The organism is Enterobacter sp. 6722112 (assembly GCF_058661685.1).
This window is the reverse complement of record NZ_JBZWGR010000007.1, coordinates 112,443-169,554: the sequence shown is the minus strand read 5'-3', so window position 1 is coordinate 169,554 and position 57,112 is coordinate 112,443. Positions and strand designations below refer to the sequence as shown.

The 57,112-nt window shown below is 56.1% G+C and carries 53 protein-coding genes, 3 rRNA genes and 3 pseudogenes (2 of these 59 only partly in view); 45 read left to right on the top strand and 14 right to left on the bottom strand.

What is annotated here, in order from left to right:
- The 8 genes from AC4OVU_RS02315 to AC4OVU_RS02280 all read left to right on the top strand — a co-directional run.
- Positions 1–239, top strand: the 3' portion of a protein-coding gene (locus AC4OVU_RS02315; RefSeq protein WP_000811693.1) for a JAB domain-containing protein. The gene continues 238 nt to the left of window position 1, outside the view; only the last 239 of its 477 coding nucleotides appear in the window; its start codon lies off the left edge, out of view; its stop codon occupies positions 237–239.
- Between the two features lie 8 nt (positions 240–247).
- On the top strand, positions 248–469 hold the full coding sequence (locus AC4OVU_RS02310) for a DUF987 domain-containing protein (protein ID WP_000691994.1): 222 nt from the start codon (positions 248–250) through the stop codon (positions 467–469).
- Positions 470–487: 18 nt separating this feature from the next.
- Positions 488–814: a type IV toxin-antitoxin system antitoxin YafW gene (yafW, locus tag AC4OVU_RS02305; protein WP_001548930.1), complete on the top strand. Its 327-nt coding sequence runs from the start codon at positions 488–490 to the stop codon at positions 812–814.
- A gap of 89 nt (positions 815–903) precedes the next feature.
- Entirely contained in the window at positions 904–1,281 is a 378-nt protein-coding gene (locus AC4OVU_RS02300; protein WP_000854726.1) for a TA system toxin CbtA family protein, read from the top strand.
- On the top strand, positions 1,278–1,766 hold the full coding sequence (locus AC4OVU_RS02295; protein ID WP_001547769.1) for a DUF5983 family protein: 489 nt from the start codon (positions 1,278–1,280) through the stop codon (positions 1,764–1,766). The genes AC4OVU_RS02300 and AC4OVU_RS02295 overlap by 4 nt, the downstream gene beginning before the upstream one ends.
- An 11-nt stretch (positions 1,767–1,777) precedes the next feature.
- The gene (locus AC4OVU_RS02290) at positions 1,778–1,975 is read left to right on the top strand and encodes a DUF957 domain-containing protein (RefSeq protein WP_000839269.1); all 198 of its coding nucleotides are present in this window, start codon (positions 1,778–1,780) and stop codon (positions 1,973–1,975) included.
- An 84-nt stretch (positions 1,976–2,059) separates the two neighbouring features.
- A complete protein-coding gene (locus tag AC4OVU_RS02285) occupies positions 2,060–2,902 on the top strand; it encodes a DUF4942 domain-containing protein (RefSeq protein ID WP_001548928.1) in 843 nt (280 codons plus the stop codon).
- A gap of 245 nt (positions 2,903–3,147) precedes the next feature.
- On the top strand, positions 3,148–3,765 hold the full coding sequence (locus AC4OVU_RS02280) for a DUF2238 domain-containing protein (protein ID WP_032671538.1): 618 nt from the start codon (positions 3,148–3,150) through the stop codon (positions 3,763–3,765).
- Positions 3,766–3,872: 107 nt separating this feature from the next.
- Here the strand turns inward: AC4OVU_RS02280 and rrf are convergent.
- The 3 genes from rrf to AC4OVU_RS02265 form a co-directional block, all read right to left on the bottom strand.
- Positions 3,873–3,988: ribosomal RNA gene (rrf, locus tag AC4OVU_RS02275) — 5S ribosomal RNA — on the bottom strand.
- A gap of 72 nt (positions 3,989–4,060) precedes the next feature.
- Positions 4,061–6,966, bottom strand: a 23S ribosomal RNA gene (locus tag AC4OVU_RS02270).
- Positions 6,967–7,164: 198 nt separating this feature from the next.
- A 16S ribosomal RNA gene (locus AC4OVU_RS02265) occupies positions 7,165–8,706 on the bottom strand.
- Together the 16S, 23S and 5S rRNA genes form the textbook arrangement of a ribosomal RNA operon.
- A 484-nt stretch (positions 8,707–9,190) precedes the next feature.
- Between AC4OVU_RS02265 and AC4OVU_RS02260 the strand changes: the two genes are divergently transcribed.
- Positions 9,191–10,144: a nickel/cobalt transporter gene (locus AC4OVU_RS02260; protein WP_491928618.1), complete on the top strand. Its 954-nt coding sequence runs from the start codon at positions 9,191–9,193 to the stop codon at positions 10,142–10,144.
- Between the two features lie 33 nt (positions 10,145–10,177).
- On the opposite strand, the gene proP is transcribed toward AC4OVU_RS02260, so the two are convergent.
- On the bottom strand, positions 10,178–11,680 hold the full coding sequence (gene proP, locus AC4OVU_RS02255) for a glycine betaine/L-proline transporter ProP (protein ID WP_015570231.1): 1,503 nt from the start codon (positions 11,678–11,680) through the stop codon (positions 10,178–10,180).
- A 646-nt stretch (positions 11,681–12,326) separates the two neighbouring features.
- Here proP and kdgT point away from each other — a divergent pair.
- Positions 12,327–13,319 carry a 2-keto-3-deoxygluconate transporter gene (gene kdgT, locus AC4OVU_RS02250; protein WP_017694692.1) on the top strand — a complete coding sequence of 331 codons (993 nt, stop codon included), beginning with the start codon at positions 12,327–12,329 and terminating at the stop codon, positions 13,317–13,319.
- Positions 13,320–13,352: 33 nt separating this feature from the next.
- Here the strand turns inward: kdgT and AC4OVU_RS02245 are convergent, their stop codons facing one another.
- A complete protein-coding gene (locus AC4OVU_RS02245; RefSeq protein ID WP_023295782.1) occupies positions 13,353–14,231 on the bottom strand; it encodes a diguanylate cyclase regulator RdcB family protein in 879 nt (292 codons plus the stop codon).
- Positions 14,228–16,399 (bottom strand): annotated as a pseudogene (gene crfC / locus AC4OVU_RS02240) (clamp-binding protein CrfC); the annotation flags it as partial. The gene AC4OVU_RS02245 and the pseudogene crfC, both read right to left, overlap by 4 nt.
- A gap of 54 nt (positions 16,400–16,453) precedes the next feature.
- On the opposite strand from crfC, the gene AC4OVU_RS02235 reads away from it, so the two are divergent.
- Positions 16,454–17,151, top strand: a protein-coding gene (locus AC4OVU_RS02235) for an IS1-like element IS1A family transposase (RefSeq protein WP_223195251.1) whose coding sequence is annotated in 2 segments (ribosomal slippage) — positions 16,454–16,703 and positions 16,703–17,151 — 699 coding nt in all. Because the reading frame shifts where the segments join, the coding sequence is not laid out codon by codon here.
- A gap of 16 nt (positions 17,152–17,167) precedes the next feature.
- Here the strand turns inward: AC4OVU_RS02235 and AC4OVU_RS02230 are convergent.
- Positions 17,168–17,359: pseudogene (locus AC4OVU_RS02230) on the bottom strand (hypothetical protein); the annotation flags it as partial.
- 591 nt (positions 17,360–17,950) lie between these two features.
- Here AC4OVU_RS02230 and AC4OVU_RS02225 point away from each other — a divergent pair.
- From AC4OVU_RS02225 to phnP, 16 genes are all read left to right on the top strand, one after another.
- Positions 17,951–18,286 (top strand): zinc ribbon domain-containing protein YjdM, encoded by a 336-nt coding sequence (locus AC4OVU_RS02225; protein ID WP_003860206.1) that lies wholly within the window; start codon positions 17,951–17,953, stop codon positions 18,284–18,286.
- Positions 18,287–18,366: 80 nt separating this feature from the next.
- The gene (yjdN, locus tag AC4OVU_RS02220) at positions 18,367–18,804 is read left to right on the top strand and encodes a VOC family metalloprotein YjdN (protein WP_032104775.1); all 438 of its coding nucleotides are present in this window, start codon (positions 18,367–18,369) and stop codon (positions 18,802–18,804) included.
- Between the two features lie 136 nt (positions 18,805–18,940).
- The gene (gene phnC, locus AC4OVU_RS02215; RefSeq protein WP_032104776.1) at positions 18,941–19,729 is read left to right on the top strand and encodes a phosphonate ABC transporter ATP-binding protein; all 789 of its coding nucleotides are present in this window, start codon (positions 18,941–18,943) and stop codon (positions 19,727–19,729) included.
- A gap of 23 nt (positions 19,730–19,752) precedes the next feature.
- Positions 19,753–20,769: a phosphonate ABC transporter substrate-binding protein gene (phnD, locus tag AC4OVU_RS02210; protein WP_491928617.1), complete on the top strand. Its 1,017-nt coding sequence runs from the start codon at positions 19,753–19,755 to the stop codon at positions 20,767–20,769.
- A gap of 158 nt (positions 20,770–20,927) precedes the next feature.
- Positions 20,928–21,695 (top strand): phosphonate ABC transporter, permease protein PhnE, encoded by a 768-nt coding sequence (gene phnE, locus AC4OVU_RS02205; RefSeq protein ID WP_491928616.1) that lies wholly within the window; start codon positions 20,928–20,930, stop codon positions 21,693–21,695.
- 20 nt (positions 21,696–21,715) lie between these two features.
- Positions 21,716–22,441, top strand: a complete 726-nt coding sequence (gene phnF, locus AC4OVU_RS02200) for a phosphonate metabolism transcriptional regulator PhnF (protein ID WP_006810434.1) — start codon at positions 21,716–21,718, stop codon at positions 22,439–22,441.
- Positions 22,442–22,894: a phosphonate C-P lyase system protein PhnG gene (gene phnG / locus AC4OVU_RS02195; RefSeq protein WP_017694700.1), complete on the top strand. Its 453-nt coding sequence runs from the start codon at positions 22,442–22,444 to the stop codon at positions 22,892–22,894.
- Complete coding sequence (gene phnH / locus AC4OVU_RS02190) at positions 22,891–23,475, top strand: phosphonate C-P lyase system protein PhnH (protein ID WP_003860219.1); 585 nt, start codon at positions 22,891–22,893, stop codon at positions 23,473–23,475. The genes phnG and phnH overlap by 4 nt, the downstream gene beginning before the upstream one ends.
- The gene (locus AC4OVU_RS02185; RefSeq protein ID WP_047726068.1) at positions 23,475–24,539 is read left to right on the top strand and encodes a carbon-phosphorus lyase complex subunit; all 1,065 of its coding nucleotides are present in this window, start codon (positions 23,475–23,477) and stop codon (positions 24,537–24,539) included. Before phnH ends, AC4OVU_RS02185 begins: the two co-directional genes overlap by 1 nt.
- Positions 24,532–25,377 (top strand): alpha-D-ribose 1-methylphosphonate 5-phosphate C-P-lyase PhnJ, encoded by an 846-nt coding sequence (phnJ, locus tag AC4OVU_RS02180; protein ID WP_110292833.1) that lies wholly within the window; start codon positions 24,532–24,534, stop codon positions 25,375–25,377. Before AC4OVU_RS02185 ends, phnJ begins: the two co-directional genes overlap by 8 nt.
- Complete coding sequence (gene phnK / locus AC4OVU_RS02175) at positions 25,374–26,129, top strand: phosphonate C-P lyase system protein PhnK (RefSeq protein ID WP_015570221.1); 756 nt, start codon at positions 25,374–25,376, stop codon at positions 26,127–26,129. The genes phnJ and phnK overlap by 4 nt, the downstream gene beginning before the upstream one ends.
- A 207-nt stretch (positions 26,130–26,336) precedes the next feature.
- Entirely contained in the window at positions 26,337–27,017 is a 681-nt protein-coding gene (phnL, locus tag AC4OVU_RS02170; RefSeq protein ID WP_017382651.1) for a phosphonate C-P lyase system protein PhnL, read from the top strand.
- The gene (phnM, locus tag AC4OVU_RS02165; protein WP_110292851.1) at positions 27,014–28,150 is read left to right on the top strand and encodes an alpha-D-ribose 1-methylphosphonate 5-triphosphate diphosphatase; all 1,137 of its coding nucleotides are present in this window, start codon (positions 27,014–27,016) and stop codon (positions 28,148–28,150) included. Before phnL ends, phnM begins: the two co-directional genes overlap by 4 nt.
- Positions 28,147–28,698, top strand: coding sequence for a ribose 1,5-bisphosphokinase (phnN, locus tag AC4OVU_RS02160; RefSeq protein ID WP_026080559.1), 552 nt, complete (start codon positions 28,147–28,149; stop codon positions 28,696–28,698). The genes phnM and phnN overlap by 4 nt, the downstream gene beginning before the upstream one ends.
- A complete protein-coding gene (gene phnO, locus AC4OVU_RS02155; RefSeq protein WP_110292852.1) occupies positions 28,691–29,125 on the top strand; it encodes an aminoalkylphosphonate N-acetyltransferase in 435 nt (144 codons plus the stop codon). Before phnN ends, phnO begins: the two co-directional genes overlap by 8 nt.
- 9 nt (positions 29,126–29,134) lie before the next feature.
- A complete protein-coding gene (gene phnP / locus AC4OVU_RS02150) occupies positions 29,135–29,893 on the top strand; it encodes a phosphonate metabolism protein PhnP (RefSeq protein WP_063158426.1) in 759 nt (252 codons plus the stop codon).
- Between the two features lie 54 nt (positions 29,894–29,947).
- On the opposite strand, the gene yjdP is transcribed toward phnP, so the two are convergent.
- A complete protein-coding gene (yjdP, locus tag AC4OVU_RS02145) occupies positions 29,948–30,271 on the bottom strand; it encodes a DDRRRQL repeat protein YjdP (protein ID WP_017382647.1) in 324 nt (107 codons plus the stop codon).
- A 69-nt stretch (positions 30,272–30,340) separates the two neighbouring features.
- Positions 30,341–30,790 carry a bifunctional allose-6-phosphate isomerase/ribose-5-phosphate isomerase RpiB gene (rpiB, locus tag AC4OVU_RS02140; RefSeq protein WP_110292853.1) on the bottom strand — a complete coding sequence of 150 codons (450 nt, stop codon included), beginning with the start codon at positions 30,788–30,790 and terminating at the stop codon, positions 30,341–30,343.
- Positions 30,791–31,141: 351 nt separating this feature from the next.
- Between rpiB and AC4OVU_RS02135 the strand changes: the two genes are divergently transcribed.
- From AC4OVU_RS02135 to alsK, 6 genes are all read left to right on the top strand, one after another.
- A complete protein-coding gene (locus AC4OVU_RS02135; protein ID WP_110292854.1) occupies positions 31,142–32,032 on the top strand; it encodes a MurR/RpiR family transcriptional regulator in 891 nt (296 codons plus the stop codon).
- Between the two features lie 64 nt (positions 32,033–32,096).
- Entirely contained in the window at positions 32,097–33,032 is a 936-nt protein-coding gene (alsB, locus tag AC4OVU_RS02130; protein WP_015570212.1) for a D-allose transporter substrate-binding protein, read from the top strand.
- Positions 33,033–33,108: 76 nt separating this feature from the next.
- Positions 33,109–34,641, top strand: coding sequence for a D-allose ABC transporter ATP-binding protein AlsA (gene alsA / locus AC4OVU_RS02125; RefSeq protein WP_032620755.1), 1,533 nt, complete (start codon positions 33,109–33,111; stop codon positions 34,639–34,641).
- Positions 34,620–35,600 carry a D-allose ABC transporter permease gene (alsC, locus tag AC4OVU_RS02120; RefSeq protein ID WP_017382644.1) on the top strand — a complete coding sequence of 327 codons (981 nt, stop codon included), beginning with the start codon at positions 34,620–34,622 and terminating at the stop codon, positions 35,598–35,600. The genes alsA and alsC overlap by 22 nt, the downstream gene beginning before the upstream one ends.
- 10 nt (positions 35,601–35,610) lie before the next feature.
- Positions 35,611–36,306, top strand: a complete 696-nt coding sequence (alsE, locus tag AC4OVU_RS02115) for a D-allulose 6-phosphate 3-epimerase (RefSeq protein WP_015570210.1) — start codon at positions 35,611–35,613, stop codon at positions 36,304–36,306.
- The gene (gene alsK / locus AC4OVU_RS02110; RefSeq protein WP_026094412.1) at positions 36,290–37,234 is read left to right on the top strand and encodes an allose kinase; all 945 of its coding nucleotides are present in this window, start codon (positions 36,290–36,292) and stop codon (positions 37,232–37,234) included. Before alsE ends, alsK begins: the two co-directional genes overlap by 17 nt.
- On the opposite strand, the gene AC4OVU_RS02105 is transcribed toward alsK, so the two are convergent.
- Positions 37,167–39,464, bottom strand: a complete 2,298-nt coding sequence (locus tag AC4OVU_RS02105; protein ID WP_110292855.1) for a hybrid sensor histidine kinase/response regulator — start codon at positions 39,462–39,464, stop codon at positions 37,167–37,169. The two genes, alsK and AC4OVU_RS02105, sit on opposite strands and share 68 nt — an antisense overlap.
- 181 nt (positions 39,465–39,645) lie before the next feature.
- On the opposite strand from AC4OVU_RS02105, the gene AC4OVU_RS02100 reads away from it, so the two are divergent.
- The 6 genes and pseudogenes from AC4OVU_RS02100 to AC4OVU_RS02075 all read left to right on the top strand — a co-directional run bounded on the left by AC4OVU_RS02100 (position 39,646) and on the right by AC4OVU_RS02075 (position 45,826).
- The gene (locus AC4OVU_RS02100) at positions 39,646–41,160 is read left to right on the top strand and encodes a sugar ABC transporter ATP-binding protein (protein WP_017382641.1); all 1,515 of its coding nucleotides are present in this window, start codon (positions 39,646–39,648) and stop codon (positions 41,158–41,160) included.
- A gap of 2 nt (positions 41,161–41,162) precedes the next feature.
- A complete protein-coding gene (locus tag AC4OVU_RS02095) occupies positions 41,163–42,158 on the top strand; it encodes an ABC transporter permease subunit (protein ID WP_003860239.1) in 996 nt (331 codons plus the stop codon).
- A 28-nt stretch (positions 42,159–42,186) separates the two neighbouring features.
- A complete protein-coding gene (locus AC4OVU_RS02090; protein ID WP_003860240.1) occupies positions 42,187–43,128 on the top strand; it encodes an ABC transporter substrate-binding protein in 942 nt (313 codons plus the stop codon).
- A 121-nt stretch (positions 43,129–43,249) separates the two neighbouring features.
- Positions 43,250–43,930 (top strand): annotated as a pseudogene (locus AC4OVU_RS02085) (D-lyxose/D-mannose isomerase); the annotation flags it as partial.
- Positions 43,931–43,946: 16 nt separating this feature from the next.
- Positions 43,947–44,807, top strand: a complete 861-nt coding sequence (locus AC4OVU_RS02080) for a ketose 1,6-bisphosphate aldolase (RefSeq protein ID WP_110292856.1) — start codon at positions 43,947–43,949, stop codon at positions 44,805–44,807.
- A complete protein-coding gene (locus AC4OVU_RS02075) occupies positions 44,807–45,826 on the top strand; it encodes a carbohydrate kinase family protein (protein WP_023295771.1) in 1,020 nt (339 codons plus the stop codon). Before AC4OVU_RS02080 ends, AC4OVU_RS02075 begins: the two co-directional genes overlap by 1 nt.
- Here AC4OVU_RS02075 and AC4OVU_RS02070 read toward each other — a convergent pair.
- Positions 45,808–46,539: a response regulator gene (locus tag AC4OVU_RS02070; RefSeq protein ID WP_015570202.1), complete on the bottom strand. Its 732-nt coding sequence runs from the start codon at positions 46,537–46,539 to the stop codon at positions 45,808–45,810. The two genes, AC4OVU_RS02075 and AC4OVU_RS02070, sit on opposite strands and share 19 nt — an antisense overlap.
- 256 nt (positions 46,540–46,795) lie before the next feature.
- On the opposite strand from AC4OVU_RS02070, the gene fdhF reads away from it, so the two are divergent.
- The 3 genes from fdhF (at position 46,796) to AC4OVU_RS02055 (ending at position 50,213) form a co-directional block, all read left to right on the top strand.
- Positions 46,796–48,943, top strand: a complete 2,148-nt coding sequence (gene fdhF / locus AC4OVU_RS02065; RefSeq protein ID WP_080024796.1) for a formate dehydrogenase subunit alpha — start codon at positions 46,796–46,798, stop codon at positions 48,941–48,943.
- Positions 48,944–49,264: 321 nt separating this feature from the next.
- The gene (locus AC4OVU_RS02060; protein ID WP_023295770.1) at positions 49,265–49,417 is read left to right on the top strand and encodes a Hok/Gef family protein; all 153 of its coding nucleotides are present in this window, start codon (positions 49,265–49,267) and stop codon (positions 49,415–49,417) included.
- Between the two features lie 121 nt (positions 49,418–49,538).
- Entirely contained in the window at positions 49,539–50,213 is a 675-nt protein-coding gene (locus AC4OVU_RS02055) for a tetratricopeptide repeat protein (protein WP_047716142.1), read from the top strand.
- Positions 50,214–50,293: 80 nt separating this feature from the next.
- On the opposite strand, the gene gltP is transcribed toward AC4OVU_RS02055, so the two are convergent.
- Entirely contained in the window at positions 50,294–51,607 is a 1,314-nt protein-coding gene (gltP, locus tag AC4OVU_RS02050) for a glutamate/aspartate:proton symporter GltP (RefSeq protein WP_110292857.1), read from the bottom strand.
- 423 nt (positions 51,608–52,030) lie between these two features.
- On the opposite strand from gltP, the gene acs reads away from it, so the two are divergent.
- From acs to actP, 3 genes are all read left to right on the top strand, one after another.
- Positions 52,031–53,989: an acetate--CoA ligase gene (acs, locus tag AC4OVU_RS02045; protein WP_015570198.1), complete on the top strand. Its 1,959-nt coding sequence runs from the start codon at positions 52,031–52,033 to the stop codon at positions 53,987–53,989.
- Between the two features lie 128 nt (positions 53,990–54,117).
- Positions 54,118–54,432: a DUF485 domain-containing protein gene (locus tag AC4OVU_RS02040; protein WP_017382635.1), complete on the top strand. Its 315-nt coding sequence runs from the start codon at positions 54,118–54,120 to the stop codon at positions 54,430–54,432.
- Positions 54,429–56,078, top strand: a complete 1,650-nt coding sequence (gene actP / locus AC4OVU_RS02035) for a cation/acetate symporter ActP (protein ID WP_017382634.1) — start codon at positions 54,429–54,431, stop codon at positions 56,076–56,078. The genes AC4OVU_RS02040 and actP overlap by 4 nt, the downstream gene beginning before the upstream one ends.
- Before the next feature lie 33 nt (positions 56,079–56,111).
- On the opposite strand, the gene AC4OVU_RS02030 is transcribed toward actP, so the two are convergent.
- Positions 56,112–56,801 carry an LrgB family protein gene (locus tag AC4OVU_RS02030; RefSeq protein WP_015570195.1) on the bottom strand — a complete coding sequence of 230 codons (690 nt, stop codon included), beginning with the start codon at positions 56,799–56,801 and terminating at the stop codon, positions 56,112–56,114.
- Positions 56,794–57,112: the 3' portion of a CidA/LrgA family protein gene (locus AC4OVU_RS02025; RefSeq protein WP_023302931.1), read on the bottom strand. It continues 92 nt past the right edge of the window; 319 of the gene's 411 nt are visible here — the last part of the coding sequence; its start codon lies beyond the right edge, outside the window; its stop codon occupies positions 56,794–56,796. The genes AC4OVU_RS02030 and AC4OVU_RS02025 overlap by 8 nt, the downstream gene beginning before the upstream one ends.

Below are 57,112 nucleotides of genomic sequence, written 5' to 3'. Positions count from 1 at the left end.
CGATTAATCGCACCGAGGTGCATCCCCGGGAGGTGGTCAAACGTGCTCTGCACTTCAACGCGGCGGCGGTGATACTCGCGCATAACCATCCTTCCGGCGAGACGACACCTAGCCAGGCCGACAAAACCCTCACGCAGCGACTGGTTCAGGTACTTCAGCTGGTGGATATCCGTGTCCCTGACCATCTGATTGTTGGTGGCAGGCAAATCTATTCGTTCGCAGAACACGGTCTGCTTTGAGGTATTACATGAAAATTATCAGTAAACGCAGGGCAATGACGATATACCGCCAGCATCCTGAGTCCCGAATCTTTCGCTACTGCACCGGCAAATACCAGTGGCACGGTAGCGTCTGTCATTACACCGGCAGGGACGTTCCGGATATCGCCGGAGTCCTCGCGGTATACGCCGAACGCCGCCAGGACCGCAATGGGCCCTATACCTGCCTGATGAGCATCACCCTGAACTGACAATAGTGGAGAACTGTAATGAGCAACCCTACCAGGGGCCTGCAGCGGGAGATTACACTGCGCCTGGGAGCCCGTCTGGTGCAGGAAGGCAACCGACTGCATTATCTGGCTGACCGGGCCAGCATCACCGGCAAGTTCAGTGACATCGAATGCCGGAAGCTGGATGAAACATTCCCGCACTTTATCCGCCAGATGGAATCGATGCTGACCACCGGTGAACTCAGCCCCCACCATGCCCACTGCGTTACCCTGTACCACAACGATTTAACCTGCGAAGCCGACACCTTCGGCTCCTGTGGTTACGTTTATCTGGCTGTTTATCCGACGCCCGAAACGAAAAAGTAAATCATCAGAATAATCTTCTGCTCCGGCCTGGTGTTTTCACCACGCCACTTTTCCATTTTTCATCTCTGCATATCAGGAAAATCTTCAGTATGAAAACATTACCCGACACACACGTACGGGAGGCATCGCGCTGCCCGTCTCCCGTCACCATCTGGCAGACACTGCTGTCCCGGTTGCTGGACCAGCATTACGGCCTTACGCTGAATGACACACCGTTCGCCGATGAACGTGTGATTGAGCAGCATATTGAAGCTGGCATTTCACTGTGTGATGCGGTGAACTTTCTCGTTGAAAAATACGCACTGGTACGTACCGACCAGCCGGGATTCAGCGCCTGTACCCGCTCTCAGTTAATAAACAGTATTGATATTCTCCGGGCTCGCAGGGCAACCGGCCTGATGACCCGCGATAACTACAGAACGGTAAATAACATTACCCAGGGGAAGCATCCGGAGGCGAAACAATGAAACTGGCCCTGACGTTGGAAGCCGACAGCATTAATGTGCAGGCACTGAACATGGGGCGAATTGTCGTTGATGTCGATGGTGTTAATCTCACTGAACTGATTAACAAGGTCGCTGAAAACGGTTATTCACTCCGCGTGGTGGAGGAATCCGACCAACAGTCAACCTGCACACTACCACCGTTTGCAACCCTTGCCGGCATACGCTGCAGTACCGCACATATCACGGAAAAGGATAACGCCTGGCTGTACTCGCTGTCACACCAGACCAGTGACTTCGGTGAATCAGAATGGATTCATTTCACAGGTAGCGGATATCTGTTACGTACCGATGCGTGGTCATATCCGGTTCTGCGGCTTAAACGCCTGGGGTTGTCAAAAACGTTCCGTCGTCTGGTTGTCACACTCATCCAACGTTATGGCGTCAGTCTCATTCATCTGGATGCCAGCGCTGAATGTCTGCCGGACCAGCCCACTTTCGATTGGTAACCAGGAACAACATGAAATCATTAACCACGGAAACCGCACTGGATATTCTGATTGCGTGGCTACAGGACAATATCGACTGCGAATCGGGAATTATCTTTGACAACGATGAGGATAGAACGGATTCAGCAGCACTGTTGCCCTGCATCGAACAGGCCCGGAAGGATGTCCGTGCTCTTCGTCATCTGCAGCTTCTGCACCAGAACCGGTGAATATCACTCACCATACTTCATTCCCCTGACGCCAGCCTGAATACAGCTGGCGTTTTCGTTTATAAACCAAAAGGAAAACCGATAATGTCAGACATCACAATCTCCCGTCCGGAAGTGGTCACCGGGCATACGGACGTTATCTGCTCCACCAGTATCCAACACGTTGTGACGGTACGGAATGCAGCACTGCAACAAACCGAAACGCTTATCCGGCAACTGGCAGAAATCTCAGTGCTGACAGCAGGCATTGGCGGCAAAACCGCCCTGGACTGGGCGATGAAACAGAATTTTCGCTGTGGCTGCTGGCTGATGGAAAAACCGGAAGCAGCAATGAAAGCCATCACCCGCAATCTCGATCGAGAAATCTGGCGTGACCTGATGCAACGTTCCGGGATGCTGAGTCTGATGGATGCGCAGGCCCGGGACACATGGTACCGATCACTGGAATATGATAATTTTCCGGAAATCAGTGAAGCGAATATCCTGAGTACATTCGAACAACTGCACCAGAATAAGGATGAGGTGTTTGAGCGAGGGGTGATCAACGTCTTCAGGGGACTGAGCTGGGATTACAAAACCAACTCACCCTGTAAATTTGGCAGTAAAATTATCGTCAACAATCTGGTGAGGTGGGACCGGTGGGGGCTTCATCTGAACAGCGGGCAACAGGCCGATCGACTTGCCGATCTGGAAAGAATGCTACACCTGTTCAGCGGCAAACCGATCCCCGACAACCGGGAAAACATCACTATTCGTCTGGATGGTCACATCCAGTCCGTTCAGGGTAAAGAGCGCTATGAAGACGAGATGTTCATCATTAAATACTTTAAGAAGGGATCTGCACACATCACTTTCAAAAGGCTGGAACTGATTGACAGAATTAACGATATAATAGCCAGGTACTTTCCTTCTGTGCTCTCAGCCTGATCCCGAGTGTGATTCCCTTTCGATATCAAAAGGGACTGCGGGTATAATTGAGGGTACATTTTTAATCAAACCAAATAAATTATATTAATATCAATATGATAAAAGAAATTTTCGATTCCGAGTCCGGCACCACTATTTAAAGAACCCAGCCTATGGCTGGGTTTTTGCTTTTCTGTATCCGCTACGCATTGAATTTTCCCTTCTGTCAGGTAATAGTGATTTTTTTCCCTGACAATGAAAATGATATGACCTTATCTGCTTTAAAAGTCGGGTCACTGCTCCTGCTGATGATCCTGTTTTATACCGGCCTGTTCACGAGCGATCGTGTCACCTGGCTGATGGAGGTGACGCCCGTCATTATCATCATCCCACTTCTGCTTGCCACGCACCGGCGATACCCCCTCACTCCCCTTCTCTATACCCTGGTTTTCTTCCACGCCATCATTCTGATGGTTGGTGGTATGTACACCTATGCAAAGGTTCCGGTTGGTTTTGAGGTTCAGGAGATGCTCGGGCTTAGCCGAAATCCGTATGACAAGCTCGGTCACTTCTTCCAGGGGCTGGTTCCCGCCCTGGCAGCGCGAGAAATTCTGCTGCGCGGTGGGTATGTTCGTGGACATAAGATGACGGGATTTCTGGTGTGCTGTGTTGCTCTGGCCATTAGCGCCACCTATGAACTCATTGAGTGGTGGGCAGCTTTGGCTATGGGACAGGGTGCGGATGATTTTCTGGGGACGCAGGGCGATCCATGGGATACCCAGTCTGATATGTTTTGCGCGCTGCTTGGTGCGTTAACGACGGTGCTGATCCTTGGGCGTTTCCATCAGCGGCAATTGCTTCGTTTTAATGTTTGTCAGGGATAGTACGCTCTGAGTTGCCGGGTGGCGGCTTCGCCTTACCCGGCCTGCCGTTTTTCAGTAAACAAACGCAAAAAGGCCATCCTTCCGGATGGCCTCTTCACTTGTTTGATGCCTGGCAGTTCCCTACTCTCACATGGGGAGACCCCACACTACCATCGGCGCTACGGCGTTTCACTTCTGAGTTCGGCATGGGGTCAGGTGGGACCACCGCGCTAAAGCCGCCAGGCAAATTCTGTTAATCTGTATCAAAGCTGAAATTTGATTGTCTGTCTCTTCGCCAAAACACCTTCGGCGTTGTAAGGTTAAGCCTCACGGTTCATTAGTATCGGTTAGCTCAACGCATCGCTGCGCTTACACACCCGACCTATCAACGTCATCGTCTTTAACGTTCCTTCAGGAGACTCAAGGTCTCAGGGAGAACTCATCTCGGGGCAAGTTTCGTGCTTAGATGCTTTCAGCACTTATCTCTTCCGCATTTAGCTACCGGGCAGTGCCATTGGCATGACAACCCGAACACCAGTGATGCGTCCACTCCGGTCCTCTCGTACTAGGAGCAGCCCCCCTCAATTCTCCAGCGCCCACGGCAGATAGGGACCGAACTGTCTCACGACGTTCTAAACCCAGCTCGCGTACCACTTTAAATGGCGAACAGCCATACCCTTGGGACCTACTTCAGCCCCAGGATGTGATGAGCCGACATCGAGGTGCCAAACACCGCCGTCGATATGAACTCTTGGGCGGTATCAGCCTGTTATCCCCGGAGTACCTTTTATCCGTTGAGCGATGGCCCTTCCATTCAGAACCACCGGATCACTATGACCTGCTTTCGCACCTGCTCGCGCCGTCACGCTCGCAGTCAAGCTGGCTTATGCCATTGCACTAACCTCCTGATGTCCGACCAGGATTAGCCAACCTTCGTGCTCCTCCGTTACTCTTTGGGAGGAGACCGCCCCAGTCAAACTACCCACCAGACACTGTCCGCAACCCGGATTACGGGTCTACGTTAGAACACCAGCCATTAAAGGGTGGTATTTCAAGGTTGGCTCCACGCAGACTGGCGTCCACGCTTCAAAGCCTCCCACCTATCCTACACATCAAGGACCAGTGTTCAGTGTCAAGCTATAGTAAAGGTTCACGGGGTCTTTCCGTCTTGCCGCGGGTACACTGCATCTTCACAGCGAGTTCAATTTCACTGAGTCTCGGGTGGAGACAGCCTGGCCATCATTACGCCATTCGTGCAGGTCGGAACTTACCCGACAAGGAATTTCGCTACCTTAGGACCGTTATAGTTACGGCCGCCGTTTACCGGGGCTTCGATCAAGAGCTTCGCGTTGCCGCTAACCCCATCAATTAACCTTCCGGCACCGGGCAGGCGTCACACCGTATACGTCCACTTTCGTGTTTGCACAGTGCTGTGTTTTTAATAAACAGTTGCAGCCAGCTGGTATCTTCGACTGATTTCAGCTCCACCCGCAGGGGCTTCACCTACACATCAGCGTGCCTTCTCCCGAAGTTACGGCACCATTTTGCCTAGTTCCTTCACCCGAGTTCTCTCAAGCGCCTTGGTATTCTCTACCTGACCACCTGTGTCGGTTTGGGGTACGATTTCGTGTTACCTGATGCTTAGAGGCTTTTCCTGGAAGCAGGGCATTTATCACTTCAGCACCGTAGTGCCTCGTCATCACACCTCAGCGTTAATAAGGTACCGGATTTACCTGGAACCTCCGCCTACATGCTTAAACCGGGACAACCGTCGCCCGGCTGACATAGCCTTCTCCGTCCCCCCTTCGCAGTAACACCAAGTACAGGAATATTAACCTGTTTCCCATCGACTACGCCTTTCGGCCTCGCCTTAGGGGTCGACTCACCCTGCCCCGATTAACGTTGGACAGGAACCCTTGGTCTTCCGGCGAGCGGGCTTTTCACCCGCTTTATCGTTACTTATGTCAGCATTCGCACTTCTGATACCTCCAGCATGCCTCACAGCACACCTTCAACGGCTTACAGAACGCTCCCCTACCCAACAACACATAAGTGTCGCTGCCGCAGCTTCGGTGCATGGTTTAGCCCCGTTACATCTTCCGCGCAGGCCGACTCGACCAGTGAGCTATTACGCTTTCTTTAAATGATGGCTGCTTCTAAGCCAACATCCTGGCTGTCTGTGCCTTCCCACATCGTTTCCCACTTAACCATGACTTTGGGACCTTAGCTGGCGGTCTGGGTTGTTTCCCTCTTCACGACGGACGTTAGCACCCGCCGTGTGTCTCCCGTGATAACATTCTTCGGTATTCGTAGTTTGCATCGGGTTGGTAAGCCGGGATGGCCCCCTAGCCGAAACAGTGCTCTACCCCCGAAGATGAGTTCACGAGGCGCTACCTAAATAGCTTTCGGGGAGAACCAGCTATCTCCCGGTTTGATTGGCCTTTCACCCCCAGCCACAGGTCATCCGCTAATTTTTCAACATTAGTCGGTTCGGTCCTCCAGTTAGTGTTACCCAACCTTCAACCTGCCCATGGCTAGATCACCGGGTTTCGGGTCTATACCCTGCAACTTAACGCCCAGTTAAGACTCGGTTTCCCTTCGGCTCCCCTATACGGTTAACCTTGCTACAGAATATAAGTCGCTGACCCATTATACAAAAGGTACGCAGTCACCCCATAAAGAGGCTCCCACTGCTTGTACGTACACGGTTTCAGGTTCTTTTTCACTCCCCTCGCCGGGGTTCTTTTCGCCTTTCCCTCACGGTACTGGTTCACTATCGGTCAGTCAGGAGTATTTAGCCTTGGAGGATGGTCCCCCCATATTCAGACAGGATACCACGTGTCCCGCCCTACTCTTCGAGTTCACAGCATGTGCATTTTCGTGTACGGGACTATCACCCTGTACCGTCGGACTTTCCAGACCGTTCCACTAACACACAAGCTGATTCAGACTCCGGGCTGCTCCCCGTTCGCTCGCCGCTACTGGGGGAATCTCGGTTGATTTCTTTTCCTCGGGGTACTTAGATGTTTCAGTTCCCCCGGTTCGCCTCGTTAACCTATGTATTCAGCTAACGATAGTGCAACGGATTGCACTGGGTTTCCCCATTCGGACATCGCCGGGTCAAGGGTTCATATCACCTCGCCGGCGCTTTTCGCAGATTAGCACGTCCTTCATCGCCTCTGACTGCCAGGGCATCCACCGTGTACGCTTAGTCGCTTAACCTCACAACCCGAAGATGTTTCACTTCTGATTGCGAAAATTTGAGAGACTCGAACACACATGAGCTGTGTGTCGTTTCAATTTTCAGCTTGATCCAGATTTTTAAAGAGCAAAACTTCTTAATGCACTCAAAAGTACATTCAGAAGTTCATCATTCATCAGACAATCTGTGTGAGCACTGCAAAGGCAGGTTCTTTAAGGTAAGGAGGTGATCCAACCGCAGGTTCCCCTACGGTTACCTTGTTACGACTTCACCCCAGTCATGAATCACAAAGTGGTAAGCGCCCTCCCGAAGGTTAAGCTACCTACTTCTTTTGCAACCCACTCCCATGGTGTGACGGGCGGTGTGTACAAGGCCCGGGAACGTATTCACCGTGGCATTCTGATCCACGATTACTAGCGATTCCGACTTCATGGAGTCGAGTTGCAGACTCCAATCCGGACTACGACGCACTTTATGAGGTCCGCTTGCTCTCGCGAGGTCGCTTCTCTTTGTATGCGCCATTGTAGCACGTGTGTAGCCCTACTCGTAAGGGCCATGATGACTTGACGTCATCCCCACCTTCCTCCAGTTTATCACTGGCAGTCTCCTTTGAGTTCCCGGCCTAACCGCTGGCAACAAAGGATAAGGGTTGCGCTCGTTGCGGGACTTAACCCAACATTTCACAACACGAGCTGACGACAGCCATGCAGCACCTGTCTCAGAGTTCCCGAAGGCACCAATCCATCTCTGGAAAGTTCTCTGGATGTCAAGAGTAGGTAAGGTTCTTCGCGTTGCATCGAATTAAACCACATGCTCCACCGCTTGTGCGGGCCCCCGTCAATTCATTTGAGTTTTAACCTTGCGGCCGTACTCCCCAGGCGGTCGACTTAACGCGTTAGCTCCGGAAGCCACGCCTCAAGGGCACAACCTCCAAGTCGACATCGTTTACGGCGTGGACTACCAGGGTATCTAATCCTGTTTGCTCCCCACGCTTTCGCACCTGAGCGTCAGTCTTTGTCCAGGGGGCCGCCTTCGCCACCGGTATTCCTCCAGATCTCTACGCATTTCACCGCTACACCTGGAATTCTACCCCCCTCTACAAGACTCTAGCCTGCCAGTTTCGAATGCAGTTCCCAGGTTGAGCCCGGGGATTTCACATCCGACTTGACAGACCGCCTGCGTGCGCTTTACGCCCAGTAATTCCGATTAACGCTTGCACCCTCCGTATTACCGCGGCTGCTGGCACGGAGTTAGCCGGTGCTTCTTCTGCGGGTAACGTCAATCGACAAGGTTATTAACCTTATCGCCTTCCTCCCCGCTGAAAGTACTTTACAACCCGAAGGCCTTCTTCATACACGCGGCATGGCTGCATCAGGCTTGCGCCCATTGTGCAATATTCCCCACTGCTGCCTCCCGTAGGAGTCTGGACCGTGTCTCAGTTCCAGTGTGGCTGGTCATCCTCTCAGACCAGCTAGGGATCGTCGCCTAGGTGAGCCGTTACCCCACCTACTAGCTAATCCCATCTGGGCACATCCGATGGCAAGAGGCCCGAAGGTCCCCCTCTTTGGTCTTGCGACGTTATGCGGTATTAGCTACCGTTTCCAGTAGTTATCCCCCTCCACCAGGCAGTTTCCCAGACATTACTCACCCGTCCGCCACTCGTCAGCGAAGCAGCAAGCTGCTTCCTGTTACCGTTCGACTTGCATGTGTTAGGCCTGCCGCCAGCGTTCAATCTGAGCCATGATCAAACTCTTCAATTTAAAAGTTTGATGCTCAATGAATTAAACTTCGTAATGAATTACGTGTTCACTCGTTGAGACTTGGTATTCATTTAGTGTCCGAGGACATTAAGAATCCATGTCACTTTGAGTGCCCACACAGATTGTCTGATAAATTGTTAAAGAGCAGTTGCGACGCGCTTCAGCGCTCTGTCGCGAGGTGGCGTATATTACGCTTTCCTCTTTCAGAGTCAACCCTGATTTTCAGGATTTTTCTCTTCAACCGACCGGGTTGTCTGTGAAGTGATTCACATCCGCCGTGTCGATGGAGGCGCATTATAGGGAGTTCCCGAGCGACCGCAACAGAAAAGTTGCAAAAAAATGACTGACTGCTGTATTCCCCAGCAAAACCCCGCCTTATACCTTTTTACGCACAGACTTATCCACAATCTATTGACGATCCCGGTGTGATCCAGCGATTTGAACACTATACTAGCGGCAAATATTTCTCTCGCGGGCCAACCTCATGACGACACAACGACTTCAACGTGACTGGCGTATCCCAACCGCCGGGCTCGCCGTGCTGGTGTTATTTATGGCAGGTTTTGCACTGCATACGCACTGGAATGCTTTTATTCAGTGGTGCCTCGCCACCCAGATCACCCTGCACCGATATCTGGTGATGTATCTGCTGCAACTTAATAATCATCAGTACAGCGGTGGGCTATGGTTGTTAACCGGTGCGTTTCTTTATGGTGTACTCCATGCCGTTGGACCTGGGCACGGCAAATTTATCGTCACCACGTATCTCACCACCAATAAAGAGAGCCAGCTCGCGGCGCGCGTCGTACCGTTTATCGGTAGCATGATGCAGGGCGTCAGCGCGATCGTCTTTGTCTTTATCCTGGCGGTTGGATTGAACCTCGCGTCAGGAGATATCAGCACCAGCCGTTGGTACGTCGAGAAAATCAGCGCCGTGCTGATTGCCGTCTTCGGCGCGTTTATCATTTATCAGGCGCTCAGCAGCCTGCGTCCGCGCAAAATGGCGATTAGCGCCATCAAGCCGCTTCACCAGCATAATGAACGCTGTGGCTGCGGCCATCACGGCGTAGGGGTGGATCTGACTAAAAGCGACTGGAAAACCCGTCTGGGCGTGGTGCTGGCCATTGGCGCACGCCCGTGCAGCGGGGCAATTATGATCCTGATGTTCTCGAATGCGCTCGGTATTATTAGCTGGGGGATTGCTGCTGTGATGACAATGTCGCTGGGCACGGCGCTGTCGATTATGGGGCTGTCGCTGGCAGTACGTTACGCGCGTGAACGCACAGTAACCTGGTTTGGCGGCGGCACGTCCCTGAACTGGGTAATGCCGATGGTCAAAATTGCCGGAGGGGTTGTTCTGATACTGTTCGCGACGATCCTGTTCCTGACGGTGATCCCCGTCAGCGCCGGCGGCGACTATATTGCCGCAGGATGCTAATAAAAGAAAACCCGCCAGCGGCGGGTTTTTTTATCACTCGTTAATTCGAGGATGCTGATCGACAAGGCGAGAGCGTTTTGTCTGGAGCGCCTCAATCTCTGCGTCAATATCTTCAATCTTCTGCTCTACATTATCGTAGTGCTCACGCAGGATCTCTTTCGCTTCCTGAATATCAGACGCCGCAGGCGTTGCCCCTTTCAACGGACGATTCGCCGTCTCCTTCATGGTAATACCGGTAATCAGGCCGATCACCGCAATGACCATCAGATAGTAAGCAGGCATCATCAGGTTCTGCGTGCTCTCCACCAGTGAAGCAGCAAGCGTCGGCGTCAGGCCCGCAATCAGAACGGAGATATTAAAGGCTGCCGCCAGCGCACTGTAGCGAATATGCGTCGGGAACATTGCCGGCAGCGTAGAAGCCATCACCCCGATGAAGCAGTTGAGGATCACCGCCAGCATCAGCAGACCGGCGAAAATCAGCCCCAGCACATTGCTGTTAATCAGAATAAAGGCCGGGATTGCCAGTGCGAACAGGGCTACGCTGCCGAGAATAATGAATGGCTTACGGCCAAAGCGGTCGCTCAGCAGACCCATAATCGGCTGCACAAACAGCATACCCACCATGATGGCGATAATAATCAGCACACCGTGGTCTTCCGAGTAGTGCAGGTTATGCGACAGGTAGCTCGGCATGTAGGTCAACAGCATGTAATAGGTGACGTTGGTGGAAATCACCAGACCAATACAGGTCAGCAGGCTGCGCCAGTGTTTGGTCGCAATCTCCTTGAACGACACTTTCGGGCCATCCTGTAACCCTTCACGGTCACCCTGCTCCAGCTTTTCAACGTGCTGCTGGAACGCAGGCGTCTCTTCCAGGGCGTGACGCAGATAAAGCCCAATGATGCCCAGCGGCAGCGCCAGGAAGAACGGAATACGCCAGCCCCAGTCAAGGAAGTTCTCTTCACCCACTACGGTTGAGATCAGAACCACAACCCCCGCGCCCATGACAAAACCGGCAATCGAACCAAAGTCCAGCCAGCTGCCCATAAAGCCACGTTTACGGTCCGGAGAATATTCAGCGACAAAAATCGATGCACCGGTATATTCGCCGCCAACGGAGAAGCCCTGCGCCATCTTACAGATCAACAGCAGAATCGGCGCCCATATACCAATAGTTGCATACGACGGAATAAGGCCGATACAGAATGTACTTATCGACATGATGACAATGGTAATAGCCAGGATCTTCTGGCGACCATATTTATCACCCAGCATGCCGAAGAAAAGGCCACCGAGAGGACGAATCAGGAAGGGAACGGAGAACGTACCCAGCGCAGCAATCATCTGCAAGCTGGGATCGGCACCAGGGAAGAACACTTTACCAAGTGCATAGGCCACAAAGCCGTAAACACCAAAATCGAACCACTCCATCGCATTACCGAGCGAGGCCGCTGTAATCGCTTTGCGCAGTTTCGCGTCATCAATAATGGTGACATCGCGCAGCGTGATGGGTTTTACTTTTTTCCTTCTAAGCATAGCTTTCCTCGTAGACTCAGCCCCGTCCGTTTCACAGCGCATTTTGCAAGCTGTGAACCAGAGACCCGCTCCATGCGAATCTCCTTATTCAAGCGTAGCAGGTTTACTTACATTGACGTTTTACCTCAATACAACCGAACCTGTTGACGCCTGTCTGGGCAGTTAAAGACCTTTTTACCCTACCAGCGTTTATATATGTGATCAACTTCACACATATTTTTCCTGTTCGTAAGTTGCCTTCAGCTTTTGTCAATTCACGATAAATAAGGTCATTCTAAACCCCCTTATCAAACAGATCTTAACGCCCGTTATTATTCTTCCCCAAACAAAATGCAAGCACATTTCTTCACAGCGAATTTACACAAAATTCAATTATTAACAGTGGGCAATCCTGTTTACATTCAATATGTGACGAAGATAACTAAAACAGCGTTTTATTTTCATTGAATCAAAATTCCAAAGATCGCATGATAAATCCGAACACGATATCCCAGCAGCTTTCAAATGAAGGAATGCTGAACACCTGAATTTCGCTCTACAGCATAAATAACGAATAGATTGGTCCCAAAAAAGGCAATCGTTTGAATTTGTTGATCTATTTTTTGAGCTTTCCGCCAGCCATGCGGACGAGATGTGAGGGTTAATGATGAAGATTAAAGCAACAATAGAACGCATCCCGGGCGGGATGATGCTGGTCCCGCTGGTACTTGGCGCGATATTAAATACGCTAGCCCCGAATACCGGTGCTTATTTTGGCGGTTTTACAAAAGGTATGATTACCGGAACGGTACCGATTCTGGCAGTCTGGTTCTTTTGCATCGGCGCATCTATTAACTTGCGTGCAACAGGTACGGTATTACGTAAATCAGGGACGCTGGTCATTACTAAAATTGCGGTCGCCTGGGTTGTTGCCATGATCTGTGCGATGTTCATTCCGGAGAATGGAATTCAGACCGGCTTCTTCGCCGGATTATCTGTTCTGGCCATAGTCTCAGCAATGGATATGACCAACGGCGGTCTCTATGCCAGCCTGATGAATCAATATGGCACCAAAGAAGAATCGGGCGCGTTCGTGCTGATGTCCCTGGAGTCGGGTCCGCTGATGACGATGTTGATTCTGGGTTCTGCCGGCCTTGCCTCTTTTGAACCACACCATTTTGTCGGGGCGATCCTGCCGTTCCTGATTGGTTTTGCGCTGGGCAACCTCGATCACGATCTGCGTGATTTCTTCAGCAAAGCCACCCCGGTACTGATCCCGTTCTTCGGCTTCGCGTTGGGCAATACCATCAACCTGAACGTGATTCTGGAAACCGGCCTGCTGGGCATTGTGCTGGGTGTTGCCGTCATCGTCATCACGGGTATTCCACTGATTATTGCAGACCGCGTCATCGGGGGCGGCAACGGAACCGCGGGCGTGGCCGCCTCTTCGGCCGCAGGCGCTGCGGTAGCCAACCCGGTGATTATCGCCCAGATTAACCCGGCCTTTGAACCCGTGGCCGCTTCCGCCACGGCTCTGGTTGCCGCCAGCGTGATTGTGACGGCAATTCTGGTCCCTGTCATCACGGCACTGTATGCCAGACGCTTTGGGCATGTGCCTGAGTCCCAAACAGAACCTGAAGCGGTAGAAATGCACCACTAACCCTTTCGCCCCCTCCTTAAAAAGAGGGGGCAATCACGTACCAAATATCTCTTCCACCATGCCATCCACCAGCCGTTTTGCCGAACAGAGTCTCGGCATTCCCAGCGCGACCGTTTGCCAGCTCTGCGTCACTGACCAGCTCACCGGATGTTTATCCGCCTGACACCAGTCCCCCAGCCAGCCCAGCATATCTTTATAATCAATCAGACCGGGAGAAGCGGGCGTCGTCAGCCACTGATGGTAAAAATGCCGGGTGGTGGGAGAAGCATTAATTCCCTGTGCCAGATAGTTTGCGGCCATGCTGCGCAGATTATCTTTCAGCATGGCCGCCACATCGCTATTCGCCAGACGACAGGCATCGCCAAACGCCCCCCAGCGCAACTCTTCCAGCACGATAAAGCAGCGGCCCGCCAGCGACCAGCCGTCATACTGCCCGGCTCGCCAGCGGGTAAAAATTTGCTCGCTGTGCTCACCCGCCTGAACCGTCAGGCCGCGCTGCGCGAGCGCTTTCTCTTTATAGGCGGCACGCTGGTTGAAATGTGCGGAGAGCTCCTCGTACTGTTGCAACAATCCGGGCGGTTGAGGGAGGCGTGGATTCACCTGCTGGCGCAGGGCTACCAGCCTGTCGGACATACGGGTCAGCGCAAGGTGCCCGGGGTCGAGCATACCGGCCAGTTTCTCCGCCAGACCCAGCCGCAGCGCTGCATTTTCGTTGAGCATTCCCGCCATTGCCCACGGCCGCAGCCGGGTCTGCGTAATGATCTCCTGCGTCAAACGCTCACGAAATTGCAGTTGCTGTGGCCCCAGGAGGGAGTGACGTGCAGCGTCCGCCCCCTGGACCAAATCGACCATAAATTTTGGATGAATACACTCCAGCGTCCGCCCGGGACCGTCCAGTAGCTGTGTTGTCATGGTTGCTCTGCCGCGAATAAGGTTTGAATATCATCGCGTAACAGTCGGGTATCTTCCTGAATCCACGCCGCAGTAGTCATACTTTGCTTCAACAACTGGCTAAGCGCCCGGGTTGAATGTTCATTCTGCTGCCGCACGGCAAGGCTATCACGCAAGCTTTCCTGTAACCCGGTCAGGCACAACGAAAACTCTGCAAAGAACGTTGCCATACCTGCCGTAACAGAGACATCGACCTGCGCGGCCAAAGCTTTACGTATTTGATCGCAAAACTGATCGATATGTTGCGTAAATTTGCCATGAAGCTGAACGATGTCGATGACATAGCGTGTGCGCGTCACGACATACTCTTCCCAGCCCCAGCCGGGATTATTGAGCCAGCGCGAGACGGTATTACGTACGCTGCCTGCCCCTGCTGGCTGACTGGCGGGAGGGGTGTCCTGCACAATGGCATCATTAAATAAGCCGCGCGTATTGAAATTAAGCTGGTTTGCCTGAAACGCCGGGAAGCTAATCCGCGCCCGAAATCCGGCATGACTGAGCTGCTCCTTGATTCGCGTCTCGATAGGGCGCATCGCCTCATTCAACGATCGGGCGAGCGTAGACTCCAGCTGATCGAAGCGTAACGCCAGCTCCCGGCCAATTCTGCTCTGCGCATTCAGCATAATCTGCTCGCATGACGATCGGATCTTGCTCAGGACAATCTGCGCCTGCCCTTCATCGTCAAGCACCAGCTGCTGGATCGCATCCGCGTCGTCTGCACGCAAACTGGATGGCTCGCGCCCTGCTAAATCAAGAATAGACGGGCGGCTAAAAATGTCGCCCAGCGCCTGGTGAAGTTCACCTTTCTGGCGAAGCAGGAATGCATCCGTTGCGTTAAGCGCCTCTTCAACTTCATGCTGGACCTCATCGCTCACCACGCTCTGCCGCTGACGCAGCATCGTCATATCCTCTTCCAGGCGCGCAATATTCAGCTCCAGCTCATCAAAAGCGACCGTCAGTCCCTGATGGCGAAAATCCAGGTATTCTCTGGCATTTTGCGCATAGTTCAGCAGCTTATGCGATGCCGACCGCAAAGCGAACAGCGAGGCGTTGGCGTAAGCCGCGTAAATCAGTTTGCGGATGGGCTGTTCGAACAGCGAATCCTCCCACAGCAGATCCGCCGCATGGCGAATATGGTCAATATCGTCCAGGTCGGCCGTTCGCCAGCGGCGGCCCAGCGCGGCCTCGGCAAAATCCTGTACCCAACGCTGATCCTGATGATCGGGAAGGCGCCCATGAACGTTCATCTCATAGCGGGCGCGGTTTGCCAGATAGGCCCACATAGAAGAGACCGGATAAATTTGCCCCGGAGAAATATTTCCTTTCATCAGCGTGCCGGAAATCATCGCCCGCACCTGCTCTTCATCGTCGCTGTTACGATCTTTCTGATCGAATTTGTTGACCAGGGCGTAAAGCGGTACGGATTTCCCGGCAGCCGAAATTGCCTGACGAACCTCCGCATCAGAAATAGATTTAAGCTGTGTATAGTCCATCACCGCCAGCACGGCGGAGGCGCACGCCAGCTGCTCGCTGAGCATTTTTTGCAGGTGCGGCTGACCGGCCTCGTTCGGCCCCGGCGTGTCGAGCAGCGTCAGTTGCCCCAGGTGCGCATCCAGACCGGCGAGATGCACAAACTCCACCTCAATCACCGGAATATGTTCTATCGCGGCATACTCAGAGAACGGAAACTCCACGCCCAGCGCCTGAGACAGCCGCACCAGATCGTTCAGGCTTTTCAGACAATGAAAGATGGGCTCCGCGCCCAGGTGATGTTTTTCAAACGCCTCACCTCTTTCTATGCGCTCCAGCAGCGTATTCATGTCCTTGTCGATTTCCAGACGCCGCGCCAGCTTGCCGCGATCTTTATCGCACAGTTTTTTCTGCAACTGGGTAATCAGGGTATCGATGGGCGAAACGTGCAAAAAATGCAGCACCGGCTCCTTCTGGCCCGGCGTATGGCGGATCAGCGTGGGAAGTGCCGTCATCGGACGATTGCGGTTCGGCAGCACTTCCGTGCCCACAATCGCATTAATGGTGGTCGATTTTCCCGCTTTCATGGTACCCACAATCGCCAGCACCATTTCGAGGCGGGTTATTTTGCGTAATTCGTTATTCAGCATCGCCTGCTGGTGATGCTGCCAACTTACTGATTTAGTGTATGATGGTGTTTTTGAGGTGCTCCTGTGGCTTCTGTTTCTATCAGCTGTCCCTCCTGTTCAGCTACTGACGGGGTGGTGCGTAACGGCAAAAGCACCGCCGGACATCAGCGCTATCTCTGCTCTCACTGCCGTAAAACATGGCAACTGCAGTTCACTTACACCGCTTCTCAACCCGGTACGCACCAGAAAATCATTGATATGGCCATGAATGGCGTTGGATGCCGGGCAACCGCCCGCATTATGGGCGTTGGCCTCAACACGATTTTACGTCACTTAAAAAACTCAGGCCGCAGTCGGTAACCTCGCGCATACAGCCGGGCAGTGACGTCATCGTCTGCGCGGAAATGGACGAACAGTGGGGCTATGTCGGGGCTAAATCGCGCCAGCGCTGGCTGTTTTACGCGTATGACAGGATACGGAGGACGGTTGTGGCGCACGTATTCGGTGAACGCACTATGGCGACGCTGGGGCGTCTTATGAGCCTGCTGTCACCCTTTGACGTGGTGATATGGATGACGGATGGCTGGCCGCTGTATGAATCCCGCCTGAAGGGAAAGCTGCACGTTATCAGCAAGCGATATACGCAGCGAATTGAGCGGCATAACCTGAATCTGAGGCAGCACCTGGCACGGCTGGGACGGAAGTCGCTGTCGTTCTCAAAATCGGTGGAGCTGCATGACAAAGTCATCGGGCATTATCTGAACATAAAACACTATCAATAAGTTGGAGTCATTACCTCGCCTGCTGAGCGTCGACACCCCGTGCGCTAAAATGTAACGGCAAAACGTTGTTATTAACGCCGCTCATCGCAGCGGCTGTGCTATCCAGCTTTGCAATCGGCATAGATTTTAATGAATCAAGATTGTTCAGAGCGAGCTGTAACAATCGTTCAGCTTCCTGGCTTAATTCAAATATGGTCTGTGTGTGCATGATAAAAGCCTTCCCTTAACGCAAATTTATTACTTTTATTAAGCCACGATGTTTTAATTATACTTTTCAGGCTTATATGATCACGTATGGAAAACATGTTCATTTAATACAACTAACTGAAGATAATGAGAATTTAAAAACCACCCTCGTAATACGTGTAAAACATCCCCTGGCCAGAAAGCCAAAAGTGAATAGACAAAACGCATTTTCAGGAAACATCAGGATATATCATCGTTATTTACCCACCAAAAAAGAGAGGTATTCCCTGGCGCCAAAAGATGTATGGCGTCAGAAGAGGATAGATAAATAACGGCTTGTTCCTTCACCTTATCCGAAATGGCACAGCGTAGCAATTTGCTGTAATAAAATATTCGATACATTTAGCATGATTACGATCTCTGCCGTTCAGGGCTTAAGATTCCCTTAATTCACTGACAGTTCGTGTCATCGCTTGCGCATTTATGCGCTATTTTTATAAAACAATATCACCGACAAAAGTGGGGATTTGCGTTATACTCGCTGCCTTTTTCGGCACACTGCCGTCATTTAGCTGGCGTTTTCCAGCGTGTTAACACTTTTGAGGATACCAACATGCAACTTCCACACTGCCCGAAATGCAATTCTGAATACACCTATGAAGACAATGGCATGTTCGTTTGCCCGGAATGCGCCCATGAATGGAACGATGCGGAGCCTGCACAGGACAGCGATGCGCTGATCGTGAAAGACGCAAACGGCAACCTGCTGGCAGACGGCGACAGCGTTACCGTTGTGAAAGATCTGAAGGTAAAAGGCAGTTCCTCCATGCTGAAGATCGGCACTAAAGTCAAAAATATCCGTCTGGTTGAAGGCGATCATAATATCGACTGCAAAATTGACGGCTTCGGTCCGATGAAACTGAAATCTGAGTTCGTGAAAAAGAACTGATTGTCCCGCCCGGTGACGCTTCGCTTACCGGGCGTTCGGGAACTACACTTAACGGGCTTTTCTTACGTGAGGTAAAGATTATGCCGTTAAGTCCCTACATCTCTTTCGCCGGCAACTGTGCGGAGGCGACGGCCTTCTATCAGCAGGCCGTCGGCGCAGAGCTCCTCTACAAAATCACCTTCGGCGAAATGCCCAAAGACGAAAACAGTGAAGAAGGCTGTCCGTCAGGCATGAACTTCCCGGATACCGCCATCGCCCACTCTAACGTCCGCATTGCCGGCAGCGATATCATGATGAGCGATGGTCTGCCACCCGGCAGCAGCGCGCAGTACGCCGGATTTACGCTGGTGCTCGACACGCAGGACGTGGATGAAGGCAAACGCTGGTTCGACAACCTCTCTGATGGCGGCAATGTCGAAATGGCCTGGCAGGAGACTTTCTGGGCGCACGGATTCGGGAAAGTCACCGACAAATACGGCGTGCCGTGGATGATTAACGTCGTTAAGCAGCAGCACTAATTTTCGGGCGGTGGGCAGTCTGCCTCCGCCTGTCATCAAACTCCCCTCAACTCTTCAAATTCCCGCAACCGAGACTTAACCCAAATGTCATATTGATGCGCCAGCATGAGGCCACATTTATCGTGAGGCCCGGCACATGCAAACTGTCATTCGCGTCGAGAAACTGAGCAAAACCTTCCATCACAACAAGGCGCTGCATGCCGTTGATCTGACCGTCCAGCAGGGCGAAATGGTGGCGCTGTTGGGGCCGTCTGGTTCAGGTAAATCAACCCTTCTTCGTCACTTGAGCGGCCTGATTACCTGTGACAAAACGCCGGAAAGCCGCGTCGAACTGCTGGGTAACACCGTGCAACATGCGGGGCGTCTGGCGAGCGATATTCGCAAAAGCCGCGCCCAGACGGGCTATATCTTTCAGCAGTTCAACCTGGTGAACCGCCTGACCGTGCTCGAGAACGTGCTGATTGGCGCGCTCGGCAGCACCCCGTTCTGGCGCACCTGCCTGCGCTGGTTCTCCCCATCCCAGAAGCAAGAAGCCTTACAGGCGCTGACCCGCGTCGGCATGGCGCATTTCGCCCACCAGCGCGTCTCCACGCTCTCCGGCGGACAGCAGCAGCGCGTCGCCATCGCCCGCGCCCTGATGCAGAAAGCCAAAATCATTCTGGCCGATGAACCTATCGCCTCGCTGGACCCGGAATCGGCCCGCATCGTGATGGAAACCCTGCGCGACATCAACCAGAACGACGGCATCACCGTGGTGGTGACGCTGCATCAGGTGGATTACGCCCTGCGCTACTGCGAGCGCATCGTCGCCCTGCGTCAGGGCAATGTGTTCTTCGATGGCGCAAGCCACCAGTTTGATAACGAACGTTTTGATCATCTCTACCGCAGCGTAAACCGCGTCGAAGAGCGCGCGCAGGCTGCTTAACGTCCCCATAACGAGGAATGGACATGAACTACAAAGCCGTTGCCGCGCTGGCCTTCACCAGCATGTTCAGCATCAGCACCCTGCTAAGCCCTGCTTACGCTGAGGAACAGGAAAAAGCGCTGAACTTTGGCATCATTTCAACGGAATCACAGCAAAACCTGAAGCCGCAGTGGGAACCGTTCCTGAAAGATATGGAAACCAAACTGGGGATCAAAGTAAACGCCTTCTTCGCCCCGGACTACGCGGGCATCATTCAGGGAATGCGCTTCAACAAAGTGGACATCGCCTGGTATGGCAACCTCTCTGCTATGGAAGCGGTAGATCGCGCGAACGGCCAGGTCTTCGCCCAGACCGTTGCGGCAGACGGCTCCCCGGGCTACTGGAGCGTGCTGATCGTGAACAAAGACAGCCCGATCAACAACCTCAACGACATGCTCGCCAAACGCAAAGAGCTGACGTTTGGTAACGGCGACCCGAACTCCACTTCCGGCTTCCTCGTCCCTAGCTATTACGTCTTCGCGAAAAACAACGTCTCCGCCAGCGACTTTAAGCGCACGGTCAACGCCAGCCACGAAACCAACGCCCTGGCCGTGGCGAATAAGCAGGTTGACGTCGCCACCAACAACACTGAAAACCTCGACAAGCTGAAGACCTCCGCGCCGGACAAGCTGAAGGAAATCAAGGTTATCTGGAAATCGCCGCTGATCCCGGGCGACCCGATCGTGTGGCGCAAAAACCTCTCCGAGAGCACCAAGGACAAGGTCTACGACTTCTTTATGAACTACGGCAAAACGCCGGAAGAGAAAGCGGTTCTGGCACGTCTGGGCTGGGCACCGTTCCGCGCGTCCAGCGATTTGCAGCTGGTGCCGATTCGCCAGCTGGCGCTGTTCAAGCAGATGCAGGGCGTGAAGGACAACAAGGGTCTGAAGGAAGAAGAGAAGACCAGCAAAGTGTCGGAAATTCAGGCGCAGCTGGACGATCTCGACCGCCTGACCGCCGCGCTCGGTGCCATGACCAGCGTGAATAAAGCGGTGCAGTAACTTACGTCCCCTCTCCCTTGAGGGAGAGGGTTAGGGTGAGGGGGAAATGCGCACGCTGATGCCCTCACCCCGGCCCTCTCCCACAGGGAGAGGGGGAACAGATCGTAGGCCGGATAAGCGTAGCGCCATCCGGCACACAAAGACCCGCGGAGTAAAACATGCAAACCATCACCCTCCCGCCGCCAAAGCGCAGCTGGTTCTCGCTCATAAGCTGGGCCGTTCTGCTGGCGGTGCTCGTTATCTCCTGGAAGGGCGCGGAGATGGATCCGCTGCTGCTCTTCAAAGATTCCGGCAACATGGCGACCTTCGCCGCCGACTTCTTCCCGCCGGACTTCAGCCAGTGGCAGGACTACCTCGGTGAAATGGCGATCACCCTGCAAATTGCCGTCTGGGGCACCGCCCTCGCCGTGATCCTCTCCATTCCGTTTGGCCTGATGAGCGCCGAAAACATCGTGCCGTGGTGGATCTACCAGCCGATGCGTCGCCTGATGGACGCCTGTCGCGCCATCAACGAAATGGTCTTTGCGATGCTGTTCGTGGTCGCCGTCGGCCTGGGTCCGTTCGCGGGCGTGATGGCGCTGTTCATCCACACCACCGGCGTGCTCTCCAAAGCGGTTGAAGCCATCGAGCCCGGCCCGGTGGAAGGCATCCGCGCAACCGGAGCGAACAAAATCGAAGAGATCCTCTACGGCGTCCTGCCGCAGGTGATGCCGCTGCTCATCTCCTACTCCCTGTACCGCTTCGAGTCCAACGTTCGCTCCGCCACCGTGGTCGGCATGGTGGGCGCAGGCGGCATTGGCGTCACCCTGTGGGAAGCCATTCGTGGTTTCCAGTTCCAGCAAACCTGCGCCCTGATGGTGCTCATCATCGTCACTGTCAGCCTGCTGGATTTCCTCTCTCAACGTTTGCGTAAGCACTTCATCTGAGAAGCGAGGCTTTGATTTGTATGCACTTATCCAGACATCCGACCAGTTACCCCACCCGCTGGCAAGAGATTGCGGCCAAGCTCGAAGTGGAGCTGCGCACGCACTACCGCTGCGGAGACTACCTGCCCGCCGAGCAGCAGCTTGCCGACCGCTACGAAGTGAATCGCCACACCCTGCGTCGCGCCATCGATCAACTGGTGGAGCGCGGCTGGGTCCAGCGCCGTCAGGGCGTCGGCGTACTGGTGCTGATGCGTCCGTTCGACTACCCGCTCAATGCCCAGGCGCGTTTTAGCCAGAACCTGCTCGATCAGGGCAGCCACCCCACCAGCGAAAAGCTGCTGTCAGTCCTGCGCCCGGCCTCCCGCCACGTGGCGGACGCGCTGGGGATTCAGGAGGGCGACAACGTCGTTCACCTGCGCACGTTGCGCCGGGTAAACGGCGTGGCGGTCTGTCAGATCGACCACTACTTTGCGGACCTTACCCTCTGGCCCGTGCTGCAACATTTCGCCAGCGGTTCCCTGCATGATTTTCTTCAGGACGCGACGGGTATCGCGCTCAAACGCACCCAGACGCGCATCAGCGCCCGCCGCGCGCAGGCGAAAGAGAGCAAGGTGCTGGAGATCCCCAACATGGCCCCGCTGCTCTGCGTGCGCACCCTCAACCACCGTGACGGCGACGTCAACGCAACGGAATACTCCGTCAGCCTGACCCGCGCCGACATGATTGAATTTACCATGGAGCACTGAATGCACTTCGACACCTCCACTCGTCAGCGCTGGATGCGCGTGCTGGCCCACAGCCAGCCTGATGCGCTGGCTGCCCGCATGAGCGCGCTCGGCCTGACGCCGGACTACGACACGATCCGCGCGCCGGAGATCGGCCTGGTGCAGATCCAGGCACGCATGGGCGGCACCGGCGAGCGCTTCTTCGCCGGCGATGCCACCCTCACCCGCGCGGTGATCCGCCTGAAAAGCGGCACGCTGGGCTACGGCTACGTACTTGGGCGCGACAAAACGCACGCCGAGCGCTGCGCAGCGATCGACGCGCTTTTACAGGAACAGCCGCATTTTCAGACGTTAATGGAAACCCTTATTGCCCCGCTGGAAGCCGACCGCGCCGCACGCCTTGCCGCGCGTCAGGCCGAAGTGAATACCAGCCGGGTCGACTTCTTTACGCTCGTTCGCGGAGACAACGCATGACGCTTCAACCTGCTTTTACCCTGGCCGTCCAGGATGCCCAACAGAGTTTCCGTCGCCTGCTGAAAGCCATGAGCGAGCCGGGCGTCATTGTCTCGCTGCACCAGCTCTCCCAGGGCTGGCTGCCGCTGAACCTCGCCTCGACCAGCGTGCTGCTGACCCTGGCGGACAACGACACCCCGGTATGGCTGTCAGGCGCATTGCTGAACGATATCGCCAGCCAGAACCTGCGCTTTCACACCAACGCGCCGCTGGTCGAGCAGCCCCAGCAGGCGGTCTTCGCCGTGGCCGACGAGCAAATCAGCCACGAACAGCTTAACGCCCTGAGCGAAGGCAGCGCCGTCGCACCAGAAACCAGCGCTACGCTGATTTTGCAGGTCTCCAGCCTGAGCGGTGGCCGCATGCTGCGCCTGACGGGTGCAGGGATTGCCGACGAGCGGATGGTCGCCCCCCAGCTGCCGGAGTGCATCATTCATGAGCTGACCGAGCGCCCGCATCCGTTCCCGCTCGGTATCGACCTGATCCTGACCTGCGGCGAGCGCCTGCTGGCGATCCCGAGAACCACTCACGTGGAGGTGTGCTGATGTACGTTGCCGTCAAAGGGGGCGAGAAGGCGATCGCCGCCGCCCATGCCTTGCAGGCGCACAGACGCCGGGGGGATGACGCCCTTCCCGAGCTGAGCGTCGCCCAGATTGAACAGCAGTTAAACCTGGCCGTCGACCGCGTGATGACCGAAGGCGGCATCGCGGACCGCGAACTGGCGGCGCTGGCGCTGAAACAGGCCAGCGGCGATAACGTGGAAGCCATCTTCCTGCTGCGCGCTTACCGCACTACGCTTGCGAAGCTGGCGGTAAGCGAGCCGGTGGATACGGCGGAAATGCGATTAGAGCGCCGTATTTCTGCGGTGTACAAAGATATTCCTGGCGGCCAGCTGCTTGGTCCGACCTACGACTACACCCATCGCCTGCTGGACTTCACTCTGCTGGCGAACGGTGAAACACCGCAGCTCAGCGTCTCTGACGCTGAACAAGACGCCTCCCCGCACGTCTTTAGCCTGCTGGCAAACCAGGGGCTGGCGAAGGCGGAAGAGGACACCGGCAGCACACCGGATGACATCACCCGCACGCCGCCGGTCTATCCCTGTTCGCGCTCGTCCCGCCTGCAACAGCTGATGCGCGGTGACGAAGGGTATCTGCTGGCGCTGGCCTACTCCACGCAGCGCGGCTACGGGCGCAACCACCCGTTCGCGGCAGAGATCCGCAGCGGTTATATCGACATTGAAATCGTGCCGGAAGAGCTGGGTTTTGCGGTGAACATCGGCGAAATGCTGATGACCGAGTGCGAAATGGTCAACGGTTTTGTCGCGCCAGAGAATGAAGATCCGCACTTTACCCGCGGCTACGGGCTGGTGTATGGCCTGAGCGAGCGCAAGGCGATGGCGATGGCGCTGGTTGACCGTGCACTCCAGGCGCCGGACTACGGCGAGCATATTGCAGGCCCGGCACAGGACGAAGAGTTCGTGCTGGCCCACGCGGATAACGTTGAGGCCGCCGGCTTTGTCTCGCACCTCAAGCTGCCGCACTACGTCGATTTCCAGGCCGAACTGGAACTGCTGAAACGCCTGCAACGGGAGCGCGCCAATGGCTAACTTAAGCGGCTACAACTTTGCCTATCTGGACGAACAAACTAAACGCATGATCCGCCGCGCCATCCTGAAGGCAGTGGCGATCCCCGGCTACCAGGTGCCATTCGGCGGCCGCGAAATGCCAATGCCCTACGGCTGGGGCACGGGCGGTATTCAGATCACCGCCAGCGTGATCGGCGAGGCGGACGTGCTGAAGGTCATCGACCAGGGTGCCGACGACACCACCAACGCCGTGTCGATCCGCAACTTCTTTAAGCGCGTAACGGGCGTTAATACTACCGAAAAAACCGAAGACGCGACGCTGATCCAGACCCGTCACCGCATTCCGGAGACCCCGCTGAATGAAGATCAGATTTTGATTTTCCAGGTGCCGATCCCGGAGCCGCTGCGTTTTATCGAGCCGCGGGAAACCGAAACCCGCACCATGCACGCCCTGGAAGAGTACGGGATCATGCAGGTCAAACTGTATGAGGACATCGCCCGCTTCGGCCATATCGCCACCACCTACGCCTATCCGGTGAAGGTGAACGGCCGCTACGTGATGGACCCGTCGCCGATCCCGAAATTCGATAACCCGAAGATGGACATGATGCCCGCCCTGCAACTTTTTGGTGCCGGACGTGAAAAACGCATCTACGCCGTGCCGCCGTACACCCGTGTGGAGAGCCTGGATTTCGACGATCACCCGTTTACGGTGCAGGAGTGGGACGAGCCGTGCGCCATCTGCGGTTCGAAGCATAGCTATCTGGATGAAGTGGTGCTGGACGACACGGGCAAACGGATGTTTGTCTGCTCCGACACCGATTACTGCCGCCAACAGAGCGAGGTGAACAGCCAATGAAACCGCTGCTTTCGGTTAATAACCTGACTCACCTTTATGCGCCGGGCAAAGGCTTTAGCGACGTGTCGTTTGAGCTGTGGCCGGGCGAAGTGCTGGGCATTGTCGGCGAGTCCGGCTCCGGTAAAACCACCCTGCTGAAGTCCATCTCCGCGCGCCTGACGCCGCAGAATGGCGACATTCTGTATGAGGGCGTGTCGCTGTATGGCATGAGCGAAGCCGATCGCCGCCGCCTGCTGCGCACCGAGTGGGGCGTGGTGCACCAGCACCCGATGGATGGCCTGCGCCGCCAGGTGTCGGCGGGGGGCAACATCGGCGAACGGCTGATGGCCACCGGCGCGCGCCACTACGGCAACATCCGCGCCACGGCGCAGCACTGGCTGGAAGAGGTTGAAATTCCCGCCTCGCGCATCGACGACCTGCCGACCACCTTCTCCGGCGGCATGCAGCAGCGTTTACAGATTGCCCGCAATCTCGTCACCCATCCGAAGCTGGTGTTTATGGATGAACCGACCGGCGGGCTGGACGTCTCCGTGCAGGCTCGCCTGCTCGACCTGCTGCGCGGCCTGGTGGTGGAGCTAAACCTGGCGGTGGTGATTGTCACCCACGATTTAGGCGTCGCGCGCCTGCTGGCGGACCGCTTGCTGGTGATGAAGCAGGGTCAGGTGGTGGAAAGTGGGTTAACCGACCGCGTGCTCGACGATCCCCATCATCCGTATACCCAGCTGCTGGTGTCGTCCGTATTGCAGAACTGAGGGCGCGGTTGCCGGGTGGCGCTGCGCTTACCCGGCCTACGAACACCGCACCTTGTAGGCCGGGTAAGGCGAAGCCGCCACCCGGCAAAACGAACACCGCACCCGTAGGCCGGGTAAGGCGAAGCCGCCACCCGGCAAAACGAACACCGCACCCGTAGGCCGGGTAAGGCGAAGCCGCCACCCGGCAAAACGAATCGCGAGGCCAACATGATCCACGTACAAAACGTAAGTAAAACCTTTGTGCTCCACCAGCAAAACGGCGTCCGCCTGCCGGTACTGCAAAATGCCTCGTTAGAGGTCAGCAACGGCGAATGCGTGGTGCTGCATGGCCATTCCGGCAGCGGAAAATCCACCCTGCTGCGCTCCCTGTATGCCAACTACCTGCCGGACGAAGGCCATATTCATATTCGCCATAACAATGAATGGGTCGATCTGGTTCAGGCTCCCGCGCGCAAAGTGCTGGAAGTGCGCCGCTCGACGATCGGCTGGGTCAGCCAGTTCCTGCGAGTGATCCCGCGGATCTCCGCCCTGGACGTGGTCATGCAACCCCTGCTGGATCTCGGCGTGCCGCGCGAAACCTGCGCCGCTAAAGCCGCCAGCCTGCTGACGCGCCTCAACGTACCGGAGCGTCTGTGGCACCTCGCCCCGTCGACCTTTTCCGGCGGCGAGCAGCAGCGCGTCAACATCGCCCGCGGCTTTATCGTCGATTACCCGATTTTACTCCTGGATGAACCCACCGCCTCGCTCGACAGTAAGAACAGCGCAGCGGTGATGGAACTGATCGAACAGGCCAAAGCGCGCGGCGCGGCGATCGTCGGGATCTTCCACGACGACGCCGTACGCCAACGCGTGGCGGACAGACTGCACCCGATGGGGACAAACGTATGATTATTAATAATGTCAGGCTGGTGCTGGAAAATGAGGTCGTGAACGGCTCGGTTGAGGTGCGGGACGGTGTCATCCGCGCCTTTGCCGAAACCCGGAGCCGCACTCCTGAAGCGATGGACGGCGAAGGCGGCTGGCTGCTGCCGGGGCTGATTGAGCTGCATACCGATAATCTCGATAAATTCTTCACCCCGCGCCCAAAGGTGGACTGGCCTGCTCATTCAGCGATGAGCAGCCACGACGCGCTGATGGTCGCCAGCGGCATCACCACGGTGCTGGACGCGGTGGCGATTGGCGACGTGCGCGACGGCGGCGATCGCCTGGAGAATCTGGAGAAGATGATCAACGCCGTGGAGGAGACGCAAAAGCGCGGCCTCAACCGCGCCGAGCACCGCCTGCACCTGCGTTGCGAGTTGCCGCACCACACCACCCTGCCGCTGTTTGAGAAGCTGGTGGGCCGCGAGCCGGTCTCGCTGGTTTCCCTGATGGATCACTCGCCGGGGCAGCGCCAGTTCGCCAACATTGAAAAGTATCGCGAATACTATCAGGGCAAATATTCGCTCAACGACGCGGAGATGGCGCGCTACGAAGAAGAGCAGCTCCTGCTTGCGGCCCAGTGGTCGCAGCCGAATCGCCTCTCCATTGCCGCGATGTGCCGGGACCGGAATATTGCCCTGGCCAGCCATGACGACGCCACGCACGATCACGTGCGCGAATCCCACCAGCTTGGCAGCGTGATAGCTGAATTTCCCACCACGTTTGAAGCGGCAGAGGCATCGCGTAAGCACGGCATGAACGTCCTGATGGGCGCGCCAAATATCGTGCGCGGCGGATCGCACTCCGGCAACGTGGCGGCAAGCAGGCTCGCCTCGCTCGGCCTGCTGGATATCCTCTCCTCTGACTATTACCCCGCCAGCCTGCTGGACGCGGCCTTCCGCGTCGCGGACGACGAGAACAACAGCTTCACGCTGCCACAGGCGATTCGCCTGGTGACGAAAAACCCGGCCAGCGCGCTTAATCTTCACGATCGCGGTGAAATTGCCGAGGGGAAACGGGCCGATCTGGTGCTCGCCCACCGTAAGGGCGAGCACATTCATATCGACCACGTCTGGCGTCAGGGAAAAAGGGTGTTCTGATGGGAAGACTCATCTGGTTAATGGGCCCGTCCGGCTCCGGGAAGGACAGCCTGCTGTCGGCGTTACGGCAGCGGGAACATTCACAGCTGCTGGTCGCGCACCGCTATATCACGCGCGATGCCAACGCCGGAAGCGAGAACCATATCGCCCTGAGCGAGCAGGAGTTTTTTACCCGCGCCGGACAAAACCTGCTGGCGCTGAGCTGGCATGCCAACGGTTACTACTATGGCGTCGGTATTGAGATTGACCTCTGGCTGCATGCGGGGTTCGACGTGCTGGTTAACGGCTCGCGGGCGCATCTCCCGCAGGCTCGCGCCCGGTACGAAGCGGCGCTGCTCCCGGTCTGTTTGCAGGTTTCCCCGGACGTTCTCCGTAGCCGGCTGCAAAAGCGGGGGCGCGAAAACGCGCGCGAGATCGACCAGCGGCTGGAACGGGCGGCGCGCTACACCCCGTCGGGTTGCCATCTCCTCAATAACGACGGAAGTTTGCTACAGTCAGTCGAGACCTTTCTATCGCTTATTCGCCAGAAGGAGAAACAGCATGCCTGACTGCCAGCTTCGCCCCGCCACCGCCGACGATGCGCCGATCGTTTACGCGCTGATCTGCGAACTTAAGCAGGCCGAGTTCGATCATCAGGCGTTTCACGCCGGGTATCTGGCCAACTTGCAGGATCACAATATGCGTTACCAGCTGGCCGAGCTGGACGGGCAGATCATCGGTATGATCGGCCTGCATATGCAGTTTCACCTGCATCACGCCCGCTGGATCGGCGAGATCCAGGAGCTGGTGGTGATGCCGCAGGCGCGCGGATTAAAAGTGGGCAGCCAGCTGCTGGCCTGGGCAGAGGACGTCGCGCGACAGGCAGGCGCCGAGCTGACCGAGCTTTCCACCAGCGTGAAGCGCATGGACGCGCACCGTTTTTATGTTCGTGAAGGATATACGCAAAGCCATTTCCGCTTCACCAAACCGCTGTAGAGGTGCGTTATGAGTCTGACGATCACGCTGACAGGAACCGGAGGGGCGCAGCTGGTGCCGGTGTTTGGCTGCGACTGCGCGGCGTGCCGACGGGCGCGTTTACAGGAAAATTATCGCCGTCGCCCCTGTAGCGCGGCGGTGAAATTCAACGAATCGGTCACCTTGCTGGACGCGGGTATTCCACACCTGATGGACGACTGGCCCGCGGGGAGTTTCAGGCAGATTTTGCTTACCCATTATCATATGGATCACGTTCAGGGGCTTTTTCCTCTGCGCTGGGGCGTGGGAGCGACCATTCCGGTTTACGGTCCGCCGGACGACGCAGGCTGTGACGACCTGTTCAAGCATCCGGGCCTTCTCGATTTCAGCCACACGGTGGAGCCGTTTGTGATGTTTGAACTTCAGGGCTTGCGGGTCACGCCGCTGCCGCTCAACCATTCAAAACTCACGTTTGGCTATCTGCTGGAGTCCGCCCACAGCCGCGTGGCGTGGCTTTCTGATACCGCCGGGCTACCGGATAAAACGGTGACGTTTCTGCTAAACAATCAGCCGCAGGCGATGATTATCGACTGTAGCCATGAACCGCGCCCGGAGACGCCGCGCAACCATTGTGACTTGAATACGGTGATTGCGCTGAACGAGGTGATTGGCTGTCCGCAGGTGATCCTGACGCATATCAGCCATCAGTTTGACGTGTGGATGATGAATAACCCGCTGCCGTCCGGCATTGAAGCGGGGTATGACGGGATGGTGCTGGTGTTGGATTAAATTTTGCCGGGTGGCGGCTGCGCCTTACCCGGCCTACGCGTTGCAATACCAGGGTTACCACCGATCGTAATCATCCTCTAACCGGCGCTCATCCTCTTCTAACCGACGCCGATCGTCATCCAGCTGCCGCTGACGCTCGTCTAAACGCTGGCGTCGATCTTCTAACTGTCGACGACGATCGTCGTACTGGCGGCTGTCGGTTTGACGGCTGCGATCGTAACGATCGTCGTCGTCATCATTACGGCTGCTGCCGGGGTTATAGGCGTCGTTGATCGCCTGCTGAATATTGCCAATGGCATCATCAATCACATCGGCATGCGCCAGTTGGCTGGTTAAAGTCAGCAGACCCAATAACAGAGCGGTAGAGTAACGTTTCATAAGGCCAGACTCGCAGGTGAACTGGCCTTACGGTAATGAATGGCAGGGAACCGGGGTAGCGGAGGAATCTCAATTCCTGGCCTGTTCAATCGCCCCTATCGCATCGACTCGCGCCTGATGTCGTCCCCCTTCAAACGGTGCATTTAGCCAGGCATCGACGATCATTTTTGCCAGCTCCAGTCCGACCACGCGCGAACCAAATGCCAGCACATTCGTGTTGTTATGCTGCCTTGAAAGCTGAGCTGAATAAGGTTCGCTACAGACCACTGCGCGGATGCCCGGGAACTTATTGGCCGTAATGGAGATCCCTACCCCCGTTCCGCAGATCAGGATGCCGCCATCCACCTCCTTATCGATAATAGCCTGTGCAACCGCGCTGGCATAATACGAGTAGTCAGTACGCTCCGGGGAACAGGTGCCTTTATCCACCACGTCGATGCCACGCGCGCGCAGATGGGCCAGAATATCCTCTTTCAGCATAAAACCTACGTGATCGCAGCCAAATGCAATCTTTTTCATAATAAACCTCATCGTGGGTTAACTTTACGAACTCGATGGAGTTGTGATTTAAGACCGGTCAGTTGTGCAATAAAACCTCAAAACCATCGAGTTCTGCGCGTGTTCTACACCCCTGACTTTGACATTTCAACTCTCTCATGACGGTATATTTCTTACGGCATGCATTAAAATCCGTTAACGTGTCATAATTATATTATTGATTTTTAAGGTCATCCTAAAGCAACCGCCCATCAAAACTTCACAGACAATAAAACTTTATGAATTTTCAAACATTGTGAAGTTGCCAGCATATTTTCATGCCAGAGTGTGGTGATATAGTGTCGTCTTCATTTTTAAGGACAAAAGAGAGCGATGAGTCAGTCAGAATTTAAAAAAGAGCTGCCTAACGGCATTGGCCTTGCACCGTACCTGCGCATGAAGCAGGAAGGCATGACCGACAACGAAAGCCGTATCGTCGACTGGCTGCTCCAGCCGGGTAACCTGAGCGGCGCGCCTGCGATTAAAGACGTTGCCGAAACGCTGATGGTGTCGGAAGCGATGATCGTGAAAGTGGCCAAACTGCTCGGCTTTAGCGGTTTCCGTAACCTGCGTGCGGCGCTGATCGACTACTTCTCGCAATCCGAACAAGTATTACCTGCGGAACTCGCTTTTGATGAAGCACCACAGGATGTGGTTAACAAAGTGTTCAATATTACGCTGCGCACCATTATGGAAGGCCAGTCGATAGTGAACGTGGATGAAATTCACCGCGCGGCACGTTTCTTCGCCCAGGCCAACCAGCGCGATCTGTACGGTGTGGGTGGTTCTAACGCTATTTGCGCCGACATCCAGCATAAGTTTCTACGCATCGGCGTGCGCTGCCAGTCGTATCAGGACGCGCACATTATGATGATGTCGGCATCGCTGCTGAAGGAAGGGGATGTGGTACTGGTGGTCTCCCATTCCGGCCGCACCAGTGATGTGAAAGCAGCAGTTGAGTTAGCAAAAAAGAACGGCGCCAAAATTATCTGTATTACTCATAGCTACCATTCACCGATTGCTAAACTTGCTGATTATATTATTTGTTCGCCAGCACCAGAGACCCCGTTATTAGGGCGCAACGCCTCCGCGCGTATATTACAGCTTACATTATTAGATGCGTTATTTGTTTCCGTTGCACAACAAAACATCGAACAGGCCACACTTAATATGCAAAAAACCGGCGCTATTGTGGATTTCTTCTCTCCTGGCGCACTGAAGTAAATTAAAAGGTTAATCCTGCTCAGGCGGGATTAACAACAACATACCCTACATTGAGAACACTGCTATGAATAAATATCTGAAATATTTCAGCGGCGCCGCTATGGGCTTAATGTTATCCACCAGCGCGTTTGCTGCTGCGGAATATGCGGTGGTATTAAAAACGCTCTCCAATCCATTCTGGGTGGATATGAAGAAAGGGATTGAAGATGAAGCCAAAACCCTGGGAGTAAGCGTTGATATTTTTGCCTCGCCGTCAGAAGGGGATTTTCAGTCCCAGCTACAGCTGTTCGAAGATCTGAGTAATAAAAAATACAAGGGTATCGCTTTTGCCCCACTCTCCTCCGTGAATCTGGTCATGCCCGTCGCGCGCGCCTGGCAGAAAGGTCTCTATCTGGTGAATCTCGATGAAAAAATCGATATGGATAACCTGAAAAAAGCAGGTGGCAATGTAGAGGGGTTTGTCACAACGGACAACGTGGCCGTCGGCGCAAAAGGGGCCGATTTTATTATCAATAAACTTGGTGCGGAGGGGGGCGAAGTCGCAATCATTGAGGGTAAAGCCGGTAACGCATCGGGCGAGGCGCGCCGCAATGGCGCAACAGAAGCCTTCAAAAAAGCAAACCAAATTAAGCTGGTTGCCAGCCAGCCCGCTGACTGGGATCGCATTAAAGCTCTGGATGTGGCAACCAACGTGCTGCAACGAAACCCGAATCTGAAAGCCTTCTACTGCGCGAACGATACCATGGCAATGGGCGTGGCACAGGCGGTGGCAAACGCCGGTAAAATCGGCAAAGTGCTGGTGGTCGGCACCGATGGTATCCCAGAGGCGCGTAAGATGGTCGAAGCCGGTCAGATGACGGCAACCGTCGCACAAAACCCGGCGGACATCGGGGCGACCGGCCTGAAATTAATGGTGGATGCCGCGAAAACCGGGAAAGTCATCCCGCTGGAAAAAACGCCTGAATTCAAGTTGGTGGATTCGATTCTGGTGACAAAATAACGCAGAACTGTGCGGCTTGATGCCCTCACTCCGGCCCTCTCCCACAGGGAGAGGGTGAACAGAGAAGGAAATAAACATGGTCACGCCATATATCTCGATGGCGGGGATCGGCAAATCCTTTGGTCCGGTTCACGCATTAAAATCGGTTGATTTAACTATATACCCTCATGAGATCCACGCGTTATTAGGGGAAAATGGTGCCGGTAAATCAACCTTAATGAAAGTATTGTCGGGAATTCATGAACCGACCAAAGGCTCCATTATTATTAATGAAAAGAATTACGACAAATTGGATCATAAACTGGCAGCAAGACTGGGCATCGGCATTATATATCAGGAACTCAGCGTTATTGATGAATTAACCGTGCTGGAAAATCTATATATAGGCCGTCACCTGACTAAAAAGGTTTGTGGCATCAGGATTATTGACTGGAAAGAGATGCGCATTCGCGGTGCGATGATGCTCTTACGCGTCGGATTAAAAGTCGATTTAGATGAAAAAGTAGCGAATTTATCCATCAGCCATAAACAGATGCTGGAAATCGCGAAAACCTTAATGCTCGATGCCAAAGTGATCATTATGGATGAACCCACATCTTCATTAACCAATAAAGAGGTGGATTATCTTTTCTTGATCATGAATCAGCTGCGTAAAGAAGGCACCGCCATTGTCTATATCTCGCATAAGCTCGCGGAAATCCGCCGCATCTGCGACCGCTACACGGTAATGAAAGACGGTTCCAGCGTATGCAGTGGCCTGGTGAGTGACGTTTCAAACGACGACATTGTGCGCCTGATGGTCGGCCGCGAACTGCAAAACAGCTTTAACGCCATGAAAGAGAGCACCGGCAACATCGAACGCGACACGGTGTTTGAGGTGAACAACGTCACCAGCCGGGACAAGAAAAAAGTGCGTGATATTTCGTTCAGCGTGAACCGCGGCGAAATACTGGGTTTTGCGGGTCTGGTCGGCTCGGGACGTACCGAACTGATGGACTGTCTCTTCGGCGTGGATAAACGCGCGAGCGGTGAAATTCGCCTCAACGGCAAAACCATCTCCCCGCATTCGCCTCTGGATGCGTTGAAAAAAGGGATGGCCTACATCACCGAAAGCCGCCGCGAAAATGGCTTTTTCCCTAATTTCTCTATCGCCCAAAACATGGCCGTCAGCCAGAGCCTGAAAAACGGTGGCTATAAAGGGGCCATGGGGCTCTTTCGCGAGCATGAAGAACGCAAGACCGCCGAAGCACAGCGCCAGTTGCTGGCGTTGAAGTGCCAAAGCGTAGAGCAAAACATCACCGAACTCTCCGGCGGCAATCAGCAAAAGGTGCTGATTTCTAAATGGCTGTGTTGCAACCCGGACGTCATCATTTTTGATGAACCCACGCGAGGCATCGACGTCGGCGCAAAGGCCGAAATCTACAAGGTGATGCGCCAGCTGGCTGACGAAGGCAAGGTCATCCTGATGGTGTCATCTGAATTACCTGAAATTATCGCCGTCTGCGACCGCATCGCCGTGTTCTGCGAAGGGCGGCTGACGCAAATCCTGACCAATCGCGACGACATGAGCGAAGAGGAGATCATGGCATGGGCATTACCACAAGAGTGAAAGGCGATATGGCGGAGAAAAAGCCATTTAACTTCGCGCTGTTCTGGGACAAGTACGGTACCTTTTTTATCCTCGCGATTATAGTCGCCATCTTTGGCACGCTGTCATCGGAGTACTTCCTCACCACCAACAACATCACGCAGATTTTTGTCCAGAGCTCGGTAACGGTGCTGATCGGGATGGGCGAATTCTTTGCCATCCTTGTCGCGGGTATTGATCTGTCCGTCGGAGCCATTCTGGCACTCTCCGGCATGGTGACTGCCAAACTGATGCTGGCTGGTGTCGACCCGTTTTTTGCAGCACTGATTGGCGGCGTACTGGTCGGCGGCGCGCTGGGGGCGATCAATGGCTGTCTGGTCAACTGGACCGGGCTACATCCGTTCATTATCACTCTCGGTACTAACGCCATTTTTCGCGGCATCACGCTGGTGATTTCCGACGCTAATTCCGTCTATGGCTTCTCGTTCGACTTTGTAAACTTCTTCGCTGCCAGCGTCCTCGGGATACCCGTACCGGTCATCTTCTCGCTGATCGTCGCGGTGATCCTCTGGTTCCTCACCACCCGTATGCGGCTAGGGCGCAATATCTACGCCCTGGGCGGTAACAAAAACTCGGCGTTCTACTCCGGCATCGACGTGAAGTTTCATATTCTGGTGGTGTTCATTATTTCTGGCGTATGCGCCGGGCTGGCGGGCGTGGTGTCGACTGCGCGTCTGGGCGCAGCGGAGCCGCTGGCCGGGATGGGATTTGAAACATACGCCATCGCCAGCGCCATCATCGGCGGAACCAGCTTCTTCGGCGGTAAAGGCCGCATCTTCTCGGTCGTGATTGGTGGTCTCATCATCGGCACCATCAATAACGGACTCAATATCTTACAGGTACAAACCTACTACCAGCTGGTGGTAATGGGCGGGTTGATTATCGCCGCTGTTGCCCTCGACAGATTGATCAGTAAGTAAGGAAATCACTATGAAAATTTCACCCTCCCTGATGTGTATGGATCTGCTGAAATTCAAAGAACAGATCGAATTTATTGACCAGCACGCGGACTACTTCCATATCGACATCATGGACGGCCACTTTGTGCCTAATCTGACGCTGTCTCCGTTCTTTGTCGGCCAGGTGAAGAAGCTCGCCACCAAACCACTGGACTGTCACCTGATGGTGACTCGCCCGCAGGACTACATAAGCCAGCTGGCGCAGGCCGGAGCAGACTTCATCACACTGCACCCGGAGACCATCAACGGTCAGGCTTTCCGCCTGATTGAAGAGATCCGTCGTCACGGTATGAAGGTGGGACTCATCCTCAACCCGGAAACCCCGGTTGAGGCAATGAAATACTATATTCATAAGGCGGACAAAATCACCGTGATGACCGTCGATCCAGGCTTTGCCGGGCAGCCGTTCATTCCGGAAATGCTGGAGAAAATTGCCGAGCTGAAAGCCTGGCGCGAACGCGAAGGGCTGAGCTATGAGATTGAGATCGATGGCTCATGCAATCAGGCCACCTATAAAAAACTGATGGCCGCCGGCGCAGATGTCTTTATCGTCGGAACGTCTGGTCTGTTCAACCATGCAGAGAATATCGGGGATGCATGGCAGCTTATGGCCGGGCAGATCCTGTCGGCACGAAACGAGGTTGTTCCTCATGCAAAAACAGCCTGATGTCGTCGCCGGAGTGGATATGGGGGCCACTCATATCCGTTTTTGCCTGCAAACGGCCGACGGTGCGGTGTTGCATTGTGAAAAACAGCGCACCGCGGAGGTTATCCGCTCTGGTGTGGTGTGCGGCGTGACGGAAATGATCACGGCTCAGCTGCGTCATTTACAGGTTCACTGTCGCGGTCTGGTCATGGGCTTTCCGGCACTGGTCGGCAAAGACAAACGCACCATTATTTCGACGCCAAATCTGCCTTTGCAGGCGAATGAGCTCCGCGATCTGGCGGGAAAACTTGAAGATGCGCTAGGCTGCCCGGTCGAATTTTCCCGCGACGTTAACCTTCAGCTTTCGTTTGACGTGGTGCAACACAATCTCCAGCAGCAAGAGGTTCTGGCGGCCTACCTTGGCACCGGCATGGGATTTGCCATCTGGCTAAACGGTGCTCCATGGACGGGCGCGCACGGCGTAGCGGGCGAGCTCGGGCATATTCCACAGGGGGATATGACGCGGCACTGTGGTTGTGGCAACCCGGGATGTCTGGAAACGGTTTGTTCCGGTATCGCATTGAAACAGTGGTACGAACAGCAGCCCCGCGAGTATGCGATGGGAGATATCTTTTCAGCCGTACCCGATGACCCCTTCGTACAGCAACTCCTGAATCATGCAGCCCGCGCCATTGCCACCAGTGTAAATCTGTTCGATCCGGATGCGGTGATCCTCGGAGGCGGCGTAATGGATATGCCTGGCTTTCCGCGCGAAGCGCTGATTGTCGGGATAAAGCAGCATTTGCGCCGCCCGCTGCCGCATGAGTCCGTGAAATTTATCCCTGCCTCGTCGTCGTCTTTTAACGGCGCTCAGGGGGCCGCTACCCTGGCTCGCTGCCGGTTCCTGCCATCACCTTGCGCAGCGCCTGCGCCAGCTGTGCGCGGGTGAAAGGTTTTCGCAGTAACTGAACGTCCGGCAGCTGCGGGTTATGCGCCGGGCGCAAATCCTGCCCGCTGATCAGCAGCACCGGCAACTGCGGATAGTGGCTGCGTACATGGCCGATCACCTCCGCACCGCTCAGGCCGCCCGGCAACATCAGGTCGCTGATAAACATGCCGATATCCGGTGATGCGTCCAGCATGTTCAGCGCCTGCTCGCCGTTTTCGGCTTCAAGCGTCAGGTAGCCAAGCTGGTGCAATTGCTCGCACAGGGTCTGCCGCACGCCCGCCTCATCTTCCAGGACCAGCACAAGCAGCTCACTTTCTGCCGGGGCCGTGGTCGCCAGCGCGGCATCATCGGAGAACGCGGGCAGCGTCGAGCGCGGCAGCTGGAGCCGCACGGTGGTTCCCTGCCCCGGCGCGCTTTCGATCTCAACGCGCCCCCCGGACTGACGCACAAAGCCGTACACCATCGACAGCCCTAACCCGCTGCCGCTGCCGGTCTGTTTGGTGGTGAAGAACGGTTCAAAGACCTGCGATTTCACCTCCTGCGACATCCCGCAGCCGTGGTCAATCACCTCCAGCGCGACCATATCCTGCCTGCGCCCGTCGCTGCGGATCACACGCTGGTTCCAGGTGCGGATTTTGATCACACCATTTTGCCCCTCCATTGCATCACGGGCGTTCATTACCAGGTTGATAATGGCGTTTTCCAGCTGGCTGACGTCAATCCATGCGGGCCAGGCCGGGGTTTGCGCTTCAATATCCAGCGTCAGCGTGGCGGGAAGCGAGTGCCGCATCAGCTCGCTCAGGTTCTCCAGCAGCGGCTTCATCTCTACCGCATGGGGTTGCAGGGATTGCTTGCGCGAGAAGGCCAGCAGACGCTGGGTGAGCATGGCCCCGCGTTCCGCGGCTTTGAGCGCACGAGTGATGCGCGGCGCGTCCGGTGACGCTGAATCGGTCAGCTCCAGACTGCCGATAATCACCGCCAGCAGGTTATTAAAATCATGCGCCAGCCCGCCCGTCAGTTGCCCAACCGCCTTCATTTTCTGGCTGTGCAGCAGCGCCTCCTCCAGCCCCTGACGTTCGATGCGGTCGACCTCCATCTGCGAGGTCTTCTCCTTCAGTAGCCGCGTGGTGTGCTCCAGCGAAGCGGTATTGCGGGCAAAAACGTTAAACGCGCGCGCCAGTTCCCCCAGCTCATCACGCCGCTGTAGCGCGGGCACCGACACATCCTGCTCGCCGTGAGCGAGGCGCGACATTGCCCTTGAGATAGCCGTCAGGTTGGAGCCCAGATTGCGGTAAATATACCAGCAGGCGCAGCCGGTGATGATCAGCGCCAGCACCGCGAAGACGCTGATAAACACGCTGATGGAGCGCAGCTCCTGGTGGCTTTGAGCGGTACGCAGCCGGGAGGCCTGCGCCACCTGTTCAACGTACTGATTGATGTCGCGGTTTAATATCGCCACCAGCGCCTTGATGTGGAACATATACCAGCTGATGGACAGATCGCTCTCCTCCAGCTGCTTTGACAGTGGCGCGAGCTTGCGCAGCTCATCATTAAAATCCGGGAGCACCAGGTTGACCACCGGTTGCAGGGCGCTCGCGGGTAACATCGCGGTTACTGCATCCAGCTGCTGCACCGTGGCGCGCGGTGAAGGGGTATCAATGGCGGCAACGATCAGCCTGTCCATCTCTGCAAGCTGCCGGGCGTCTGGCACATTGCTCGCGTAACGGCGGTTGATATCCTGCAAATGACGCAGATAGCTTTGGCTTTGATACAGCGCGCTGAGCAGCGCGTTACGCTCCAGATGCCGTTTTTGCCCGCGCTCCAGCATTCCCGTCACGCTCTGCTGTAACTCATTGCTCCTGCGAATAATACGCGCCACCAGCGCGGGCTCCTGCTGCGCCAGCGGCGCATCGGCAAGCTGCTCCAGCGAGTGGCGCAGCGCCATCTGCGTCTGTTTAAGCCGTTCAGCTTCGCCTTTGTACTCCAGCGCACCGACCACCTGCGACAGCCGCACCGCCGCCGTTGCCACGTTGGCCGTGTCGCGCGCGAGGTTCATGCTGCCAGTCATATCATCCAGCGTTTGCTGCTGCACCTGCTCCTGGATCTGGCTGGCATGACGAAAGCCGAGCACCGCCACGCCGCTTACCATCAGCGTTACCGCCACCACCAGCAGGTTAAATATCAGCAGGCGACCGCGGGCGCTGGTGAAGAACGGGGGGCGTGAAGACATGGGTTTGGGCTCCTCTGCGGTTTGGTGCCCTCACCCTGGCCCTCTCCCACAGGGAGAGGGAAAAGGAAAATGTGATGGCGATTAGCTATTCATAACTATGACAAATATGAACAGCTTCTGACATTTTGCATTTACGCGCCTGTGATGAAGTGCAGATATCGACATTCACAGGAGATCCGCCATGAGCAGAACCCCGGTTTTAGAGATGCGCAATATTGCCAAGACGTTTGGCAATTTCCACGCGCTCAAGGGTGTGGATTTGACGGTTTTCCCCGGAGAGATCCACGCGCTGATGGGGGAAAACGGCGCCGGAAAAAGCACGCTGATGAAGATCCTCGCAGGCGCCTATACCGCCAGCAGCGGCGACATCCTCATCGACGGCCAGCCGTTTCACATCAAAGGTCCGAAGGATGCGCTGGCCGCAGGCATTACCCTGATTTATCAGGAGATGCAGCTTGCTCCTAACCTGACCGTGGCGGAAAACATTTTTCTCGGCAGCGAGCTGTCGCGCGGCGGGCTGGTCCAGCGCAAAGAGATGGCAGCCCAGGCGCAGGCGGTCATTGACCGTCTGGGCGCGCAGTTCAGCGCCACCGACCTGGTCATGAAGCTGACCATCGCCGAGCAACAGCAGGTGGAGATCGCCCGCGCGCTGCACCGCAACAGCCGCATTCTGGTGATGGATGAACCTACCGCCGCCCTCTCCTCGCGCGAAACCCACCGCCTGTTCGAACTGATTTTGCGCCTGCGCGATGAAGGGATGGCGATTATCTACATCAGCCACCGGATGGCGGAAGTGTATGAGCTTTCCGATCGCGTCAGCGTCCTGCGCGACGGGCAGTACGTCGGCAGCCTAACGCGCGACAAGCTGAATGCCTCTGAGTTGGTGCGCATGATGGTGGGCCGCCCGCTCAGCGATCTGTTTAACAAAGAGCGCGATATTCCGCTCGGCAGCCCGCGTCTGAACGTGCACCACCTCACGGATGGCAAAAAAGTGCTGCCGTGCAGTTTGCAGGTTCGCTCCGGTGAAATCGTCGGGCTGGCGGGGCTGGTCGGGGCCGGTCGCTCCGAGCTGGCGCAGCTGATCTTCGGCGTGCGCAAAGCCACCGGCGGCATGATCGAGGTGGACGGCGAACCGGTGGTAATCCACTCCCCGCGCGCGGCCATTGAGAATGGCATCGGTTTTCTTACCGAGAACCGCAAGGAGCAGGGGCTGTTTCTGGAGCTGGCGGCGCAGGAGAACATCACCATGGCGACGCTGGAGCGCGACGCCACCTTCGGCTGGCTGAACCGCAAAAAAGCGCAGTCTATTTCCGATGACGCCATCGCCCTGCTCAATATCCGCGTGCCGCATTCTCAGGTGCGCGCGGGCGGGCTCTCCGGCGGCAACCAGCAAAAGCTGCTGATCTCCCGCTGGGTGGCGATTGGCCCGCGCATTCTGATTCTGGACGAACCTACGCGCGGCGTGGACGTCGGCGCGAAAAGCGAGATCTACCGCATCATGAACCAGATGGCGCGCAAAGGGGTGGCGATTCTGATGATCTCCAGCGAGCTGCCGGAAGTGGTGGGCATGAGCGACCGGGTGTACGTGATGCGGGAAGGCAGCATCGCGGGTGAACTTCACGGACGCGACATCTCTCAGGAAAACATTATGACGCTGGCAACCGGCGTGAACGACACACATCATCAGGCGGTGTAATTATGACAACTCCAACCCATCCGCAGCAGGTGGCGAAATCCGCCTCCGCCAAAAAAATGCTGATGAGCGATCTGATGCAAACGATCGGCATTTTGCCGATTTTAATCCTGATTGTGGCGGTATTTGGCTTTATCGCCCCGAACTTTTTCACCGAGAGCAACCTGCTGAATATTACCCGGCAGGCGTCGATCAACATCGTGCTGGCGGCGGGGATGACCTTCATCATCCTGACCGGCGGGATTGACCTCTCTGTGGGCTCGATTCTGGGCACTACGGCGGTAGCGGCGATGGTGGTCTCGCTTATCCCTGAATTTGCGATGCTCTCCATTCCGGCGGCGCTGATGCTCGGTATGGTGCTGGGGCTGTTCAACGGCGCGCTGGTGGCCTTTGCCGGGCTGCCGCCGTTTATCGTCACCCTCGGCACCTATACGGCACTGCGCGGCGCGGCGTATCTGCTGGCGGACGGCACGACGGTCATTAACTCCAACATTAACTTCGAGTGGATCGGCAACAACTACCTCGGCCCGATTCCGTGGCTGGTGGTGATCGCCCTGGCGGTGATTGTGGTGTGCTGGTTTATTCTGCGTCGCACAACCCTCGGCGTTCACATCTATGCGGTCGGCGGCAATATGCAGGCGGCACGCTTAACCGGCATCAAGGTCTGGCTGGTGCTGCTGTTTGTCTACGGCATGAGCGGCCTGCTCTCGGGATTAGGCGGCGTGATGAGCGCCTCGCGCCTCTACAGCGCCAACGGCAACCTCGGCACGGGGTACGAGCTGGATGCGATTGCGGCGGTGATCCTCGGCGGAACCAGCTTCGTCGGCGGGATCGGCACGATCACCGGCACGCTGGTCGGTGCATTGATCATCGCCACCCTCAACAACGGCATGACGCTGATGGGCGTCTCCTACTTCTGGCAGCTGGTGATCAAAGGGGCGGTGATCATCATAGCGGTGCTGATCGACAAATACCGTACCCGACACCATCAAAGTGCATAACAACAATACCCTACGTGAGGAATACAGCATGAGATTGAAGCCCTTAGTGACCGCGCTCTGTGCTGGCGCGCTGCTGGCCGCAACCCCGTTTGCGCAGGCAAAAGATCTGAAGTCCATCGGCGTGACGGTGGGCGACCTGGCTAACCCGTTCTTCGTGCAGATCACCAAAGGTGCCGAGCTGGAAGCGCGCAAGCTGGCGGGAGATAACGTCAAGGTGACGCTGGTCTCCAGCGGGTACGATCTGGGCCAGCAGGTGTCGCAGATCGATAACTTCATTGCGGCGAAAGTGGACATGATCATCCTCAACGCCGCGGATTCCAAAGGGATCGGCCCGGCGGTAAAACGCGCCAAAGAGGCAGGGATCGTGGTCGTGGCGGTTGACGTGGCGGCGGAAGGGGCTGATGCGACCATCACCTCCGATAACACCCAGGCGGGGGAGATGGCCTGTAAGTACATAACCGACCGCCTGAAAGGTAAAGGCAACGTGGTGATCATCAACGGGCCGCCGGTTTCTGCGGTACAAAACCGCGTGGAGGGCTGCCAGACCGAGTTCAGGCGCCACCCGGATATCAAAGTGCTTTCGGATAATCAGAACGCCAAAGGCAGCCGCGAAGGCGGACTGGAGGTCATGACCTCCCTGCTGGCGGCCAATCCGAAGATCGACGGCGTATTCGCAATTAACGATCCGACGGCGATCGGTGCCGATCTGGCGGCGAAACAGGCTCAACGTAATGAGTTCTTTATCGTTGGCGTGGATGGCAGCCCGGACGGTGAAGAAGCTCTGAAGCGCGAAAACTCCCTGTTTGTGGCGACGCCGGCGCAGGATCCGCAGGTGATGGCGGCGAAGGCGGTGGAGATCGGCTATGACATTCTTCAGGGCAAACCTGCGCCGAAAGAGCCTGTGCTGATCCCGGTGACGATGATCGATAAAAAGAACGTCGGCACGTATAAGGGGTGGACGGTTAAGTAACCCCGGTGCGGCCTGATGCCCTCACCCTAACCCTCTCCCACGGGGAGAGGGAACTTACTCCCCCTCTCCCTTGAGGGAGAGGGCCGGGGTGAGGGGGCGGCAAAAAACTCAAGGAGTCCCCATGAAACGCTCCGACATCAATGAAATCCTCGGCCACACGCGGCAGTTCTTCTCCATGCACGACGTGCATCTCCCGCCGTTTGCCAGCTTTCCGCCAACAAAATGGCAGCAGCTTGACCAGGCCGCCTGGCAGGAGGTGTTCGACCTCAGGCTCGGCTGGGACGTGACGGCGTTTGGCGGCAACCACTTTGCCGCACAGGGGCTGACGCTGTTCACCCTGCGCAACGGCTCCCCCAACGGCGTGCCTTATGAAAAGTGCTATGCCGAAAAAATCATGCACGTCCGCGACGGCCAGGTGACGCCGATGCATTTCCACTGGCGCAAGCGGGAAGACATTATCAACCGCGGCGGCGGAAATCTGATTATTGAGTTATGGAATGCGGGCGCGCATGAAGAGACCGAAAACACCGACGTGATCGTCACGATAGACGGCTGTCGGCAGACGCACGCGCCCGGTAGCCAGCTGCGCCTCACGCCTGGGGAAAGCATCTGCCTGACGCCCGGCCTGTACCACAGTTTCTGGGGTGAACGCGGCTTTGGCGACGTGCTGGTGGGCGAAGTGTCGTCGGTCAATGACGATGAACACGACAACCACTTTTTACAGCCCATCGATCGCTACAACACCATCGAAGAAGACGAACCGGCGGTGCTGGTGCTGTGCAACGAGTACAACCTGTTTCGGATATTAGGAGTGAATGATGCCAGTGATTTCTCTTGCCGACGGTCTGGCCCACGCCAGAGAACACCGCTACGCCCTGGGCGCGTTCAACGTTCTCGACTCCCATTTTCTGCGCGCGCTGTTTGCCGCGGCGAAACAGGAACGCTCGCCGTTTATCATCAACATCGCCGAAGTGCATTTTAAGTACGTGTCTCTGGAGTCGCTTGTTGAAGCGGTGAAGTTCGAAGCCGCCCTTCACGATATTCCCGTGGTGCTTAACCTCGACCACGGGCTGCATTTTGAGGCCGTCGTGCGCGCCCTGCGCTTAGGGTTCAGCTCGGTGATGTTCGACGGCTCGACGCTGAGCTATGAGGAAAATATCCGCCAGACCCGGGAAGTGGTGAAGATGTGCCACGCGGTGGGCGTCTCGGTGGAGGCGGAGCTGGGCGCAGTCGGCGGAGATGAAGGCGGCGCGCTGTATGGGCATGCGGATGAAGCGTTCTTTACCGACCCGCAGCTGGCGCGCGAATTTGTCGATTTAACCGGTATCGACGCGCTGGCGGTCGCCATTGGCAACGCGCACGGCAAATACAAGGGCGAGCCGAAGCTTGATTTCCCGCGTCTGGACGCCATTCGCCAGCAGACGGGCCTGCCGCTGGTTTTACACGGCGGCTCCGGGATTAGCGATGCCGACTTCCGCCGCGCTATCGAGCTGGGCATTCATAAAATCAATTTTTATACCGGCATGTCGCAGGCCGCGCTCGCCGCCGTTGAGCAGCGCATGGCGAACCGCCAGCCGCTGTACGATGAGTTTGCCGAACTGCTGCTGGGCATTGAAGAGGCCATTACCGATACGGTCGCGGAGCAGATGCGCATCTTCGGCAGCGCGGGGCAGGCATAATGGAACGCAAAGGGATTATCGCCGCAGGCAACATGCTGGTGGATCACGTCCACCAGATCGTACAGTGGCCGGAGCGCGGCTGGCTGGCGGAAATCACCCACAGTGAGCGCTCAACCGGCGGTGCGCCGCTCAACGTTCTGCTGACGCTGGCGAAAATGCACGTCGGCCTGCCGTTACAGGCGGTGGGGCTGATTGGGGAAGACAGCGACGGAGACTATATTCTGGCGATGCTCGACCAGTATCACGTCAATCGCCAGCGCGTGCAGCGCACGACGTTCGCCCCAACGTCGATGTCGCAGGTAATGACCGACCCCAGCGGACAGCGCACCTTTTTCCACTCGCCGGGCGCCAACCGCCTGCTGGATCTTCCCGCCTTCGATCGTTTAGACGGATCGCTGAAGATCTTCCATCTCGGCTATCTGCTGCTGCTCGACAGCCTGGACATGCCGGACGAGGAGTTTGGCACCCGCAGCGCGCGGTTACTGGCACAGATGCGCGATCAGGGGTATGAAACCTCGCTCGATCTGGTCTCCCGCAAGGGCGATCCGCGCTATCAGCCGCTGGTGCTCCCTGCCCTGCGTCATCTTGATTATCTGGTGATTAACGAGCTGGAAGCCGGTGAGTTTAGCGGGCTTGAGATCCGCGACGGTCATGGTGCGCTGAACATGGTCCATATCGCCGACGCTGCCGCACAGTTGCTGGCGGCAGGCGTGCGGCAGCGGGTAGTGATCCACTGTCCGGAAGGGGCATGGGGTGAAGCGCCGGGTGAAAAAGGGCAATGGGTTCCTTCGTGGAAGCTGACGCAGGACGAGATTATCGGCAGCGTCGGTGCGGGCGACGCGTTTTGCGCAGGCTTTTTATACGGTTGCCATGAATCGCTGTCGCTTACCGAGAGTATTTATCTGGCGCACGCCTGCGCGCGGGCCAGCCTGCTGGCGGCCAATGCGATTGACGGCGCGAAAACGCTGGCCGAGCTTCAGGCGTTTATTCAGGAGAACGGTCAGGCGGCTTTCTCATGATGGGAAACGTCCGTGGCAAAAACATAGCCCAGACCGCGAATGGTTTTGATCAGCAAAGGCTGGTGCGGATTGACCTCAATTTTTCGCCGTAGCCGCATGATCAACACGTCGATAGTGCGGTCAAAGACCTCGGCGCTTTCGCTGTGGGTCAGCTCCAGCAGCTGTTCACGGCTCAGTACCCGGCGGGCGTTTTGCGTTAATGCCAGCAGCAGGCCGTATTCGCCCTGGGTTAATGGCACGGTATTACGCTGCGGATCGCTCAGCTCGCAGCGGGTGGTGTCCAGCGTCCAGCCGTTAAAGGTAATACCTTCAACGCGCGGCGCGGCAGGCTCCGCGTCCAGCGCGCCGGTACGACGCAGCACCGCCTTAACGCGGGCGACCACCACGCGCGGATTGAACGGTTTTCCGATGTAATCATCGGCGCCCATTTCCAGCCCGACGACCACATCTGATTCACTTCCCAGCCCCGTCAGCATCACCACCGGTAGCGATGGTCGCTGCTTTTGCAGTTGCAGCAAAACCTGTAATCCGTTGATATCCGGCAGCATCATGTCCAGCAGAACCAGCGCAATGCCAGGGTCCTGCTGGACACGGTTCACCGCGTCCTGACCGGTGTGACACGTCAGCACGGTAAAGACGTGCTCGCTGAGCACATCCTGTAGCAGTTCGCAGACTGCGACATCATCATCAACCACCAGAATCGCCGGTTTCATCGCATGCTTCCGTCAGGGGATTATGTTAAGTCTGAACCATTCTGCCGCTGGCTCCAGCCGAATTGTTTTTTACGTGACGGAAATTCAATCCATGTCACATCCCCTGCCCTTTCGACACGTCAATTTTGACGATTGGCTGTTTTTCGTCAGGGTTTTGCCCCGCAAAGGGTCGTAAAGTCAGGAAATACCCATAGTAAAAACATGGCATAGAAGCTGCATATTGGGCAGGTAAGAACTGTTTAACTGGAGCAAAGTGATGAAAAAAGTCGTCACGGTTTGCCCTTATTGTGCCTCAGGTTGCAAGATCCACCTGGTGGTCGATAACGGCAAAATCGTCCGGGCGGAAGCGGCGCAGGGTAAAACCAATCAGGGCACGCTGTGCCTGAAAGGGTACTACGGCTGGGATTTTATTAACGATACCCAAATCCTCACGCCGCGCCTGAAAACCCCTATGATCCGCCGCGAGCGCGGCGGCAAGCTGGAAGCCGTCTCCTGGAATGAAGCGCTGGATTACGTCGCCACGCGCCTCAGCGCCATCAAGGCCAAGTATGGCCCGGATGCGATTCAGACCACCGGCTCCTCACGCGGAACCGGGAATGAAACCAACTATGTGATGCAAAAATTCGCGCGCGCCGTTATTGGTACCAATAACGTCGACTGCTGCGCTCGCGTCTGACACGGCCCATCGGTTGCAGGTCTGCACCAGTCGGTCGGTAACGGCGCAATGAGTAATGCCATCAATGAGATAGATAACACCGATCTGGTGTTCATCTTCGGCTATAACCCGGCGGATTCTCACCCTATCGTCGCGAATCACGTTATTCGCGCCAAACAGAACGGGGCGAAAATCATCGTCTGCGATCCGCGTAAAATTGAAACCGCGCGCATTGCGGATATGCACATCGCACTGAAAAACGGCTCGAACATCGCGCTGTTGAATGCGATGGGGCATGTCATTATTGAGGAGAACCTCTACGACCAGGCGTTTGTCGCGAGCCGTACGGAAGGGTTTGAAGAGTATCGCAAGATTGTCGAAGGCTATACGCCGGAGTCAGTAGAGGCGATAACCGGCGTCAGCGCGCAGGAGATCCGCCAGGCGGCGCGGATGTACGCCGGAGCGAAAACCGCCGCCATTCTGTGGGGCATGGGCGTGACCCAGTTCTACCAGGGCGTGGAAACCGTGCGCTCGCTCACCAGCCTCGCCATGCTGACCGGCAATCTGGGTAAAGCGCATGTGGGCGTGAACCCGGTGCGTGGTCAGAATAACGTGCAGGGTGCGTGTGATATGGGCGCGCTGCCGGACACCTATCCGGGCTACCAGTACGTCAAATTCCCGGAAAACCGCGAGAAGTTTGCGAAGGCCTGGGGCGTGGAAAGTCTGCCGGCACACACCGGATACCGCATCAGCGAGCTGCCGCACCGCGCGGCGCACGGTGAAGTACGTGCGGCCTACATCATGGGTGAAGATCCGCTCCAGACCGACGCCGAACTGTCTGCGGTGCGCAAAGGCTTTGAGGATCTGGAGCTGGTGATTGTTCAGGATATCTTTATGACCAAAACCGCGGCGGCGGCGGATGTGATTCTGCCGTCGACCTCCTGGGGCGAGCATGAAGGTGTCTATACGGCGGCAGACCGCGGCTTCCAGCGCTTCTTCAAGGCCGTCGAGCCGAAGTGGGATCTGAAAACGGACTGGCAGATCATCAGCGAAATCGCCACCCGCATGGGCTACCCGATGCACTACAACAACACCCAGGAGATCTGGGACGAGTTGCGGCATCTGTGCCCGGACTTTTATGGGGCAACCTATGAAAAAATGGGTGAGCTGGGCTACATCCAGTGGCCGTGCCGGGATGAATCAGAATCCGATCAGGGGACGTCATACCTCTTTAAAGAGAAGTTCGACACCCCGAACGGGCTGGCGCAGTTCTTCACCTGCGACTGGGTCGCGCCGATCGATAAGCTCACCGACGAGTATCCGATGGTGCTCTCCACCGTGCGTGAAGTGGGCCACTACTCCTGCCGCTCCATGACCGGCAACTGCGCCGCGCTGGCGGCGCTGGCGGATGAACCGGGCTACGCGCAGATCAACACCGCCGATGCCGAACGGCTCGGTATTGAAGATGAAGCGCTGGTGTGGGTGAACTCGCGTAAGGGCCGCATCATTACCCGCGCGCAGGTCAGCGACCGTCCGAACAAAGGGGCAGTCTATATGACCTACCAGTGGTGGATTGGCGCCTGTAACGAGCTGGTGACGGAGAACTTAAGCCCGATAACCAAAACGCCGGAGTATAAATACTGCGCCGTAAACGTGGAGCCCATTGCGGATCAACACGCTGCGGAACAGTATGTGATCGACGAATATAACAAGCTGAAAGCCCGCCTGCGTGAAAGCGCAATGGGATGAAGCCGTAAATTAATCACTGACTAAATGGGGTGAGATATTCACCCCATTATTATTTCTGGCATCGCTATTAATTACATCTATATATATTTCTGAAGACGTCTCGCAGAAAAAATGTAATTTGCGCGAAAATTAATTACATCTTTGCATTTTAATTCAGCGAGATAAGATATGCGGCGGGTGCTCAAGACTTTCTGTCTTGAGCATTGTTGAGGGACAGAAAGTGGAAAGCCCCGGGAAATTTGCATTTACCCGAGGCTACCCCTCAACAACCAACAGGTTGAGAGTAGCCTCTTATTCTTTTTTTCACAAGGAGTAAAAGGCATGACGCCATTAAAAACTACGTTAGGCATCGTCTTTATTATTTGCCTGACGATAGTGATCTTTACCTTTATTACTCGCGATAAGTTATGTGAGTTTTCAATAAAGAGTGAACATCAGGAGGTGGCGGCGAAATTAGCCTGTAACGCAGGCTAACCTCTTCGGGCGGAACGCGTGTTCCGCCCGGCTTGTGGGATGCTGAGGTCTTAACGCACCCATTTTTTTCTTCTGTCGCCGCGATTATACTGCGCGGCGTGTACCCAGATGATAAGAATCCATGAAAACCCTTTTTCTGATGTTGTTATTTTTAACCGCGTTTGCCCATGCCGATGAGATAGGCGGCCAGTATAAAAAGCAGGCTGAAGCGGGCGATGCGCGCGCGCAGTATTATCTTGCCGATACCTGGTTCAGTTCCGGCGACAGCGCGCAGGCGGCGCTGTGGGCGGAAAAAGCGGCAAAAGGCGGTGATGTCGACGCCATGGCGCTGCTGTCGCAAATCCACTTTTCGCAGGGTGACTATGCGCAGGCTAAAGCCCTGGCCCAGCAGGCAAACATTGCGGGCAGCAAACGCGGCGCGATCATGCTGGCGCGGGTGCTGGTGAACACGCAGGCGGGCAAAACCGACTACCCGCAGGCCATCGCACTGCTGCAATCGGCGACCGAAGACATCGATAGCGACTCGGCGGTAGACGCGCAACAGCTGCTGGGGCTGATCTATGCCAACGGCGTTGAAGTCCCTCAGGATGACGTGCAGGCCGCGTCGTGGTTCAAGCGGAGTTCGGCTCTGTCCCGGACGGGCTATGCGGAGTACTGGGCAGGAATGCTGTTCAGGCAGGGTGAGAAAGGCTTTATCACACCGAATAAACAGAAAGCGCTTTACTGGTTAAACCTGAGCTGTACCGAAGGGTTTGATACCGGGTGTGAAGAGTTTGATGCGTTGAGCGGGGAGTAACGTGCCGGGTGGCGGCTTCGCCTTACCCGGCCTACAAAACCCGTAGGCCCGGTAAGCGCAGCGCCACCGGGCTTAGAATGTTACTGGTCAGCCGTTTTATCAAAACGACCCAGCACCTCGCGTTCATACGCCAGCGCTTTTTTACGGTCGAACTTGTGTTCCCACTTGGAGATTACCAGCACCGCCAGCGCATTACCCACCACGTTCAGCGCAGTACGCGCCATGTCGAGGATACGGTCCACACCGGCAATAAACGCCAGGCCTTCCAGCGGAATACCGACGCTGCCCAGCGTCGCCAGCAGCACCACGAAGGAGACGCCCGGCACGCCTGCGATGCCTTTTGAAGTCACCATCAGCGTCAGAACCAGCACGATCTCCTGCCACAGCGACAGGTCAATGCCGTACAGCTGCGCGATAAAGATCGCCGCAATACTCTGATACAGCGTCGAACCATCCAGGTTAAAGGAGTAACCCGTTGGCACCACGAAGCTGGTAATGGACGCCGGCGCACCGTAGGCCTCCATCTTCTCAATGATACGCGGCAGTACGCTCTCGGAACTTGCCGTGGAGTACGCCAGAATCAGCTCATCCTTCAGGATGCGGATCAGGATCCAGATGCTGAGCCCGCACAGGCGCGCCACAATGCCCAGCACTACCAGCGCGAAGAACAGAATCGCGAAGTGCACCAGAATCACCAGCTTCGCCAGCGGCCACAGGGAGGCAAAGCCGAAGTTCGCTACGGTCACCGCAATCAGCGCGAATACCCCGACCGGCGCATAACGCATCACCATGTGGGTGACTTTGAACATGGTTTCGGAGACAGATCGGAACACGGTGACCAGCGGTTCACGGTGCGTCGCGGGCAGGGAAGAAAGCCCCAGACCAAAGAGTACCGAGAAGAAGATGATCGGCAGCATCTCGCCCTTCGCCATGGACGCGATAATGTTGGTCGGCACCAGCGAGAGAATAGTCCCCATCAGTCCATGCGAATGGCTCTGCACATTGGCGGTTGTGCTTTGGTATTTCGAAATATCCACCGTCGCCAGCTGCGACATATCGATCCCGGCACCAGGCTGGAACACATTCGCCAGGGTGATGCCAAGAACGATGGCAACCGTGGTGATCACTTCGAAATAGAGAATAGTTTTAACGCCGATGCGGCCTAACTGTTTCGCATCACCGACACCCGCGATACCGACCACCAGCGTCGAGATCACAATCGGCACAACAATCATCTTGATCAGATGAATAAAGATATCGCCCGCAGGGGAGAGAAGGTTCGCAATCAGCCACTCGCGGCTGTCGCTATGATAATGGAGGTAACTGCCCAGCAAGATGCCCAGCACAAGGGCCAGCAGGATCTGCCAGGCCAGGCTGACTTTCAAATTTTTCATAGAAACTGACTTCCTCAATGAAATCTCCGTACCATCAAAACTGCATGAATATGGAGACATACTGAAAGGGTATGAATTGTGTTGCGTTGGTTTATGGGATTTTTTAACGCGCCGTATGAGTATCATTTGCACGGCATGCTGCGCAAGCCTTAAAGAACAAGGCATTTCACTGCAAAAAGTGTCATTGACGGCAATTTATAGCAATTCGCATAAATAACCATTTGTTATACAAAATATTTTCACTTCAAAAAAGTGAATAATTCTTCAGGTGAATTATTTCCCTTCAAAGTTTCATTCGCTCAATTTTCATACTCTTCAGACATTGCGTGATCTGTCGCCCAAATACTAAACAAAGCTTGTAAAGCCCCTACTATTAACGTTTTTGCGACATATTATTAACATCTTACAAGGAGAAAAAAAGCCATGAGCCAAATACACAAACACGACATTCCCGCAAACATTGCGGACCGTTGCCTGATAAGCCCGGAGCAATACCAGGAGAAATACCAGCAGTCCGTTTCCAGCCCTGACGCGTTCTGGGGTGAGCAGGGCCACATCCTCGACTGGATCAAACCTTATCAGAAGGTAAAGAACACCTCTTTCGCGCCGGGCAACGTCTCCATTAAATGGTATGAAGACGGCACGCTGAACCTGGCGGCGAACTGCCTGGACCGCCATCTTGCTGAACGCGGCAACGAAACGGCCATCATCTGGGAAGGCGACGATGCCTCTCAGAGTAAACACATCTCGTATAAAGAACTTCATCGCGACGTGTGCCGCTTTGCCAACGTGCTGCTGGCCCAGGGCATTAAAAAAGGCGATGTGGTGGCGATCTATATGCCAATGGTGCCGGAAGCCGCCGTGGCTATGCTGGCCTGCGCGCGCATCGGTGCGATCCACTCCGTTATCTTCGGCGGTTTCTCGCCGGAGGCGGTTGCCGGGCGTATTGTCGACTCAAATTCGAAGCTGGTGATCACCGCTGACGAGGGCGTGCGCGCCGGGCGCGGTATTCCGCTGAAGAAAAACGTTGATGAAGCGCTGAAAAACCCGAACGTGAAATCCATCAGTAACGTCATTGTCTTCAAACGCACGGGCGGCAAAATCGACTGGCACGAGGGGCGCGACCTGTGGTGGAGCGATCTGATTGAAAACGCCAGCGACCAGCATCAGCCTGAAGAGATGAACGCGGAAGATCCGCTGTTTATCCTGTATACCTCCGGCTCCACCGGTAAGCCGAAAGGCGTGCTGCATACCACCGGCGGCTATCTGGTTTACGCGGCCACCACCTTTAAATACGTTTTCGACTACCATCCGGGCGACATCTACTGGTGTACCGCCGACGTGGGCTGGGTGACCGGTCATAGCTACCTGCTGTACGGCCCGCTGGCCTGCGGCGCAACGACGCTGATGTTTGAAGGCGTACCGAACTGGCCGACCCCGGCGCGTATGTGCCAGGTGGTTGATAAGCATCAGGTCAACATTCTCTACACCGCGCCAACGGCGATCCGCGCGCTGATGGCAGAAGGAGATAAAGCTATCGAAGGGACCGACCGCTCTTCCCTGCGTATCCTCGGCTCCGTGGGCGAGCCGATCAACCCCGAAGCCTGGGAGTGGTACTGGAAGAAGATCGGCAACGAGAAGTGCCCGGTGATGGATACCTGGTGGCAGACCGAAACCGGCGGCTTCATGATCACCCCGATGCCGGGCGCCACACAGCTGAAAGCCGGTTCGGCCACCCGTCCGTTCTTCGGCGTGCAGCCTGCGCTGGTGGATAACGAAGGCAATCCGCAGGAAGGCGCTACCGAGGGCAACCTGGTGATCGTCGATTCCTGGCCTGGCCAGGCGCGTACCCTGTTCGGCGACCATGAGCGCTTCGAGCAGACCTACTTCTCGACCTTCAAAAACATGTACTTCAGCGGCGACGGCGCGCGCCGGGATGAAGACGGTTATTACTGGATCACCGGACGCGTGGACGACGTGCTGAACGTCTCCGGCCACCGTCTGGGCACGGCGGAGATTGAGTCTGCGCTGGTGTCGCATCCGAAAATTGCCGAAGCGGCGGTTGTCGGCATTCCTCACAACATCAAAGGCCAGGCGATCTACGCCTACGTCACCCTGAACCACGGCGAAGAGCCGTCGCCAGAGCTGTATACCGAGGTGCGCAACTGGGTGCGTAAAGAGATCGGCCCGCTTGCCACGCCGGACGTGCTGCACTGGACCGACTCGCTGCCGAAAACCCGTTCCGGCAAGATTATGCGCCGTATCCTGCGCAAAATCGCGGCGGGCGACACCAGTAACCTCGGTGATACCTCAACGCTGGCCGATCCTGGCGTGGTGGACAAACTGCTCGAAGAGAAGCAGGCCATCGCAATGCCTTCCTAGTGTTTTCTCCCTCTCCCCGTGGGAGAGGGCCGGGGTGAGGGCATCAGACCGCACCTTCCTCCCCTCACCCTCTCCCCACAGGGGAGAGGGGATAAAAACAAACCAACCTTACTTCTGGAGACTCTGTGATGAATAACGATATTTGTCAGCAGATAGAGAATAGTGCGCACTACAGGGAGCTCGTCGAAAAACGGCAACGGTTTGCCTTCATCCTTTCCATCATCATGCTGATTATCTACGTCGGCTTTATTCTGCTGATCGCCTTTGCGCCGCACTGGCTGGGCACCCCGCTGCATGAGGGTACCAGCGTCACGCGCGGTATTCCGATTGGGATTGGCGTGATCATCATTTCGTTTGTGCTCACGGGTGTGTACGTCTGGCGTGCGAACGGTGAATTCGATCGTCTTAACAGAGAAGTTCTGCGCGAGGTAAAAGCATCATGAAGCGAGTCCTGACGGCGCTAGCCGCCACACTTCCCTTTGCTGCCCATGCGGCAGATGCCCTTACCGGCGAGGTTCAGCGCCAGCCAACCAACTGGCAGGCGATTATCATGTTCCTGATTTTCGTGGTGCTGACGCTGTACATCACCTACTGGGCGTCGAAACGCGTACGCTCCCGTAACGATTACTACACCGCGGGCGGCAACATTACCGGCTTCCAGAACGGGCTAGCGATCGCGGGGGACTTTATGTCCGCCGCCTCGTTCCTTGGGATCTCCGCGCTGGTGTATACCTCAGGGTATGACGGCCTGATCTACTCCCTCGGGTTCCTGGTGGGCTGGCCAATCATTCTGTTCCTGATTGCCGAGCGCCTGCGTAACCTGGGGCGCTATACCTTTGCTGACGTCGCCTCCTATCGCCTGAAGCAGGGGCCGATTCGTACCCTCTCCGCCTGCGGTTCGCTGGTGGTGGTGGCACTCTATCTGATCGCCCAGATGGTCGGCGCGGGCAAACTGATCGAGCTGCTGTTCGGCCTGAACTACCACGTCGCGGTGGTGCTGGTCGGCGTGCTGATGGTGATGTACGTCCTGTTCGGCGGCATGCTGGCCACCACCTGGGTACAGATCATCAAAGCGGTACTACTGCTGTTCGGCGCCAGCTTTATGGCCTTTATGGTGATGAAGCACGTCGGGTTCAGCTTCAATAATCTGTTTACCGAAGCGATGGCGGTCCACCCGAAAGGGGAAGCGATCATGAGCCCGGGCGGGCTGGTGAAAGATCCGATATCCGCGCTCTCGCTCGGTCTCGGCCTGATGTTCGGTACCGCTGGCCTGCCGCATATCCTGATGCGTTTCTTCACGGTGTCAGATGCGCGTGAAGCGCGTAAAAGCGTGTTCTACGCCACCGGGTTTATGGGCTACTTCTACATTCTGACCTTTATCATCGGCTTCGGCGCAATCATGCTGGTGGGGGCAAACCCGGCGTTTAAAGACGCGGCGGGCGCGCTTATCGGCGGTAACAACATGGCGGCGGTGCATCTGGCCGACGCGGTGGGCGGCAACCTGTTCCTCGGCTTTATCTCTGCCGTGGCCTTTGCCACCATCCTCGCGGTGGTTGCAGGGCTGACGCTGGCCGGCGCGTCGGCGGTTTCGCATGACCTCTACGCCAACGTCTTCCGCAAAGGCGCAAGCGAGCGCGATGAGCTGAAAGTCTCCAAAATCACCGTGCTGGTGCTGGGCGTCGTCGCCATCCTGCTGGGGATTTTGTTCGAGAAACAGAACATCGCCTTTATGGTCGGGCTGGCCTTCTCGATTGCGGCAAGCTGTAACTTCCCGATCATTCTGCTCTCCATGTACTGGTCAAAACTGACCACCCGTGGGGCGATGATTGGCGGCTGGCTGGGCCTGCTGACGGCGGTGATTCTGATGATCCTCGGCCCGACCATCTGGGTGCAGATCCTCGGTCACGAAAGCGCTATCTTCCCGTATGAATACCCGGCGCTGTTCTCCATTGCCGTGGCGTTTATCGGGATCTGGATCTTCTCTGCCACCGATAATTCACCGGAGGGTAACCTGGAGCGTGAAAAATTCCGCGCCCAGTTTATCCGCTCGCAAACCGGCCTGGGCGTTGAGCAGGGCCGCGCGCACTAAGCCTTTTCTCCCCGGTCGCTCTGGCCGGGGAGCTTAAAACATCACCCACGCCACCAGCGGCGCAATCAGCACCATCGTGACGCCCGAAAGCATCATCACCAGGCTCGCGACCACGCCCTCCTGCTGTCCCAGCTCATACGAACGTGCCGTCCCCGCCCCGTGCGACGCCGCGCCAAACCCCGCGCCTTTCGCCATCCCTTCGCGAATGGAAAGCCGCAGAAACAGCACATCCCCCACTGCCATGCCGAAGACGCCCGTCACCACCACAAACAGCGCCACCAGATCCGGCTGGCCACCGAGCGGTTTGGCGGCTGCCAGCGCAAACGGCGTGGTCACCGAACGCACCGCCAGGCTGCGCTGGATTTCATCCGACAGGGTAAACAACCGCGCCAGCCAGACCGAACTGCACACCGCCACCACCGTCGCGGTGACGACACCCGCGCTGAGCGACATCCAGTGGCGTCTGATAATGGCGAGGTTGTCATAAACGGGTACGGCGAAGGCGATGGTCGCCGGGCCGAGCAGCCACAGCAGCCAGTGGGATTCGCCAATGTAGTTCTGCCAGGAGATATGGCCGAAGACCAGCATCAGCACCAGCAGGATCGGCGTAAAGACCAGCGGCATCAGCGGCAGCGCGCGAAAGCGGCGATACAGGCGCTTGTTGGCAAAGTAGATGACGACTGTCGCAATCAGGCACAGCACGCTTATCTGAAAGTTAGTCATGCTTCTGCCTGCTGATTTCAAAGCGATACACTTTATCCACCACCCAGGCGGTGGCGCCCAGCACCATCATCGTGCTCAGGGCGATAACCGCAAAGATGCGCCAGCCGTCGACCATCAGCAACTGGGCATAATTCACCACCGCCACCACAGCCGGCACAAAGAACAACAGCATCTCCGCCAGCAGCCAGCGTGCGCCGGCCCGCACCCAGCTAAGGGGCAACGCGCGACAGAGGATCAGCGTCAGCATCAGCACCATCCCCACCAGGTTGGCGGGTAAAGGCAGATGCAGCCAGTCGACAAGATATTCCGCG

Coding starts and splice junctions, on each gene's coding strand:
- AC4OVU_RS02100 (WP_017382641.1), top strand. CDS start 39,646: ATGAGCAGAACCCCGGTTTTAGAGATGCGCAATATTGCCAAGACGTTT.
- AC4OVU_RS02075 (WP_023295771.1), top strand. CDS start 44,807: ATGGAACGCAAAGGGATTATCGCCGCAGGCAACATGCTGGTGGATCAC.
- AC4OVU_RS02105 (WP_110292855.1), bottom strand. CDS start 39,464: ATGTCTTCACGCCCCCCGTTCTTCACCAGCGCCCGCGGTCGCCTGCTG.
- actP (WP_017382634.1), top strand. CDS start 54,429: ATGAAGCGAGTCCTGACGGCGCTAGCCGCCACACTTCCCTTTGCTGCC.
- alsA (WP_032620755.1), top strand. CDS start 33,109: ATGGTCACGCCATATATCTCGATGGCGGGGATCGGCAAATCCTTTGGT.
- AC4OVU_RS02295 (WP_001547769.1), top strand. CDS start 1,278: ATGAAACTGGCCCTGACGTTGGAAGCCGACAGCATTAATGTGCAGGCA.
- phnD (WP_491928617.1), top strand. CDS start 19,753: ATGAACTACAAAGCCGTTGCCGCGCTGGCCTTCACCAGCATGTTCAGC.
- AC4OVU_RS02060 (WP_023295770.1), top strand. CDS start 49,265: ATGACGCCATTAAAAACTACGTTAGGCATCGTCTTTATTATTTGCCTG.
- alsE (WP_015570210.1), top strand. CDS start 35,611: ATGAAAATTTCACCCTCCCTGATGTGTATGGATCTGCTGAAATTCAAA.
- alsK (WP_026094412.1), top strand. CDS start 36,290: ATGCAAAAACAGCCTGATGTCGTCGCCGGAGTGGATATGGGGGCCACT.
- AC4OVU_RS02080 (WP_110292856.1), top strand. CDS start 43,947: ATGCCAGTGATTTCTCTTGCCGACGGTCTGGCCCACGCCAGAGAACAC.
- yjdN (WP_032104775.1), top strand. CDS start 18,367: ATGCCGTTAAGTCCCTACATCTCTTTCGCCGGCAACTGTGCGGAGGCG.
- yafW (WP_001548930.1), top strand. CDS start 488: ATGAGCAACCCTACCAGGGGCCTGCAGCGGGAGATTACACTGCGCCTG.
- alsC (WP_017382644.1), top strand. CDS start 34,620: ATGGGCATTACCACAAGAGTGAAAGGCGATATGGCGGAGAAAAAGCCA.
- AC4OVU_RS02040 (WP_017382635.1), top strand. CDS start 54,118: ATGAATAACGATATTTGTCAGCAGATAGAGAATAGTGCGCACTACAGG.
- phnH (WP_003860219.1), top strand. CDS start 22,891: ATGACGCTTCAACCTGCTTTTACCCTGGCCGTCCAGGATGCCCAACAG.
- phnJ (WP_110292833.1), top strand. CDS start 24,532: ATGGCTAACTTAAGCGGCTACAACTTTGCCTATCTGGACGAACAAACT.
- AC4OVU_RS02090 (WP_003860240.1), top strand. CDS start 42,187: ATGAGATTGAAGCCCTTAGTGACCGCGCTCTGTGCTGGCGCGCTGCTG.
- AC4OVU_RS02070 (WP_015570202.1), bottom strand. CDS start 46,539: ATGAAACCGGCGATTCTGGTGGTTGATGATGATGTCGCAGTCTGCGAA.
- phnK (WP_015570221.1), top strand. CDS start 25,374: ATGAAACCGCTGCTTTCGGTTAATAACCTGACTCACCTTTATGCGCCG.
- kdgT (WP_017694692.1), top strand. CDS start 12,327: ATGAAGATTAAAGCAACAATAGAACGCATCCCGGGCGGGATGATGCTG.
- AC4OVU_RS02095 (WP_003860239.1), top strand. CDS start 41,163: ATGACAACTCCAACCCATCCGCAGCAGGTGGCGAAATCCGCCTCCGCC.
- phnO (WP_110292852.1), top strand. CDS start 28,691: ATGCCTGACTGCCAGCTTCGCCCCGCCACCGCCGACGATGCGCCGATC.
- acs (WP_015570198.1), top strand. CDS start 52,031: ATGAGCCAAATACACAAACACGACATTCCCGCAAACATTGCGGACCGT.
- AC4OVU_RS02185 (WP_047726068.1), top strand. CDS start 23,475: ATGTACGTTGCCGTCAAAGGGGGCGAGAAGGCGATCGCCGCCGCCCAT.
- proP (WP_015570231.1), bottom strand. CDS start 11,680: ATGCTTAGAAGGAAAAAAGTAAAACCCATCACGCTGCGCGATGTCACC.
- phnF (WP_006810434.1), top strand. CDS start 21,716: ATGCACTTATCCAGACATCCGACCAGTTACCCCACCCGCTGGCAAGAG.
- AC4OVU_RS02300 (WP_000854726.1), top strand. CDS start 904: ATGAAAACATTACCCGACACACACGTACGGGAGGCATCGCGCTGCCCG.
- AC4OVU_RS02245 (WP_023295782.1), bottom strand. CDS start 14,231: ATGACAACACAGCTACTGGACGGTCCCGGGCGGACGCTGGAGTGTATT.
- AC4OVU_RS02055 (WP_047716142.1), top strand. CDS start 49,539: ATGAAAACCCTTTTTCTGATGTTGTTATTTTTAACCGCGTTTGCCCAT.
- phnG (WP_017694700.1), top strand. CDS start 22,442: ATGCACTTCGACACCTCCACTCGTCAGCGCTGGATGCGCGTGCTGGCC.
- AC4OVU_RS02290 (WP_000839269.1), top strand. CDS start 1,778: ATGAAATCATTAACCACGGAAACCGCACTGGATATTCTGATTGCGTGG.
- AC4OVU_RS02280 (WP_032671538.1), top strand. CDS start 3,148: ATGACCTTATCTGCTTTAAAAGTCGGGTCACTGCTCCTGCTGATGATC.
- AC4OVU_RS02135 (WP_110292854.1), top strand. CDS start 31,142: ATGAGTCAGTCAGAATTTAAAAAAGAGCTGCCTAACGGCATTGGCCTT.
- AC4OVU_RS02260 (WP_491928618.1), top strand. CDS start 9,191: ATGACGACACAACGACTTCAACGTGACTGGCGTATCCCAACCGCCGGG.
- AC4OVU_RS02285 (WP_001548928.1), top strand. CDS start 2,060: ATGTCAGACATCACAATCTCCCGTCCGGAAGTGGTCACCGGGCATACG.
- yjdP (WP_017382647.1), bottom strand. CDS start 30,271: ATGAAACGTTACTCTACCGCTCTGTTATTGGGTCTGCTGACTTTAACC.
- phnM (WP_110292851.1), top strand. CDS start 27,014: ATGATTATTAATAATGTCAGGCTGGTGCTGGAAAATGAGGTCGTGAAC.
- rpiB (WP_110292853.1), bottom strand. CDS start 30,790: ATGAAAAAGATTGCATTTGGCTGCGATCACGTAGGTTTTATGCTGAAA.
- AC4OVU_RS02030 (WP_015570195.1), bottom strand. CDS start 56,801: ATGACTAACTTTCAGATAAGCGTGCTGTGCCTGATTGCGACAGTCGTC.
- alsB (WP_015570212.1), top strand. CDS start 32,097: ATGAATAAATATCTGAAATATTTCAGCGGCGCCGCTATGGGCTTAATG.
- phnC (WP_032104776.1), top strand. CDS start 18,941: ATGCAAACTGTCATTCGCGTCGAGAAACTGAGCAAAACCTTCCATCAC.
- phnE (WP_491928616.1), top strand. CDS start 20,928: ATGCAAACCATCACCCTCCCGCCGCCAAAGCGCAGCTGGTTCTCGCTC.
- phnL (WP_017382651.1), top strand. CDS start 26,337: ATGATCCACGTACAAAACGTAAGTAAAACCTTTGTGCTCCACCAGCAA.
- phnP (WP_063158426.1), top strand. CDS start 29,135: ATGAGTCTGACGATCACGCTGACAGGAACCGGAGGGGCGCAGCTGGTG.
- AC4OVU_RS02310 (WP_000691994.1), top strand. CDS start 248: ATGAAAATTATCAGTAAACGCAGGGCAATGACGATATACCGCCAGCAT.
- AC4OVU_RS02225 (WP_003860206.1), top strand. CDS start 17,951: ATGCAACTTCCACACTGCCCGAAATGCAATTCTGAATACACCTATGAA.
- gltP (WP_110292857.1), bottom strand. CDS start 51,607: ATGAAAAATTTGAAAGTCAGCCTGGCCTGGCAGATCCTGCTGGCCCTT.